Source organism: Nostoc sp. JL33 (assembly GCF_017114985.1).
Lineage (GTDB): Bacteria > Cyanobacteriota > Cyanobacteriia > Cyanobacteriales > Nostocaceae > Nostoc.
This window is the reverse complement of sequence record NZ_JABXKP010000104.1, coordinates 1-56,321: the sequence shown is the minus strand read 5'-3', so window position 1 is coordinate 56,321 and position 56,321 is coordinate 1. Positions and strand designations below refer to the sequence as shown.

Here is a 56,321-nt window from a genome sequence, read left to right as displayed (position 1 = left end):
TCTTCCGGGATATGTCTTCTAAATCGCTTGTATGTGTATCAAAATCATGGGCGAGTGCGTGCAGGTTCCAAATCCATGTGGTGGTTTTGGGACCTCTGGCTAAGGATCTGTCAAAGTGTCCAGGTTGCGCCCATCTCTCGAATGAGGTTGGAACTGGGTCATTATCGACGATTACTCTTGCCTTTTTTTCCTCTCGCTCCGGAGGACTTATTGTCATTCGACCTCCTCTCTTGATAAGGAATGAGGAATCATGAATACCACAAAATTAACCATTACCGCAAATTCCAGAATTTTACTGAAGCCGCGATGAAGACCTATGTGGATTGTTGTTTCTCGTTGAATTATAGAGTCTTAACTTGTACATTGTTGGAGATACTTGGAGATATTTTAACAATAATTCAAACTTGGTCAAATATTGCTGGAATTCCTCCCTGATCTGGCTTGTAACTTCAAACTCTTTGTCCAAAAGTCAATATATTATTCATTTTATTTACAAAGAATAACAATTCGTAAAATTTATGATTGGGCTGTATATAGCCGATGTTCCAGCTTTATCTACGTGTCATGTTTTAATTGTTGTAAGTATAAACTTGTCAGCAATATGACTTATTTTAAAATTTCCTGAGATGCACAGAAAAACTTATGGGATGTGAGGCAGATTTCACCTTTTGGGCTATGGTTCCCTATGGACAGTTTGAGCCAAAATAATCTAGTCAATTGTCGAAGACTATTACTGGGTGCAACGCATGAACTCGTGGCAGAAAAGGGTATTAGAGAAGTTCCTCCCTGAGAGGTTCGGAATTTTCAGGTGGGTAATGACATTGGTGCTGGTATTAAGCTTGGCCAGTTGTGGCCAGAAAGCCGATAGCCAGGAAGTATCTATTGGCTATAGAGAAAACCCGCCACAGATTTCTCAAATTTCCAAGCAATTTTCGGAAGTTTCCCCGCCACCTGTGATCCAAGAACTGCAATCAATTTTGGAAGTTTATCAGCCACAGGTGAAAATTGTTACTCCACAACCTGATGAAGTTTTCCCAGATAACAAAATCACAGCCAGCTTTCAGGTTAAAGATCTACCAATATTTAAAGACCCACAATTGCAATTGGGCCCCCATCTCCACGTAATTCTGGATAACCAACCTTATATACCTGTTTACGACCTGAATCAGCCCTTGGTTTTGCCGGACTTGTCTCCAGGTACTCATACCCTGCGCGTCTTTGCCTCGCGTCCTTGGCATGAAAGCTTTAAAAATGAAGGCGCTTATGCCCAAGCAACATTTCACGTCTTCACCAAAACCGACGACAACAAGCCAGATCCCAACTTACCCCTGCTAACTTATAGCCGTCCTCAAAGTAGCTACGGAGCAGAACCAATCTTATTGGACTTTTACCTAACTAACGCTCCTCTGCACCTCGTCGGGAAGGACAACCCTAACGACAAATTTAGTGATTGGCGCATCCGCTCCACAATTAATGGTGAAAGTTTTATTTTCGATCGCTGGCAAGCAGTTTATCTCAAAGGGTTCCGTCCAGGAAAAAACTGGGTAAAGCTGGAATTCCTCGATAACCAGGGAAATCCTCTCAAAAATGCCTTTAATACCACAGTTAGACTCATTGACTACCAGCCAAAAGGTAAAGATACTTTGTCGAGAATTGTCAGAGGAGAAGTCACCGCAGATGAGGTGCGCCGCGTTGTAGACCAGAATTATACATTCACACCTACGCCCACGCCGTCTGTTGAAAAAACACCCCAAATCCAACCGAAAGTAGAAAAACAGCCGATTCCTGAAACTGAAATTCCAAAAGAATCCAAAACACAGCCAGAACAACCAAAATTAGAAGTTCCAACGGCTGTACCATCTCCCAGTTTGTCCCCGACACCACCAGAAATTATTCAGCCTCCAACACCAGAAACAATTACGCCAACTCCTGAATCAACGCCGTTACCTGAAAAAGTTGTGCCTCAGCCAACAAAACCTAGAGTTGGCGGATTTTTTAACCGTCGGGCGGGCAAGATAACCACCCCAGAAGCACCAGTTTCACCATCTCCTAGTTTGCCACCCACGCTGCCAGAGATTATTGAGTCTCCAGCACCAGAAACAATTACGCCAACACCAGAAGCAAAATCAGAGGTAACGCCAACTCCTGAATCAACACCTTTACCTAAAACAACCGCCCCCGATCTTGAAAAACCAGAATTAACCAAAGACGCTCAACTGTAACTCTTGCGCTAAAGCCTCAACAAATGCGATCGCTCCTACAGGATTTCCGATATTATCCAACCCAGGACTGTAGCAAGCGATCGCTCCTGAGCTTGGTACTATTGCTACAAGTCCACCACCAATCCCTGATTTCATCGGTAGACCAACTCTCACCCCAAACTGGGCAGAAGCTTCGTACAATCCACAAATTAACATCACAGCATTGACAATCCGGCGATTTTGTGCTTCTATACACCCATTTTTACAAGCTAGGAGTTTTCCCAATAGAGCTAAATCTTCAACTCGCCCAGATATACAGCATATTTGTTCGTAGGTGTCAAGTGCTGTTTCAATATTTTCTAGATGTCCGGCTTCGGCGAGATAATTAGCGATCGCTTGATTGGCTGTTGAGCGTGTTAATCGCACTGAAGCCAGCATTACCTCATCTAAAGATAGTTGGCAACCTGCTAATTGGTTGAGCCATTGACAAAATAAAAGAGTGCGTTGGCTAGCGTCCTTTCCTGGTAATTTATCAGACAGGGTAATTGCCCCACTATTAATCATCGGGTTGCGGGGGTGCCCGCGATCGCTAACTAATTGTTCTAAAGAATTGAAAGGTGCATCCGATGGTTCCACCCCAACCCACCCAAAAACTGTTTCGGCTCCTAGATGTTCTAGCAGATAAAGTAGAGAAAATGTCTTAATAACGCTCATTAGCGGGAAAACACAAGCTGTATCCCCAAAACTGATAGTTTTCCCTGATTCACAGCAGATGTGAACTGCAAACCAAGCAGGATTAGCTTTAGCTAATTGCGGAATGCGATCGGTAACTCTTCCCTGTTTAGCCTGAATTTTAGCTAGTTGCACCCAAGCTGATAAGTCCGTAGTAGTTAGTTTGCCAAGTGCTTTCAAAGTGTAAATTTTCTAAAAGTACATTTATTAGATAGTAACTAACAGTATATTCTGAAGCTCACCAAGACTTTTTAATAACGTAGAAACACGAAATTAAGGAGAAAAAATTTGTGAAACCGAATTTAAGAAAGTGTACAGCGATCGCAGTTGGATTCGTTGGCTCGCTGTTATGGGGAGCAACTTGCATTCTAGAAAATCAAAATGCTATTGCACAAGTAGGGGGAATGTTTATTAGAAACCAACTATCAAACAAGTGCATTGATGTACAGGGACAGCCTGGTACAGCTAATGGTGCGCGATTGATACTTTCTGATTGCGAAGTATCGGGATTTAGCAGTTTGGGTAGAATCACAGATCAGAAATGGGAATTTATTCGTGGAGGATTTATCAGGAATAAATTATCCAACAAATGCATTGATGTAGAGGGACAGCCTGGCACAGCTACTGGTGCGCCGTTGATACTTTCTGATTGCGAAGTATCTGGATTTAGCAGTACCTTTGAAGCCACAGATCAGAGGTGGGAATACATTGGTGCAGGATTTCTCAGAAATGGATTATCCGATAAATGCATTGCTGTATCTGGAGATCCTGGCACAGCTAATAATACGCCATTGGTACTTTCTGATTGTGAACTATCTGGATTTAGCAGTTCCAGTAAAAGCTCAGATCAGAGGTGGGGGTGGCAACCAAGTTTTTAACAATACTGCTTGAGTGGAACCGGATCAGCCGCCCACAGCGAAGGTAGATGATTTCGTAAATGCGTAACCAAAAAATTGCTACTATCAAATCTCTTTGTACCTACCCTACCCGTATGGGGAAGCAAGCTACGCGTAGCCTCTTTGATCCCAGAAGTTCTGATCTAAGGGACTTCCAAATAAAAAAATATCCAAAAATTTCTTGTGGTGCGGGCATCTTGCCCGCTAATCACCAAGGACGGGCTTTTCGGCCCATCCCACAAGATGGAATAATTTATTTTTTGGAGTTCCCTAAGAGGATATTTGAAAAGTATTTTTGGTAACATCAAAATCTCCCAACCGATTTCAAAGCCTCTCTCCCTGTCGGGGAGAGGTTTATAGTATACTTGACGACTTTTCAAACATCCTCTTAATTATGAATTATGAATTACGAATTATAAATTACCTATGATTCCCCGTGTCAGAGCGCCAGAATTACCGCAAAATTACTCTTGGCTCAACACTAACAAACCCTTATTTCTCAAAAAACTCAAGGGTAGAGTCGTAATTTTAGATTTTTGGACATACTGCTGTATCAATTGTCTGCATATTCTGCCAAACCTAAAATATTTAGAACAAAAATATAAAGATAGCCTTACCGTTATCGGCGTTCATTCTGCCAAATTTGACAACGAAAAAGAAACAGAAAATATTCGTCAAGCTATCCTGCGCTACGACATTGAACACCCAGTTGTAGTTGACAGAGATTTTCGGATTTGGCAAGAATATGCTGTGCGTGCTTGGCCCACGTTAATAATTATTGATCCAGAAGGTTACGTGATTGGCCAGATTTCTGGTGAAGGAAACCGTGACACTTTAGACGAGTTGATTCAAAAGTTAATTCAGCAACACCAAGACAAAGGCACAATTAATTTCCAAGAGTTCAGCTTAACTTTAGAAAAACAGCGCCAACCATTAATCACACCTCTAGCTTTTCCTGGTAAAGTTCTAGCTACTCCAACGGGTTTATTCATCGCTGACTCTGGACATCATCGCCTGGTTGTGAGTAGCTTCAACGGGGAAATTCTGCATTTAATTGGTACTGGAAAATCTGGCTTAACCGATGGTACTTTTAGCGAAGCACAATTTTTTGCACCACAGGGAATGGCATTTGATGCGGAAAATCAAATTCTCTACGTTGCTGATACAGAAAATCATACCCTACGGCGAGTTGATTTAAAGCGCCAAGTAGTCGAAGCGATCGCGGGAACTGGTGAACAAAGCCGCAATATCCATCCTCATGGCGGTGCTGGTTTAGAAACTGCGCTAAATTCTCCTTGGGATTTAGTGAAAGTGGGAAATACCTTGTTTATTGCAATGGCTGGGCCGCATCAAATTTGGCAAATGGATTTAAAAACTGGCATCATCAAAACTTATGCTGGTACTGGTGCAGAAGCTTGCATTGATGGTTCACTTACTGAATCTGCTTTTGCTCAACCTAGCGGTATTACTAATAATGGGCAAGAATTATATATTGCTGACAGTGAAGTTAGTTCAATTCGTGGTGTTGGAATTGTAGAACCGTACCAAGTGCGAACTGTTTGTGGTAGTGGGGGTTTATTTGGTTTTGGCGATGTAGATGGACAAGGTGAAGATGTCCGTTTCCAGCATTGTTTAGGAGTGGAATACGCTCAGAATTATCTCTGGGTGGCAGATACTTATAACCATAAAATTAAATTAGTTAGTCCCAGTGGCAATTGTCAAACAGTTTTGGGAAATGGTTCTGCGGGTTTAGAAGATGGTGAAGGTAAGAATAGCCGCTTTTTTGAACCTTCGGGGCTGAGTGCGATCTGCGCTTCGCAGCAGCGCTTCGCTATCGCTTCTTTTTTATATATTGCTGATACCAATAATCATGCTATCCGTCGCGTAGATTTAAATACCTTTGAGGTGACAACGCTGGAATTTACCGGTTTATGTGCGCCAGATGTTTGTATTCCGTCAAATTTATAAAATGATAATCTTACGCAAAGGCGCTGAGAAAAACTCTGCGTGCCTACGTAACATTTTTAATAATGATGTTGTAAAGCGATTATTTTTCGCGGAGTTAATGGCAGTGGTATTACTGAGACAATATTAACAAGTGTGGAGTAAAATAGTTGATTAGTATAAACTATCATACGGACACTTACTAAATTACATTGACTAGTAGGATAAACATTCACTAACTTGATTAGGACTTACGACCATACATATGTAGTATAGGGAATTTGGACTTTTGAGCCTATTTAATAAAGTTTAAGGGTTTAATTTCCCTGCCTAAGAAGGGCAGCACATTTTAATACCTAATTAAAATCCCCGTTACAAAACGTAATTGCGAATTGTTTAATACCGAACACAGTCAATATGCGATCAAATCAGGGTTGTGTTCAGCGCCTGAAACGTTCATTTCGCGTAACACATATTATGCTTAATTTGTACAGTGCGTAAGCCCTCTTCATATCAACAAAATTGCAGAATAAGCTGAGAGCAAGCTTAAATTATCAAGTTGGTATTGTCCACTCGCAATTAACTACATTGATATGAATAATAAATTCATGACTCTAGACTGTGACGATGATGTTGTACTCTTGCAGAAAGAAACTTTTAAAGTCAGCAGATTAAAGGAATTAGTTCGGGAACAGATTTGCAGCAAGTGGGAACGTCATGGTGCTTATGATTACTCGACTCAAAAGGCTGACACTACAATTTATGAATTTTTAAAACAAATATCTGTTAGTCAAGAGACTATCAAAATAGATGAAATTAAATTGAATTTGATTGTAGATTGTCAGATACTTAAAATTAGCGGTAAAGGCTGGCAGAAAGGAAAACTAAAAATTCAAATATACATATCAAATGTCAGCGCAAATAAATATACATTATCTCTTGAATTTTGTCTTGATGAATCCGATGAACCGGAATCACCTTTAGATGATTTTCGGAAAATGATACAAGCAACATGAATACTATCCTCCACATCACCAAACGCCAACAATGGGAACAAGCAAAAGATTTGGGCAGCTATCGCGCTGATTCAATCGATTCTGAAGGCTTTATCCACTGTTCAAAGTCAACGCAAATAGTCAAAGTTTCAAATACATTTTTTAGTAATCAAAAAGAATTGGTACTACTTTTTATTGATTCTGATAAAATCCAAGCTGAAATTCGCTATGAACCTGCTGAAATAGGCGAATTATTTCCTCATGTTTATGGTGAGTTAAATATTGATGCTGTGTATCAGGTGATTGATTTTGAAGTTGGGAAAGATGGGTTTTTTGAGTTGTCGCAAGAAGTTATAAATTTAGAATTATGAACCGCAGAGGCGCGGAGGACACGGAGGAGGAGAGATGAAGAGAATTTATGCGATCGCATTTTGGCTAGGGCGTTTGTTACATCGAATTTGAGAAAATTCCAGGGTAAGCTCATCTCAAATTTTAGTAAAATGAAATTATTTAACAACTAACATCCTATGGTTACTCTTCAACTCAAACAAATTCGAGTTCCACCAGGGGAAAGAATAATCCTGGAAGATGTGAGTTGGCAAGTATTTGAAGCAATTATCAATGAGTTAGGAGAGCATCGCGGGAGTCGAGTAGCATACAGCCAAGGAACGTTAGAAATTATGGCTCCATTACCAGAACATGAGCGATCTAAGGTAATTATTGGAGATTTAGTGAAAGCCTTGCTAGATGAACTCGATCTCAATTGGGAGTCTTTAGGTTCAACTACCTTTAAGCGAAAAGATATAAGTGCAGGTATTGAACCCGATGATTGTTTTTATATTCAAAACTATAAGCTAATGATTGGGAAAGATAGAATCGACCTAACTGTTGACCCTCCTCCTGATTTGGCGATTGAAATTGATGTCACCTCTAAAACCCAAATTAGTGCCTACGAGGCGTTGAAAGTACCTGAAATTTGGCGATATGAAAGCAAAAACCTAGAAATTAGCTTGCTGCAAGGTGAGCAATATGTAAAGTCTCTCATCAGCCCCACATTTCCCACTTTTTCGATCACGGAACTTATTCCCCAGTTTGTGGAAATGGCGCGAACTACAGGAATGAGTTCAACACTTAAAGCCTTTCGACAATCGGTAAGAGAACAAATACAAGACAGCTAGGGCAATAGAATTCTCGGCTACACAAACTTTCGTCCGCCTGCGTGGACTAAGGTTTTGCTTGTATAGACGCGGTTTCTAACCGCCCTTTTAAAGGATTCCGCGCTTTACTTAAAGAACGGGGAATTAATATAGAGCAATTGTGAGCGAATTTAATTTACAAATCAGAGAAAATAGCGAACGCTTGTCTTCTCATATAGAGGATGCTGCACCTAGCTTGCTTCCCCTTGGGAGTATGATACACTGCGTCAACACTTCATGCGATCGCCTTGACCGTTACCTTTCCCAAGAATTACCAGACTTATCCCGTTCCCGCATCCAACAGTTAATCGAACAGGGTAACGTTCAACTTAACGACAAAGTTTGCACATCTAAAAAGATTAATGTCAAGGTAGGCGATCGCATCACTCTCAAAATACCAGAAGCGCAACCTTTAGAACTGCTAGCAGAAGATATCCCCTTAGATATCCTCTACGAAGACGACCAGTTACTTATTCTCAACAAACCCGCAGGCTTAGTTGTCCATCCCGCACCCGGTCATCCAGATGGCACTTTGGTAAATGCCCTATTAGCTCACTGTCCCAATTTACCAGGAATTGGCGGAGTCCAACGTCCGGGAATTGTGCATCGATTAGATAAGGATACAACGGGGGCGATCGCGATCGCTAAAACAGATATTGCCCATCATCACCTACAAGCACAACTCAAAGCAAAAACCGCACGGCGAGAATACTTGGGCGTAGTTTACGGTGCGCCAAAAACTGAAAGTGGCACAATTGACTTACCCATTGGTCGCCATCCCCAAGACCGCAAAAAAATGGCTATCATGCCTGTTGAACAAGGCGGACGATCTGCCGTCACTCATTGGCAAGTACTAGAACGCCTCGGTAACTTCACCTTAATTCACTTTCAACTAGAAACTGGACGCACCCATCAAATTCGCGTCCACAGCGCCAAAATGGGTCATCCCATTGTCGGCGACCCAGTTTATAGTTCTGGTCATTCAGTCGGGGTAAATTTGCCCGGTCAAGCACTGCACGCTTGGCGACTAAAATTGCAACATCCCGTATCTGGGGAATTGATTGAGGTGACAGCTACTCCTCCCGCCCACTTTACAAAACTTTTGGAGATGTTAAAAAGACGAACTACACTTTAAGCTCATCCCACGCCTGAAAGCATCACCATTTCACAGACATTTAGGAATAAGAATTAAATAACATACAATTTATGTCCCTGGTTTACCTCACCCTCAATCCCTCTGCTTATAAAGGAGAGGGAAGCTAGAGACAGGATGAAGTTTTCCATTTTATTTAATCTACGTTCCTTAGCAATTGAGAAAAAAACCATGCCCAATGCCCAATGCCCAATACCCCTTAACAACTAGCGTGCATCAGACATGGGATAGAGTCTGTTCCACTAGTTCTACCTAAATGAAACTCCTACATAACCCAAGACTTATGCACGCTATAAAATGATCAAATCGATGTACTAGCCAGCCTCTGACCAAAAATTGTTATTTAATTCCTGCCAGTTGCCGATAAGGTACAGACTTTTCGATATCGATGTTGAATGACGAGATCCTTTGTGGAGGATTGCCAGTTGCATTGACACTTTGTGCCATAGACAAGAATAGAGCCGGATCGCCAGCCTTGGGCTTTTGCTCTTGTGGGAGGAATCTGCGTACTTCGACCTGCCAAATAATTTGGGGGAAATTCAGTTTGGCACGGTGGTAAGCTTCGTATCGCGGAGATTTGATGTTGAATGGCAACTCACCCTCTGATTGGGATGGCAGTATGCGACGGCGCTGATAAGGTACTGTGGAGTCTCCAAAATTGCTCAGGTACTCTTCAGTGTTGAGGACTTCATCAACAAAGCCTCTAATACCCTTGGTAGCGACTACAATTGACCAGGCAATTTTTTCCCGCTCACTGTATGGGTCACGCCCTAGAACGCGCTGGATTACTTGCTCAACAAAACGATAATTATTGTTGAGGTCGTAAAAGCTTTTCTTAAAGGTATTGGAAAGCAGCAACCCACGAATAAAGTCCCGCACTGTAATCTGTCCATTACGGAGTTGGGACTCTAAAAATGTTTCGCGATCGGCAGCAAAGGCATGAAAGAAAATTTGACGATATGCTGTTTCGATCAGAACATCTAAATCTGACGGAGAAAGCAGATTGTCTGTACTAAAAATCCTGGGCTGTTCATCACCCGGTACTTCATATGCAGCTACACGCTGGTTTTGACTTGAAGGGTCATATGTTAACAGAGGAATTGCCACTCTAAAGCCTCCATGTTTCTTAATTAAACTTAACAACTGTGAAGTACCCAGCGCTGATTCGGAGTACCAAATACAGCGAGGGCTTCCTGTCTCATAGGCAGATGCCACGTTAGGTACACTCATCAATGAGTGCCCGGAACCAAATCCGGTGATGGTCTTACTCTGCCTCTCTACTGTTACCAGCTTTATCCTCACTTTATGAGGAACCCAGGCAGCCGCCCTGCTTCCCAAGGCAGTTATTGATTTTTGTTTTGAGGTTCACCCTTCGGCTTCGGGAGTGACGCTACGCATAGTCGCTACCGCTAGCGCTAACGGACTCGACGGAAACCGCCAGACGCTCGCTAACGCTTTTTTTAGCGTCTCCCCTTCTCCCTCACGCGAGAGGCTAGCGTCTGCCGTAGGATACCCGAAAGGCTGTAGGGAGAAGACTCCGACTCACTCACGATGATCATCTAAGAATCAGCGGGTAATCCCATTCCCTTTTCTCAATTTAAGTATTAGTAGGAAAAACGATTAGCCTACTGGATTTAACTGATAGCTAATTAAAAAAGGGAGTGGGGCTTGTAGCTTAATGATCATGTAAATGACTAAAAAACTTTGTTCACATATTTTAGATTAGGAGATTCAGTTTCACCTTTTTCAACTGAAGCAATAACTTTTAACATTTAGCAAAAGAAATTAATGGGGAATTGGGAATGGAACATTGAAAAAACTTCATTTCCTGATTCCCGCAACCCCTCTACTTCCCACTCCCTTGACCTATCCAAAATTCCAGGGGATCTATGGTTGACTTACAGTAAGGCCAACTACGCAAAGTTGCTTCCATCCCTGCCTCCCAGTGGGGTGGTTCCAATCCCAGTCCTAAACATAGATGAGATAGGATGCTAGCAAACTGCTGATTGTGACCAAAGTCTCCTAGATGGGCATGGGCGTATTCATGGACGACTACACCAAACCAGTCTCTAGGTGCAACTCGACCGACATCTACCAAAATGGTGATTGGGTTTGTGAGAATGTTGCACAGCCCGTCGATGCCGAAGGATTGAGCTAGGGGTACTGCAAAAATTTGGATGTGGCGACGCTCTTGGGGATGAAAGCACTCATGACAAACTTCTAGATAGGCGTTGATCTGAGCGTTAACGGTGTTAATATTCTCACCGATCCAAGTGCAAATGGGGATGCGATCGCGCAGGTTATCAAACACATCCACCATACCCGGTTCTAGGGCTAGCCCCTGTACCAGATGGAGATAATCTCGCCCACGAGTAAAAGCATCGGTCTGCTTGAGATAATTCACCAGCCCAAAACTGAATAAAATTGTCTTTTTTCCAAAACATCCGACCCAAGTGTTTCTGTTACTTCTTCTGTCCTGGCAACCTCAACAGAAGTTTCAATCCGGGTTTCACTACAAAATGATGCCGTGCTGAAGCCGCCAAACCGTTTGACTGTACTGGTTCGCAGTCGCATATTTGGGCTGGCGAACCAGAATCTCTCAATGGAACTCATTGTTTCGTATTCGGTTGTCAACACTAGTCCATCTTCATCATCCATGTGAAAAAGACCGACAACAGGCATAATTTCGGCGTAGCCTCTTTCCCGGAGTAATTTACCAGCCCTTGGGTTATCGGCATCAGGCACGATCGCGAATATGGTTTTCCCTTGATGGTTTTCCTGATCATCTCTATCCCAAGCCATTGTGCCTAGCCAACGCACACGCGACCCTCCTACTGAAAGGCTGGGGTCAATCTCATGATACTGGCACAGTTCAATGATTTCTGGATGATCGGCATCGAGAGTTTCTACCTGTATATCCGATTCTCCCGTCTCTGAACGCTTGAAGGGCAGGTGATGAGTTGCACGTTGCGATCGCCACTTACCAGCACTTAGCTGAAAAAATTCCATTGCGTCTATCAATCTTCTGACTCCTATTTACTTACTCCTGCGGATGATGTTTACCTTGTTCTTTGTTTTTAGAGTTGTGGTATGTAAACATTCTAAACATTACCGCTAATCTTCGTCGAACCCAAGTACAGTACCAATCCTTGTCTTCAATCTGTGGTAGAAGCTCCGTGGTAAGAGGGTGAGCCATTATGTCCGTGGTCTGTTGCAGACTATAAACCATTCTCGTGCATTCGTTCATCTACCTCTGCAAAGGTCGCCGTCCTTGTTTTGACCGTTCAGCCCTCCCCAATCAGCAGAAAATTTGTATAATCGTTTTGTTACCAAGTTAAGAGCTAGCGGTTTGCTGCAATGATCCAAGTTACAATTGAAAACGCTCGCCCCCTAACTTTGTTACTTGAAAAATAAGCAATTTAAGTATATACACTAAAAATATGAATAACAGTAGCCTCTAGACCGTGGTGTTCTAATTGATGAGAGAATATTAAATTAACCATCACAAAAGTTTAAATTCATTCATCATGACGAAAATCCAGTTTTCTAGAGGTCTTGACGAAGAGGTAATTCCAGAAGTGCGGCTGACGCGATCGCGCACTGGCGACAGTGGTACAGCGACGTTTATTTTTAGGAATCCGAAGATTTTAGATCAAGGTAGCACCGAAGATATTACCGGGATGTATTTGATTGACGAAGAAGGGGAGATAATTACCCGTGAAGTTAAGGCTAAATTTGTCAACGGGAAACCGGAAGAATTAGAAGCACTTTACGTGATGAAATCAGCCCAAGAATGGGATCGCTTTATGCGTTTTATGGAGCGGTATGCTGAAGAAAACGATCTGGGACTGAGCAAAGCTGAAAAATAGGGCATAGGGCATACATTGGGCATAAGTAATTATTTTCATGTCCAATGTGCTATTTCCCTTGCCAAAGGACTCGTTATCAAGAGTTAAAAGCTTAATCTATGATACAACAACCCCACCCAGACTCGCCTAAAATTATAGTAACTTGTGCTGTGGTTACTGTCAGCGATACACGCACTTTTGAAACAGACAAAAGTGGCCAGCTAATTCAGCAATTACTCCTTGATGCTAACCATACTGTAGGAGCCTACACGATTATTAAAGATGAACCAACACAAATTCAAGAGCAGATAGAAAATTTGGGTAAAAGCTCAAATTTGGATGCTGTAATTTTCAATGGTGGCACAGGTATTGCACCAAGAGATACCACCTACGATGCTATTGAGAAGTTACTGGAGAAAACCTTACCGGGATTTGGTGAGTTATTTCGTTTTTTAAGTTACCAAGAAATTGGTTCGCGGGCGATCGCTTCTCGCGCTGTTGCTGGTGTTTATCAAAATAAATTAATCTTCTCGCTTCCTGGTTCCAGTAATGCTGTGCTACTGGCGATGGAAAAACTGATTGTGCCGGAACTCACTCACTTGGTAAGTCAGGTTTGTAAGGAGGCGAAATGAGCAGCCTTTGAGAAAGTTACGATGATAATTTTAGTAAAACTAACACATGACGTTCTGGAATAATTCCTTCTATGCTTACATCTTGAGCGTATCTAGAATTATAGTAAAACAAATGAAATGTTAATATCAGGTCAGCAATGGAGCCTCTAAACTGGAATTGCACAATTGCTCACGGCATCACTGCATTTTCATACTTTGGCATCCCTATAGTAATAGGGATTTTCTTTGCCAAAACTAAGGCAACTATCCCTTCTAAGTTTTGGCCAGCCTTTATCTTATCAGGTGGATTCGTACTATTTTGTGGATTTCATCATTTTCTGGCAATCTTTGAGCCATATATGGCAGTGTCGCTGTTGCACTTAGGCGTACTCGACTTAATGGCGTTTATTTCCTTGTCTGCCTTACTTTACCTGATGCCAACCGTTTATCAAATTGTAGAGGCGATCGCCAAATCTCAAGAAGATAACCGCGAACTTCAACGCAGCCAGCAGATGCAACGGCTATTCCTAGATCAGGGTCCCTTTCTAGCCTATATCAAAGATGAGCAATCTAGAATGCTTTACTACAACCAGGAGATACAGTCTAGATTTTCGGTAGATTCACAACACTGGTTGGGGAAAACAGATAGTGAAGTTTTGACAGATGCAGAAGAGGCGCGACGGGTAATGGAAAACGATCAAATCGTTTTGAAGGCTCTACGCCCCTTAAAGCTGGTTGAAAAAATAAAGATACCTAGTAATGATCAGCCGTGCTACTGGCTATCCTTTAAGTTTCCGTTTAGCGATGGCGCAACGGGCGCTTACCGCATCGGTGGCATTAGTATTGATATTACAGAATCCATAGAAGCACAGCGATCGCTCACTGACCTAAATCGGCAGCTAGAAGAAAAAACACTGGAATTAGAGGTAAAAAAACAAGAACTTATATATCTCTCAGATATGGCGGATATGCTTTATTCTTGCGAGTCTGAAGATGAAGTGTATCAAGTGGTCGCTTTAACCTGTTCCAAGCTGTTTCCTAATATGAGTGGTTCTATCTATATAATTGCTAATTCCAAGAATTATGTGCAGATAAATTGTATTTGGGGAGGTGAAAGAAGCAGTAAAGAAATATTTTTACAATCTGAGTGTTGGGCATTGCGGAGAGGGAAATTAAACCTTTTATCGCCTCGTAACTCAGGACTCGTGTGCAGCCACTTAATACAGCCTGTTAGCGGCGCACATTTGTGTGTTCCATTGTTTGGAGAAGGCGAAGTAGTTGGGGTTTTACACATCTATGCGCTTGAAAAAATCAGTCCAGAAGATCAACAAATTAGTGAGATTATTGCTAGAACCTTAGGCTTTGCACTGAATAATCTATCGATAAAACAACGTCTAACTTATGATAACTTGCGGGATGGGATGACCCAACTATTCAATCAAAGCTATATGCAAACTATAACGGAACAGAGGCTAGCCGAAGCTGAACGGTCGGGAGAACCTCTTAGTATTATTTTTCTTGATATCGATAACTTCAAATTTTACAACTCACGCTATGGGCATTTGACTGCCAACATTGTTCTTCAAGGATTAGCAAAACTACTGTTAAAATCTATTCGCTCCTTTGACATTGCTTGCAGATGGGGTGGTGAAGAATTTGTGATTGTCATGCCTAAGATGACACTGGAAACGCTCAGGAAGCGAGTAGAACAAATAAGGGTAGATGTTGAACAAATGCAATTGAAGGACGGTGATCAGACCCTCGAAAGCATCACCGCTTCTTTTGGAATAGCTGTATCAGAACCAGGGATTACAGTTAAGGATTTTCTGAATCGGGCAAATCAAGCGATGCTTGAGGCAAAGCGAACAGGGAAGAATCGGGTTATAGAGTATGTAGATACTTATAATTAATTCAGGTTCTACCGCTTCTTTTATAATCAGGGTTTTATAGAGAAGTTATAAAAGCTTAAAACTAAATTTATATAACAAACACAGGCTATAAACACCGTTTGATTGATGATTAGACTCCATAAAGGGAGTGGAAGCAATAACTTTACTACCAAGCACCCTATCTGTTCATACTTTTTTTTTGGCTAAGGTATTGCTTGTACACCAAAAGATTTGGAGCCTTTAATCCAGAGGCGCTCTGGTATTTCGCAATAACCCTCCAATATTGGTAAATTCAGTAGTATTATTTAAAGCTTTTAGGGAATTTGTATCAGCTTTGTCTACGATGGTATTGTAGGCATTAATTGCCTGATTGAGTTTAGTCAGATCGACAGCGTTCTGGTTTGTTACCAGACCGTTGAGGCTCAAGATTAAATCGGTTGTGGATATAGGATCAGCCCCTGTTAACCCCAGCCTGATCGCAGTATTCGCAGCACTAGGATCAACTCCGGCTGCCAACACAAATGCTAGAATAATGCCTGCATTCTTAACCTTATCCCGTGGGCCAACTATTTCAAAATTAAATGTTTCCCCATTAGGTTTATTGAATGTAACAACCTTTTTTACAGTTTCTATTGATGAACTATTAAGGGTTGGGGCTTGAATAGGAGGTATAACTGTTGTGTTACCACCAATTAGAACAGAAATAGAGCCTTTGACAGGTAGTGTAGTAATTGCAGTCCTGACATATTTAATGGCACCCGCTAGAGTGGCAAAACTTTCACTCTGACCACTACCTGTTAACAACGATCCCCCACCAGGAACTAGCGGTTGAATAATATTCACAATTACAAAAACCCGACCAGGAATTGGCGCTTCAGTTCTATTCACAATTAGAGGACCCACCGCCCCAACCAAAGCTGCAATTTGTTGTTGTGTCAAACTGCCAGTTTGTAAGGTGACAACAGCCCTTTGTGCAGATGTATTCAGAATATTTTGAATATTTGGCGGCACAGTAATTTTAAATATTCCACCACTATTAGTCACTGTAATGTTGCCAAATTTTGTTGTGCCACCATTTTTAAGAGTGACAGGCACTGAAAAAATGGTACCACTTGCGGCACCTGAGTTATTACCACTGTTTGTACCAGAAACTGAATTACTGGTCGGCTGCGGGAGGGCTTGGTTTGGTAATTGCCAAGCACTCAAAAGCAGAGGACTCAGACTCAGAGCAAGGATTAGAGACTTGATTTTGATCATACTCATTCTCTCAAAATAAAGGGATTTACTTGGGCAAGAAATTGAAACCATAGCTGACACTCAAAAGTACGGCACTACCACCAGCAGTCCGATCCGTCAGGTCTAAACCTTCAAGCTGAATCGTCAGAGGAATAGTTTGGACAGGAACGAAAGAAACCCCAGCGTTTAAAGCTACTCCACTCCAAGATGCACCGATACCTACTTGAGGATGAACTTGCAAACCCACGCCTCCAAATATCCCAACTTCGTCATTTCCGTCACGGAAGTTGCCGCCTCCCACTCCGACGCTAAGTGCCAATGGCATCTGATTTTGAGGATTGTTAGGTTGCAACAGGGAGACACTTGTAACTTCACCATAGACACTAGAATCAGCCACTCCTTCATTCCCATACTGGGCAAAGCTATTCCAGCCAACAGCAGCCGCAATTTGATTGGTAGTACTAGTAGAGATAACACGGTGGGCTTTGAGATCGAAGCTTCCATTATCACCAAAGTTTTTGATACTACCTTCGTTGAAGGCGACTTCTAAGCCGATTGACTTCTGGCTATCTCCCAAACCAAAACCCGCACTGATACTCCCATCCAAACCAGTATTACCATTGCCTTCTTTGCGAGTTGCTCCTGCTGCTTGCACGAAAAAGTCTCCCCAGTTAGCTCCGAAAGCACTGGGAATGCCAAAACTGAGGCTAGGAATATAGTTTGGTTTACCACCTATGCCTCCAAACAAAGGCTTAATTTTTAGCCTTTGACGTAATTGACTATCATTTAATTGAGTCTGGGAGTCAGCAGAGGGAGTTTGAGCTTGTAATAGAATTTTACGATCGCCTCGGTTTGGTGATATCATCAGCTTCTGTGCTGGACTGAGATTTGAAGAGTCTACTTTCGGAGAAATAATCGCTTTTCGGGTTTGAGTCTTGGCTGATTCAGTTAAAGATACAATCTGTTGTTTTTCAAAAATAATTTTCTCCTCTAAGGATGGAGTCTGTTGTTCTTGAGAAACAATACTATCTTCAGCAACTGCGGGATTGACTGAAATAGCGATTAATGATGTGAAGGAAGTTGCCAGGCTTGCGCCTAAGATATAGAAAATATACTTAACAACAGCCAGGTGATAAATCTTTTTGCTGTTGAGCCTTTTTTGTTTTTTATCCACTTTATACTCCTCAGACCTAAATAACTCTGTGGTTCATCGAAATTTATACTAAATCTGTAATTTCATCTTCATGAGTTATCCTGGAATCGCTTTTGGAGCATTTATAGTGCTATATTCCACACTTAAGTGCTTGCTACATACCCAGTAACTTTTATGTTGACTTATATCATATGATCAGATATCTAATAGTGACAATAGTAACAACATCAGTAAATCGCAAAGTTTTCCCCAAGGGCGATGCCTGCGGCGGCCTACGCCTACGCTAATTAGGCTTTCCCGTAGAATTTAGTTATAAATAATACCTATTTAAAAACAGTAGCATTGCCAACTGAAGAGGTTCAACACCTGTATAAACTTGAAAGCGAACCGTATTGGAAATGGTAAAGCCTTAATTCATAATTCCTAATAAAAAAACAACTCCCTGAAGATGTGGAAGTTGTCATTTTGTATTCGAGTAGTTTTTCAAACAATTCAGAATGGAGCGATGCCTGCGGCGGGCTGCGCCTAGGCCAAGCAGATAGTAGCCAATATAGCAGCGATGACATAAAATACTCCAACCACCTGTAATTCTGACCAGCCAGTTAGTTCTAAATGATGGTGTAAGGGTGCCATTTTGAAAAGACGTTTGCCTTTGCCATCAGGGCCTTTCGTAGCTTTGTAATAACTTACCTGTGCCATCACAGAAAGAGTTTCTACAAAGAAGATACCACTGAGAATGAACAGAGCTACTAAGGTGTTTGTCAATAGCGCTACAGCAGCTAAAGCTCCTCCCAGCGCTAAAGAACCAGTATCTCCCATGAAAACGCGGGCTGGGTTACGATTATGGGCTAAGAAACCTAAGCACCCACCACTTAAAGCAGCACAGAAAACCATCAACCCAGGTGCTGTAGGTGCAATTAGAGCAGCTAATGCCAAAAGTGCGATCGCTACTGTTCCTGCTGCCAAGCCATCAATACCATCTGTTAAATTAGTTGCATTACTTTCTGCAACTAGCACAAAACCTGCTAGAGGCCAGAATAAGAATCCCAAGGGTAGTGTGAAGCTGACCCAAGGCAAAGCAATATTTGTAATATTAGACGGTTGATTAAACATCAGCCACAGACAAAATACAGCCGCAAAGCCCACCTGCAAAGCCAGTTTCGTTCCCGGAGATATACCTTTATTTGATTTACGGCGCAGAATTTGCCAATCGTCAAGCCAGCCAATCAATCCGTAGCTGATTGTCAATGCCGAAACTGCAAGCACATCTGTAGCAAAGTTAGACAATATGCAGGCAATTATCACACCTACAGGTACAAAAAATATACCTCCCATTGTTGGGGTGCCTGCCTTTTTCAAATGGGCTTGGGGCCCATCTTCGCGAATTATTTGTCCAGTTTTGAGTGCTTGAAGTAAGGGTATTACCCAATAACCCACGACACCTGAACCCAGCGCACACAATAATAGTGGCAGAGTTAACGACATACTTTGCCACGGTAGCCTATTGGCCATCGAATCCAAGAAAAATGCTGTTATACCTAACCCTACGGCTAATAAAGAGGCTAGAGCGATTCCAGAAATATTTAAACCTTGCTCAGGAGATAATTTAGCGTCCACAAAAGTTTCCCTTCACTCCACACTTAATAAAACTGAATACCAGAAACTAGGGATACTACCAAGTCCCTAGCCTGAAAAGGCTAATCCTCAGCGATTCCTATATCGTCGTCATCATCAAGGTCGTAGCCAATTCCATCTTCTACACCCATTAGGGAGTCTATTCCTTCTTCGTCATTTTGAAAATCCGGTTCGTGAATGTCACGCGATATGATCCGATCGTTAGTTTGCAACCAGTCCAACAAAGAGGACTCTAGCTTTAGGGGGATGACATGGGCTCGCTGGTTACGAGGTTCTTCACGTAATGGAGAGTTCAACATATCGAGGAGGACAAGAAAAGGTTTACGTAAGTTGACATTTAGAGTCTATCACTTGACATGGATTTATTTAGTTATCTTTTCAACCCTTTGGTTGATAAATCCGCATTCAGATAGAAATTTTTTATTTAATAGCCGTATGGCTTAGGTCAAGCGATTATTAGTAATTTTTATGGCTCTACACATAGGCGATGAATATCTTGTTTATGCTGATGGAAAGTAAGTGATTTTTGAGGTGACAGGTGATGATGGAAAAAGCGGCTCTTATTGATGCGATCGCACCTACTAATCGCGGTTTATTGGCGACCCAAGTACAAAAACAGGCTATCTTAGCAGCGATCGCCAGTTTAGAAGAATTTAATCCTACACCCCGTCCGGTGGAAGCTAACAATTTGCTAGATGGCAATTGGCGATTACTATACACCACCAGCAATGCTCTTTTAAACTTAGATCGTCTACCTTTATGCAAACTGGGTCAAATCTATCAGTGTATCCGGGTAGAGACTACCAGCGTCTACAACATAGCTGAGATTTATGGCTTACCTTATTTAGAAGGATTAGTCAGCGTTGCTGCTAAATTTGAGCCAGTTTCAGATCGGCGTGTCCAAGTGAAATTTGAGCGGTCTATTATCGGCTTACAACGTTTAATAGAATACAATTCTCCGGTAACTTTTATCCAACAAATTGAAGCAGGTAGAAAATTTCCGGGAATTGATTTTGCAATAAAGAGTGATAGACAGCAAGGCTGGTTAGATATCACTTATATAGATAACGATCTGCGGATCGGCAGAGGTAACGAGGGAAGTGTGTTTGTGTTAAGTAAAATATAAGCTTGTACAAAATGGCCGTTTGCGAACGAAGGTACACTGAAACGCGTGGCTTGTCAAGTAGGGTATAATACAGTTTTAAATTTGAGATGTGGTAAAGGGGGGGAGATGAGGGAGAAAGAAAAACTAATAACTAATATTCAATGCCCCATGCCCAATGCCCCATGCCCCATGCCCCATGCCAAATTCAGACAAATAACTTAACAAAGACTCTTGCTGCGACCTTCAGGTTGTAGAGTGAAATCAATTAGCCCTCTAGATTGGCGATTGATAACTATAAAGGGAAAATAATCATGGTTCAACGTGGTTCTAAAGTACGTATTCTCCGCCCTGAATCCTACTGGTTTCAGGATCTTGGAACTGTGGCTTCCATTGACCAAAGCGGCATCAAATACCCAGTAATTGTCCGCTTTGAAAAGGTAAATTACTCTGGTATAAATACCAACAACTTTGCTCAGGATGAATTAGTAGAGGTTGAAGCACCAAAGGCTAAACCAGCTAAAAAATAAGCAGCAAAGTTACAAGGGGGTTGTTTGATGCGATGATGAAGGGAAGTCTGAAGTATGAATGAAGTCTGAAGTGTTAAACTTTCAGTTCATTCATCTTTCGTCCTAGCCTACCTAATCTACGAGAAGCCGTCCTGCGGGTATTTACGGTTTCTTTTTGGTAATACGGCAAGCCACCTACGTGTGTCTAAAATAGTACCTTATCTCTTCTTTATTGACCCCCCAAGTACATCAAAATTGCTTGCTTAATCAGTTTGAATGCCTGAATTGCCTGAAGTTGAAACAGTCCGAAGGGGTCTAAATCAATTGACCCTCAACCAAGAAATTACGGGTGGAGATGTGTTGCTCGATCGCACCATCGCCTACCCGTTTTCTGTCGATGAGTTTATTGATGGAATTAAAAAGAATGCGTACCCCTCTGGGGTTGGCGCAGCGATCGCTACTTGGCATCGTCGCGGTAAATATCTTCTGGCGGAACTCTCCCCCTCCTCTTCCAGAGGCTGGCTAGGGGTTCATCTGCGAATGACCGGTCAACTACTATGGCTGCATCGAGATGAACCATTACATAAGCACACGCGGGTTAGATTATTCTTTGGAGATCAGCAGGAATTACGCTTTGTTGATCAGCGTACCTTTGGTAAAATGTGGTGGGTTCCGCCTGGTGTTGCTGTAGAAAGTATTATGACTGGTTTGGCAAAACTGGCAGCAGACCCATTTTCACGCGATTTCACGGTCGAATATCTAGCTCTCAAACTCCAAAACCGCCGCCGTCCGATTAAGACTGCGCTACTGGATCAATCTGTGGTGGCGGGATTAGGTAATATTTATGCCGATGAAGCATTGTTTAAGAGTGGAATTTTACCTGAAACTTTGTGTATAGATTTGCAGCTAAAGCAAATTGAGGGTTTGCGAACAGCCATAATTCAAGTGTTAGAAACCAGCATTGAGGCTGGTGGTACGACTTTTAGTAATTTCCTAAATGTAAAAGGTACTAACGGCAACTATGGTGGTGTTGCATGGGTTTATAACCGCGCTGGAGAACCCTGTCGAGTTTGTGGTACAGAAATTCAACGGATTAGGTTAGCTGGGCGATCTAGTCACTTTTGCTCACAGTGTCAAACGCTACGGGGAGTTAGGAGTTAGGAGTTTTTACTTCTAACTCCTAACTCTCTTAAAATGCAGATAAAACAAGTTACAAATTTGAGAGAGGAACTGATGGCAGTCAAAAAAGGAGATATGGTTCGCGCTATCCGCGAGAAACTAGAAAACAGTCTGGAGGCAAAAGCTAGTGATACTCGCTTTCCTTCTTATTTGTTTGAAACCAAGGGCGAAATTGTGGATATGAAGGGTGATTACGCCCTGATTAAGTTTGGGAAAGTGCCAACACCTAATATTTGGTTACGTGTGGATCAACTCGAAGAGTTTAAATAATAATAAAAGGCAGTAGGTTTAAATCCGGCTGCCTTATTTGTTATTCCAAAATTTATAGGAATCGTATTTGATTTTTGAAATTATCTACGTAGGCGGGGAGTGGGGAGTAGGGAGTAGGGAATAAGGAATAAGGCTTTTCGAGTTGTACCGAGCTTTTTCAGAAATCAAATATTAGTCCTATATCATGGTATAAAAACTAAAAACCCAGACTTTTTACGGGATCTGGGAAACCTCATTTTCATTCCTCTTCCCTTTCATGTGAGAAGCTTTGAATTGTCCCCATCCCCTGGTAGGGAAGGGGGCTGGGGGGTTGGTTTGGCGTTAACGGCGGTAATCCTGATCTGCGGGGTCGCCGTAGGGGTCTTCGCTGGCTGGGCGAACATTACCAAACTCCCCTTGGTCTGCGGGGTCGCCGTAAGGGTCTTCACTGGCTGGGGTGACGTCGCCGTAAGAGGCGATATCTGCGGGGTCGCCGTAAGGGTCTTGACTGGCTGGGGTGAGGTCGCCGTAAGATGCCGCGTCTGCGGGATCACCGTAGGGGTCTTCGCTGGCTGGACGTACATTGCGATCGCGGAATTCGGGATCTTCAGCTTGATCGCCGTTTGATCCCAAAAGCAAATCTTTCGCCTTTCGCAAAAAGTCATCTACCATAATTTGTCTCCTGATTTAAGTTCGTGTTTCCGACGTGCGCGATCGGCGTTATCCTCCAGGAAACCCGCTTTCTTATTTACACACGCTTCACTGAAGCTAGAGTGATGGAGCTGCGGATGAAGTTATGCCAGTGAGATCGCGACCTGTGGTACTACCGTTATAGCCTTGGAATTGTTGATACTTTTGCGCCTCAGATTCCGGCACTCGAATTCCTTCTTTCGGTGGAGTTACCCAGTGAGCGCGTTTTTCAGCGTCACGGTAGTACACACGTCCATTCTTAGAAAGATAGTACTTACCTTGCGCTCCTTCTTGTGAAGCATTTTTATGCTGGTTGTAGAGGTAATAAAGTCCAGCAGCTCCTGCCAAAAGTGCGACTTTTTGCCCCGTACCCAATCCCTTTTTAGCTTCGGGTTGGTTTGCATTGTTGCGGCGATCGCTGACTGTTCTACCAATAGTATCATCAACAGGTGGTGGTGCTGAAGCCTTTTGGGAACCGCCTCCGCAGCTACTTAGCAAGGGTACCATTAGCAATGCCGAAAGCAGCACTGCAAAGAGACGCGAAACTATTTTACGTTCTTTATATATTGTGTTCATCGTATTTCGTCATCACCTGTATTTGCTAAAAGCCTTGCTGTTGCAAAAACAAAGTTGGAATTTCTGTTATTTCCCCTGCAACTGAAAAAACGTATACCACTTAATTTACAACCGCACAGCTATAGCGTGTCATTGTCATCATGAGCGATTTTTTCAACTATTCCATCCCGCCTTTGACAGAAACTGCATTCATCCCAAAGAAATATATTTTTAATTTTATCAATTTAGCCCAAACGCGGAAATATTCAGCAATTTCTCGGTTATTTTTTCGGAGTAAATAAATTAAAAAGATACAGTTACTATGATAATATTTGTCAAAAAATACACTCAATATGACATCACAAAATACAGTCCAAGCTAGCACTCGTCTCCTTTTGGCTTTGTGGGATTTGGGAGGAACGCAGCAGGAAGTTAAGAAGGGTCAACTCACCAAGCGGATTGTATCGAAGAGCCAGAAGGTAGCAGATTATCAGGGGATATTCGAGGAATTACATAAGCAGGGTGCGATCGCAATTTCCAAAAAGGGATACTCTTTGACATCTCCCACGGGTTTAGAGGTATTGGGTGAGGGTTTGAGAAGTGGCGATTTTAAGTTTGAAGGGACGATTGTCGGAACTTGGGCGGCGAATGCGTTGGTGAGGTGGATTAGTCAGATTGATGTGGCGGTGGCTGGTGCAGATGTACTAGTAAATGGGAAAAGTGCGATCGCAAAGCTTTGCGTACCACTTCCTGGAAGCAAGCTACGCGTAGCGTCTCGAAGAGAAGGAATCGCATCTTACGACGAATTTAAGTCGGTGACGTTGGAAGTTTACGACAAACTGAACTATGAATACAACTTTAATAATTTGGTGCCAATTTATCGGATCAGGAGAGAAATAGGCGATCGCGTTAATCGTACAGAGTTTAATGATTGGCTGCTGGAAACGCAAGCCGACGACATTTTGCAACTACAAGGCGGGAGTGTAGAAGACAGCGCACCCGACAAAATTGAAGATTCGGTAGCTACAGAATTAGATGGATTACGCTGCTACGCCAAACGCTTGAAACCTTAAACCTTATTTGACTCTTCACACATTAACTTCACAACACCATGACTGTTACCACATCTACCATTGATGATCTGATTAGAAATGAAAACCCTTTTGCAGGCCATATTGTGGTCAGACCACCACAAATATGGGGTAAAAGTTTTCCTGATGTTTCCTCAATTAACGCTCATGCTTCTAATGCAGTTTTTGATGCTGTTGATAAAGTCCGTAAAGGAAAACGTGAAACTGTAGGTATCACAATTACAGCAGAAAAAGGATTAAGTAAAAGCCATATTATTAGTCGGATTCGCCACCGATTACAGACAGAAGACAGTAGCTTATTTATCTATATGAGTAAGTATGATAACTTGAATCAAATTAAGTCCCTATTTCTGCAAAGTGTCGCCTCTAGTCTTAGAGCTTTTGGTAGTCAAAAAGTAATGCAATGGCAGGAAATTGCAGCAGCTTTAATTAACGAAGCAAAACAGTGGAAATATACCCCAGAACAGTATATTAGTATGTATCCAGGTTGGTTAAGTAAACACTCAAGTAAGGCGATAGTTAATTTGACAGAAAGTGTTCTTAAAGTCAAGCCTGAAATAACCAACCCTTACATAGTGAAAGCAATTTTGTGGACACTTTCTCCAGTCCATATTAATTATGCAAGCTATTGGTTATCTGGTTTGGAATTAGCACAATCACAAGCTGAAGCAATGGGGTTGCCAAATCCTAAGAGCGAGGATAGAGAAGCTGAAGCATTAAGCAATGTTCGTCAAATTCTAGATATCACTAGCTATTATCGAGTTCCAGTGATTTGTTTTGACGAATTAGATATTGCAGATGCTGCTGATAATGGATTTTTAGCAGCACAAGTTATTGCAAACTTAGTTAAGGATTTATATAACAGTCTAAAACAAGGTGTTTTACTGTTAGCAATGTATCCTCGTACCTGGGAAGACCAAATCAAGGCTTTACCAGAAGCTGAAGCAGTTGTTGATAGATTAGCAAGTGAACAAGCTGATAGGCAACCAATTGCATTAAAGTATCTCAATTCTGATGATATCGTTGCTCTAGTGAGTCAATGGTTACAAGATTTTTATAAGGAACATCAACAAAGCCCGCCTCATCCTCTCTATCCATTTGATGAAACTAAACTCAGAGAACTTGGTAAGAGTAGACCTACAGTTAGGTCAGTTTTGAAATGGTGTGCAGAGAATTTTGTACCTATTAAACTTATTACTAATGATCCTCCAAAAAAGAAGATCCATCCTGTTAAACCTTGCTTCGATAATGAATTAGCCAATGTAGAAGCTTCTATTGACTCATTAATGCAAGAAGAAATAACTATTAGTACTGCTCTTTGGATGGCTTTCAATAATTTAATAGGCGAAACTGTAGAGGGAGTAACAATCGAATCAATTGAAGAAGTACTAGCTAAAGCAGTAGATGAAGGATTTATTGATTTTAAAATTGTCGGCAATAAAGGAAAAGTCAGGATTGGAGTAAGTGTAGTTCAGCAAAATGGCAAGTTTATTGGTGCTGCTTTGAAGCGACTAATTGACTATAAAAAGTTTGACCTAACTCGTGGTTGCTTACTGCGTTCAAAGAATATTAATCAAGGTGCAGGATTAGCTAAAAAGCATTTGAGAACACTGTTGGAAGAAAAGGGTGGAGAGTGGATAGGGTTGCAAAGTCAAGATATTAAACCGCTTTTAGCTATCTATTTTGTTTGCCGTAACATAGAGAGTTATGAACTTACAGGTGAACAGATAGTTGATTTTATTGAGCAGAATAAACTAGCAATCAACAATCCTTTGATTCGAGAAATTCTCAGCGATCCTTCTGGACAAAAGCCTACTAATTTAACTGATGATGGATTATCTATTAGTATTCCTCAGCCTATTGCTAATGCTGATAATATCGACCTAAATCTATAGCTAACTAGAAATGAATCAGCAGTTTTCAATTCAAACAGCGCTATGTCTATCCGTCCATGATATTGAAGCTTTAATACAGGGGCGAACAATTGCAGCTTTACCCAAGATGTTTATTCGTCCTGGACAGAGATTTGCACTTTATCCTGCTGACTCTTCAGTTTCAATTAAAGCTTGGGCTAAATGTGAACTTTGCCAAATTTTAGACGAGACTAAGCCATTAGAGATTTTATCTAAATTAACAATATGGACACCAAAAGTATTAAAGGAGATATTACAGAAACAACAGTATCTTTTCCTGGCTTACTTGCGTGTCTATCAGTTACCTCAGTTACAAGAAATACCAGTTAATCCGAACATTCAGGAAAAGCTAGGAAAATTTGTTAGTTTACCTAATTCTGTAACGGTTTCTGAAGCAAATCCAGTATTAAACGATCGCACCTTCGCCCAACGCAAACGTCAATTAGAAAAGCTAGAACCCGCGCTGCATCCTGAATTGGAAGAATTGCAGAGTGCGATCGCATCCCTAACTATTAGCCAACCAGCAGCTAAACAATTAGACGACGACATTAAAGCATTTTTGGGTTGGAGTAATGACAAGCTAATTAAGCAACCCGATCCAAATTTAGCTTGGATAAATGATATTGCAAAATTAGGCGATCGCAGCATCGAGCTAGACGAGGGTAAGAATAACTATCAAGCTGGTACAGATTTTGAAATTATCGCACGCCGTAGTCTTGATTTTTTAGGGTTCAAAGTTGAAGAAAACTACAAAGGCGGTGCAGGTGGCTTAGACTTATATTGCTCACAACCTTATCCTCTTGTTTGCGAATGCAAAGCAGGTAAAAGCATTCCTGATCGTGCAGTAGAAGAATTAGATAGGATTGGCAAAAGGCATCTAAAAGAAAATTATCTTCAAGCTGTAAGGTTAATTATTGGGCCAGGTAAACCGACTAAAAATTTGAAAGAATCTGCTGAAATATCGAAAATCAGTATTATAAATGTAATGACTCTACAAAAGCTAGTTGAATTCAAAGCAAAATATCCAGGTGCTATTAACTTAGTCGAATTACAGCAATATCTAGATCCTGGGCAAATTGACTATAAAATTGATGAATATATTGATAAAGCTGAAAGAGAGATTAAATTGCGATCGCAAATTATTGCAGCAGTAAAAGAACTCTCTGAACAAGACAATGAAACTTTAAAAGCTACACATCAGAGTTTCACAGTTACAGAAATTCGTGTTCATTACAATGTTACTCATAACCCCAGGTTAACTGATGAAACTGTTCACGATTTACTGATTGAACTTTCTTCACCTTTAACAGGCTATTTAGGAAGGATAAAAGACAGTAATTGGAATAGCGTAGGCGTAGCCAGCCGTAGGCATCGCTTTTACTTTCTCCGTGATTTACTTATCAACTAAAGATAGTAAAATATATCTCTTGTCTTACCTCTGCGCTCTCTGCGCCTCTGCGGTTCGTTTAAAAATAACTGAAGTGCGTAGGCGTAGCCAACCGTAGGCATCGCTTTTACTTTCTGAGTGATTGATTAATGAATCTAAAATAAACTAGAAGATAATTGGAAGTAAACTAAAACACCGACTTACTCATCTGATTCTGCAAATAAAGATTCCAAATTTTGATAACCACTGACTACACGGACAATTTCAATTCCACTATTTATAACTCGATAAAGAATAATGTAATTATCCAAAGGAATACCGCGCAAATCAGGTTTAATATTTCCGTAACTGCGTCCCATATTGGGAAAATTAGCTAAATATTTACACTTTTTATCAAACTTCTCAACAAAATCCTCCCCAGCATCAATATTTATCCTGACAAAATAATCAATAATTTCTGATAAATCCTGACTGGCTTTTGGAGAGATAATATGTTGCTTCATCGTTGCAATTCTCTAGCTTTACGTAGTTTTTCTCGCAATTGTTCAACTACAACTTCTCCATCAATACCTTCTCCTCTATCCAGTTGCTCAATAGCAACTTCAACTTTATCGCGTGTTTCTTCAACCCACTGCTGATAACCTTTTTCCCATTCTAATAGTAACTTCAATGCTTTACTAATTACTTCTTCGGGATTCGCATATCTACCTGTAGCAATTTGCGCTTGGATAATTTGCTCTAGCTCAGGTTTAATTTGAATGTTCATGATTTATATGCCATTTTATTGAAAGCTTTAATCTTATTATAACAACATTTAAAATCAGATAATTTCAATAGCGTAGGCGTAGCTAACGGTAGGCATCGCTTTTACTTTCTCTGCAATTTCCTAGTTAACCAAAGATAGTACAATATATCTCTTTCCTTGGAATTCGTTTCAAAATAACTGAAGTGCGATCGCAGTTATCCTAAAGTTAATATACCAGCCTGATAATTCACCACCAACGGCAGAATTTTTAGCCATTCTGAGCCTAACAATACTTCCGTAATTTCATTGCCCACATAAACATTAATTTCATACTCTTGTTCGTTTAATATCACCTTGCCTAAATAAATATCAGATATTGATTCTCCCTTAGCAGTTCGTAGAGATTCCTCACCGATATAAAACCAGTCTAGACCCTCTAAATCTTGTTTTTTAATAGCGAGAAAGCCTGTAAAACCAGTATCCAACATAGCATCTACAGGCAAATCTAATCCATCAGATGTAATCAAATAAATTTCAAAAAATAGTTGCCCATTATCTCCAAAGTCCCCCTGAATCATATTGTGCCAGTTGTTCCCGTTTCATTTAAACAGAATACACAATGTCTACTATTTGAGTATTTTTCAAGGGATTTTTTATGAGCTTGCATTTTATCCACATCAATTAAGTAATCACCACTATTTGGCTCTACTGCAATATACCAGCCGTAGTGTTCCTTAATCAAATCGGGACGTACACGCTCAAAAATTTCCCGACAGCGATGATAAAATGCCTCATCTTCAGCTTTGCGTCTAGCAAGTTCTTCTGGTGGTAAAGTACGCTCTGGAAAAATTCTGCCTCTACGTGCAGGTTGTTTTGCAGTTGATTCAGTCATACTAATTAACCCTATTTGTTAATGCTACCTTAACTTTATTTTACAGGAAGATTAAGGCGATCGCTTTTACTTTCTCTGCGATTTACCCATTAACTAAATATAGTAGAATATATCTCTTTTCTTGCTGTTCGTTTCAAAATAAATGAAGTGCGTAGACGTAGCCAGCCGTAGCCATTGCAATTATCCCAAAGTTAATATACCAGCCTGATAATTTGCCACCAACTGCAAAATTTTTAGCCATTCTGAACCTAACAAAACTTCTATAATTTCATCACCTGCAAAAACTGAAATCTCATACTCCTGTTTATTCAATTGCACCTTACCTAAATACAAATCAAAAATTTTTTCACCCTGTGCCGTTCGTAGTTCTTGACCACGAATAAATTGCCAGTCCAAACCATCTAAATCTTGTTTGTTAATAGCTAAAAAGCCTGTGAACCCAGTATCTAACATAGCATCCACAGGTAGATTTAATCCTTCAGATGTAATCAAATCAATTTCAAAAAATAGCTGCCCATTGCTACCAAAAGACCCCTGTATCATATTGTGCCAGTGGCTCCAGTCTCGTTCAAACAAAACATACAATGTACAGCATTTGGATGCTTAGTGCGTGCCTTCTGGCTAGCTATTTCTATATCTTCATCAATGAAATAATCACCACTATCTGGCTCCACTGCAATATACCAGCCATAGTGTTCCTTAATCAAATCGGGACGCACACGCTCAAAAATTGCCCGACAACGCCGATAAAATAATTCATCTTCAGCTTTGCGTCTAGCAAGTTCTTCTGATGATAAAGTGCGTTCTGGAAAAATTCTGCCTCGACGTGCAGGTTGTTTTGCAGCTGATTCAGTCATAGTAATTAACCCTATTTGTTAATGCTACCTTAACTTTATTTTACAGAAAGATTAAGGCGATCGCTTTTACTTTCTTCGCGATTTACGCATTAACCAAAGATAGCGAAATCTAGTTAAAATACATGAAAACTGCTGTAATTACGAATTACGAATTATACAGTAAAGCATCCTAGACTGAAGATATATCTTCTATCTAGGATGCTTCACAATAAAAAATTGTTGCTGATACAACAATTAATGAACAAAATGTGATGTTTAAACTAGAGCTATCAGCTAGCAGAAACGGTTAAACTGCCGGGTTTCTGAAGATCACCTTGTAAAACCACACCTCGCTGATTGGCATGGATATGACGCAAAATCTTGTAAATTGCCTCAACTTGCTCTGATGCGCCTGCTTTCTCTGCAAGTTCATCAAGAGAAATGGGAGCTTTTTCTTTTTGTAAGACTGCTACAACTCGTGTTTGCAAATCGAGAATAGAGGCGGCTGCTTTTTTGCCAGCTTCTACCCCTGGCTGATGGTAGGCGTTGACGTTAACTAAGCTAGCGTATAAACCAACAGCGCGTTCATACAAAGCAATTAATGCGCCTACAGTTCGGGGGTTAACTTGGGGAATCGTGACTGTAATCGAATCGCGGTGATTTTCATAAAGCGCTTGTCGGGTTCCTTGGAGAAAACCGGAAAGATAATCGCCTGATGTAACTCCCGGATCTATTTCTGTGGATGGCCCCTGACGATCTTCTAAGACTTCGATGAAGGTAGCAAAGAAATTCGCTACACCCTCACGCAACTGCTGGACGTAAGCGTGTTGATCTGTTGAGCCTTTATTACCATAAACAGCGATGCCTTGATGGACAACGTTGCCGTCTAAGTCTTTTTCCTTGCCCAAGGATTCCATCACCAGCTGTTGCAAATAGCGACTGAATAAAAATAAGCTGTCCTTGTAAGGTAGGACAACCATATCTTTTTCGCCCTTTCCGTTACCAGCAAAGTACCAAGACAAAGCGAGCAAGGCTGCTGGGTTATTTTTCACATCTGGGACGCGGGTAGCGTCATCCATTTCTTTTGCGCCATCTAGGATGGCGTGAACATCAATGCCCTGCAATGCGGCTGGTACTAGCCCCACAGCAGACATTTCTGAAGTTCGTCCTCCTACCCAGTCATACATGGGAAATCTAGCCAGCCAGCCTTCATCTTTGGCCAGTTTATCGAGGTTGCTATCAACGCTGGTAATTGCTACCGCATATTGAGCAAATTCTAAATTGTGTCCGGCGTAGGCTTTTTTAACTTCAATCATGCCATTGCGAGGTTCCGGTGTTCCCCCAGATTTGGAGATCACCAATACCAAAGTGCTGGCGAGGCTGTTTCGTAGATGATTGAGAACGCGATCGATACCTGCTGGATCGTTGTTATCGATAAAGTGAAGTTTCAGGGGCGGGAAATCAGGAGCGAGGGCTTCCGCGACGAATTGGGGGCCGAGGGCGGAACCACCAATTCCAATGGAGATAATATCCGTGAAGCGGCTTGCTCGCGGTGGATGAATAGCACCTGTTTGGACTTTTTCTGCAAAGGCTTCGATTTGTTCTAGGGTTTGGACAATTTCTTGTGTAAGTTCTGGAGCTGGTGCTAAATCAGGATTTCGCAGCCAGTAGTGTCCAACCATGCGCCTCTCGTCGGGATTTGCGATCGCACCCTTCTCCAGTTGAGCCATATCCGCAAACGCCTTGTCAAACTTCGGACGCAACGAATCCACAAAGGCATCGTCGAACTGTATCCGACTCACGTCTAAGTACAGTCCCAATCCCTCGTGGAAATATAACCAGTTTTGGTATCTTTGCCAAAGTGCCCTAGCATCCATAGGGAAATCTCAAATAAAGTGTTTTTCAAACACTAGTTTAATGGAAGCTTATGGCAATCCCTGCCTAGCCTTATACTGTTTACAGTTTTAAGTATTGGCGTAACTCCTCTCCTTAGACATCTGGCATAGGGATGACACGCAGAAATTTCACAATTTCACCCCTGATTTCTATACCAATCAGATAATTATCGAGGGTGAAGCGGTGAAAAATGCCTTCACCATCAAGCTGTCGCAGTTCTTTTAAATCAGTTAGCTGCCATTTTTGGGCTAACTCAATAAAGACAAAATCATGCACCCGCTCGTAGGCGGCAGGTTCTAAGTTCTTCAGGTCTAGCAAAAAAGACCTTGCATAGCGCATTTCCAGACTCACTAGGCGTTACCTTAACCAAAACTTCAGGGGCCACTGGCACTAGCTAAAAAGCGCTGCTGAATTAGAAAAACATCAACAGTCTTACCGCTTCTTCATGGGTTAAGATATCCCACGGTTGCTGCGATCGCTTGACTTGTTGTATCGCTTTGAGCATATAAAAGTCATAATGTAAAGCTTCCAAAATGTTCCAAATGTCTTGCAAATCGTCATCGCCTAACTGCTCGATTAAGTGATGCATTCTAAGTCGCAGCAAATTCATACGTTAATTATTCCCTACAACCCAACACCAACAATAAATAGTATTCCCAAAAAATTAGCAACGCTCAAGCTACGCTAAAATTTATTGCCTACTACCAGAGGAGATAGCTAGCAAGTTTTCCAGAACATGGCGATTGCACCCCTAAGCTTAACTCCTCTACAGACGCGATTAATCGCGTCTCTACTTCTAACTCCTAACTCCAAAATATGGTTGACTATCTCATCTTCTTAGCAATTTCTACAGCAATTTTTGCTCTATTCGCACTCGGACTCAATTTGCAGTGGGGTTTTACCGGGTTAATTAACTTTGGTCATATTGCTTTCATGACCCTCGGAGCATATACAACGGTATTGTTAAGCTTAAAGGGCGTTCCCTTACTGATATCGGCAATAGCTGGGGCAATTGTCGCCGCTTTGTTGGGTTTAGTAATTGGTTTTGCAACTCTACGCTTACGGGAAGATTATCTGGCAATTGTCACCATCGGTACGGGCGAACTAATTCGTTTGGTGGTAAATAACCAGGAATTACCTGTGGGTGACACCTGGATTTCTGGGGCATTTGGCGTACAAAGTTATCGCATACCCTTATCTACAGAGCCAAATTTGTTTGTCAAATTTGTGATGATTGGGCTTTTGACGCTGCTAGCTGCTGTAACTTTCTTTACGTTGTGGCGATGGATTCGGATTACCCAGATGTCTCGGACTACTGATTTAGGAAAAAGGATAACTAGCAAGCAAGAATTTGCGTCGCGCTTGGGTGTGGGAATTGTGTTAGCGATTTTGGCAGCAGCGATTTATATTTCTGGGGTAATCGGACTGTATAATTACAACCCAAAAGCAGGTTTAATGCTAGTGTTGCTGCTGATTGTAGCATTTGTATACTGGCGGTTAGAAATTTTGGTGCGATCGCCTTGGGGTAGAATTCTCAAAGCCATCCGCGAAGATGAGGAAATTCCCAAGGCGCTGGGAAAAAATGTCTTTTGGTATAAATTACAATCTCTCATGCTTGGAGGTGCGATCGCGGGTATCGCTGGTGCTTTCTTCGCTTGGCAACTGGGTGCCATTTACCCAGATAATTTTCAACCCCAAATCACCTTTGACACTTGGATCATGGTGATTCTAGGTGGTTCTGCTAATAACGTTGGCACAATCTTAGGTGCAGTAATTTTCTTTGCTTACGATGCGCTGACACGGGAAGTTTTACCCAGAATCGTCCCCCTTGATGAAGCACGTTTGGGTGCATTTCGGATCATGGTAATCGGACTAATTATGATGGTACTGATGATTTGGCGACCTCAAGGTATCTTAGGGAAAAAGGAGGAACTCACTCTTGGTAAATAACCAGTCATCGCCACTTCCTCTTTTGGTAGCCACTGGACTTTCTAAAAGCTTTGGTGGTATCAAAGCAGTTAATGAGGCAAAAATCGAAGTTGCTAAAGGCAGCATCACGGGCTTGATTGGCCCCAATGGTGCTGGTAAAACTACTTTATTTAACTTACTCTCAAACTTCATCCGCCCAGATAAAGGACGAGTAATTTTTGACGGCGAACCGATTCACAACTTACAACCATATCAAATCGCCCAGCAGGGAGTAATCCGCACTTTTCAGGTTGCACGGACTCTCTCGCGGTTGTCGGTGTTAGAAAATATGCTGCTGGCGGCGCAAAAACAAACGGGTGAAAATTTTTGGCAGGTGCAGTTACAACCGCACATCGTAGCTAAGGAAGAAAAGCAACTGCAAGAACGAGCAATGTTTCTATTAGAATCAGTGGGTTTGGCAAAAAAAGCACACGATTATGCTGGTGGCTTGTCTGGTGGACAACGCAAGCTGTTGGAAATGGGACGGGCGTTGATGACTAATCCCAAGTTAATTTTGTTGGATGAACCCGCAGCTGGTGTGAATCCGAGACTGATTGATGATATTTGCGATCGCATTATCACTTGGAACCGTCAAGATGGGATGACTTTTCTGATTATTGAACACAATATGGATGTAATTATGTCATTGTGCGATCGCGTTTGGGTACTTGCCGAAGGGCAGAATTTAGCCGACGGTACACCCGCAGAAATTCAAACTAATCCCAAAGTTTTAGAAGCTTATTTGGGAAAATAATACTGTGGTTTGAAGTTTCGACTGGCCATATATTGGGTAATAGATAAGCTAAAAAACATCTAAGAAAGCATAATCGAATTAAACATAACTCTTGTGGGGTGGGCCGAAAAGCCCGCCCAGCTTATGCAATTTAAATGTGGAACAGCTTATTCCTTTAAATAGGTTTGAGAGAAAGTCGCACACAGCGTCAAATCTTCGGAAATTTGGCTGTTGTTAAAATTGAGTTGTATATCTCAGTGGAAAAAGCTTTTTATGTCAATGATGACAGTCAGAGATTTAGAGCAAGTTCAAACTGCTTTTACTGAAGCAGGTTTAGATTACCAGCTGGAACTCGAAAATGGGAAAATTTCAATTATGGGCCCGTCAGATATCGTATCCAGCGAAATCAGTAGTCGTCTCATCGCCTTTCTCTTTGCTTGGATAAATCCTCGTCGCTGGGGAAGAGTGTTTGATTCTGCTGGCGGTTTCATTATGCCAGATACAAACCTCAAAGCACCCGATGTTTCCTTTGTTCGCGCTTCCCGACTTCTCCAAAGTCCTCGTTACTTTGGAGAACTTGTCCCTGACTTGGTGGTAGAAATTAAATCTCAGAGCGATAAAATTAAACTTATAGTAGCCAAAATTCTGAAATTCATAGAACTAGGAGCGATCGTCGGCATTCTGATTGATCCTGATGAAGAGACAGTTACAATTTATCGCTCTACAGGTGAACCGACAGTTTTAGAAAATGGTGATACTTTAACGATACCAGAACTTTTTCCCGGTTGGGAATTGCCCATTACTGAATTGTGGCCTCCTATCTTTACCGAGGAAGAAACACAAATTTTGTGAAGAACTTTAGTCGCTAGTGAACTGCATTATCACTATTACCAATTAGATTGGCGAATCGACAAACATCATTACGAATTATTTTAATCTTCGTTATTTTCTGTAAAATTTACTTGCTCATAAAGGTCGCGCAATTCAATTTGAAAATCAACTGTTTGCAGTGATAAAATTGCAGATTCATGTTCAAATTCAGTAAATGACCATTGACTTTCCGCAGTTTTTACATATTGCATCACATGATACTGATATTGGTCAATTAAAATATATTCCTTGAATTCGGGAATAGAGCGATAATAAAGAAACTTATCGCCTTGGTCATAATTTTTAGTAGATTTAGATAAAACTTCAGCAATAAACATCGGGTTCATAACCGTTGTTGTGCTGGTTCCTGTATAAATAGGTTGTCCCTCAATCACCATTACATCGGGATATGTATGCTGCCGATAACGGGGTATCCATAAACGCACATCACCAATGTAAACATCATAATTCTTGCCTTTCAAACCAAACTTCAAATAAGCATAAAAGTTACCTGCAATTTTATTATGATTTGTAGTGCCACCTGTCATTGGTACAATTTCTCCATCACGGTATTCGCTTTTATATTCTGCCTTTTCTTCAATTTCTAAATACTCTTCAGGTGTGTAATATAATTTTTGTGTTTCTAACTGCATAAATATACGACCTATGATTGTGCGGTTGCTTATTCATCTTTCATATCTATGTTATACGCCTTGCATAACTAACTTCTAATTAGAAGTATATCTAATTAAAAAGCTAAGATCCCCAACTTCTTTAAGAAGTCGGGGATCTTACTTGTTGTTAAATTTAACTAAACTGTTCCTCTGCATCGAGGTTAAACAGCATTTGCAGAGTTTGCATACAGCGCCGTCTGGCTTCAACATCTTGCTGCGATCGCAACTGTACCATCGGGTCATGTAAAATTTTATTAACAATTCCCCGCGTTAATGCTTCAATCACCTCTTGATGTTTTTCTGCGAATTCCGAACCCAATCTCGACAAAGCTTTTTCTAACTCTTGTTCGCGGATGGTTTCGACTTTATTTCGCAGACAGCTAATAGTAGTCACAGTTTCAAGAGAGCGCCACCAAATATCAAAGGCTTCTACTTCTTCTTCTAAAAGTTTCTCTGCTTCCTGTGCAATCTTCCGACGGGTTTCGTAGTTTTGCGCTACTACTGCCTTCAAATCATCCACATTAAACGCCTGCACATTTTCCAGTTCATTTACATCCACATGAACATTACGCGGCACAGAAATATCAAATAACATTAAAGAGCGCTGAATTTCTAAAACCATTTCCAATTTGGCACGGTCAAGTATTGGCTCTGTTGCAGAAGTACTTGTAAATACCAAATCACTATCGGCAATTACAGCCATCATTTCCGATAATGGATGAATTTGGATCAGTTGCTGAGGGAACTGCTTTACTAATTCTTGGGCGCGATCGCGTGAGCGATTTACAATACTAATTTGCACAGCACCTTTAGAAAGTAGGTGTTGCACCAGCAGCCGCGACATTTTACCAGCGCCTAGAATTACCACTCGGCAAGCTGCTAAATTTGCTACTTTTATCTGCGCTAACTCTACAGCTGCCGAACTAATAGAGACAGCGCCAGTACCAATACTAGTTTCAGTACGAACCCGCTTACCAGCAGTCAGCGCTTGTTTAAATAATCGATTCAAAATGGTTTTTATACCGTTATATTGCTGTCCCAGTTTGTGAGTAGTTTTCACCTGAGCCAGAATTTGACCTTCTCCGAGTACCAGACTATCTAAACCACCTGCTACCCGCATGATATGCATCACTGCATCATCATGTAGCAGCATAAACAAATGCTGTCGCAGAGAAAGCACGGGTAATTTACTGTATTCTGCAAGAAACTGCGTTACTTCCCGAATACCTTGGTCTGCTTCACTGGTAACAATGTAAATTTCCAGGCGGTTACAAGTGCTAAGAATTGCAACTTCGTCAATATGGGGATAGCTCGTCAGTTGAGCGATCGCACTTTCAATTTGTGGTTCTGGAATGCTCAGTTTTTCCCGGACTTCTACTGGGGCTGTTTTATGGCTTAACCCCACCACTGCTATATTCATTTGCTAAATCGTAGTTACTAGTTGGTAGTTGATAATAGGGCATTGAGTGAAAAATAGGGAATGGGGAATTTTTGTTTATTGGTTGATAGTTTTTCCAGCCAATAAACAATAACTAATCACTAAATACTAACTACTAACTAGTGTAACGATGAAGCATTTGGGTGACTATTTTTCTATTTTATAGAAAGATTTATTTCCAAATGCTTTACCCCTACTTTTACCATTCCCCATTCCCTAAAAATTAGTTCAGTTGGAGAGTCTTGGGTTCACCAAACATGTGAATTGTATCAACAAATCGAGCAGTTTTCGACTGGTTGGAAATTACCAAGCTTTGAGTTCTTGCTCCGCCCTTGAAGAAACGCACACCTTGCATCAGATTACCACTGGTAATGCCGCTAGCAGCGAACAGAACAGTTTTCCCAGATGCCAGTTCATGAGCATCATAGACCTTATCGGCGTCATGGATATTCATAGACTTTAAACGATCAAGGTTAGCTTCTCTGCTTTCTCCAATCAGACCTGTTTTAACTACAGCTGGATCGTAGATCAATTGACCTTGGAAGTGTCCACCCAAAGCACGCATTGCTGCTGCCGAGATTACACCTTCTGGAGCCGCACCGATACCCATCAGCGCGTGGATATTAGTTCCAGCAAAACCACAGCTTATTGCTGCACCCACATCACCGTCTGAAATTAGGGCGACTCTCGCTCCAGCCTCACGGATTTCTTTAATTAAATCATTGTGGCGTTCGCGCTTCATTACTACTACAACAAGTTCATCAATACCCCGGTCTAGACACTCAGAGAGAATCTTCAGGTTTTCTGTTGCTGACTTGTTGATGTCTACTTTGCCCTTAGCTGCAGGAGGTGCTGCTAACTTCTTCATGTAAAAGTCAGGAGCAGCAAATAATCCTCCCTTTTCAGAAATTGCCAACACAGCCATCGAACCAGGTTGTCCATAAGCTACCAAGTTCGTACCTTCACAGGGGTCAACGGCGATATCAATTTCGATTAATTCATCAGGGTTACAGACACTTTCAGCATTTGGTTGGGTACAGATACCAACTTCTTCCCCGATGTATAACATAGGCGCATCGTCGCGTTCGCCTTCCCCAATCACAATGCGACCGCGCATGTGGATTTTATTCATCCGCTCCCGCATAGCTTCCACAGCTACCTGGTCAGCGATGTTTTTTTCGCCTTTACCCATCCACTTCGAGGAAGCGATCGCGGCTTGCTCTACTACTTCAATAATCTCTAACCCAAGTGTATTTTCCACAGAGTCTGCCCTCTCAACTGCTTGAATTTCTGCCGCTTTATCTGGCTATTTCAGTCTTCAAGTCTACCAAAGGGCGGATACACCTGGAAGAAAGTTAAGTTTTACTGCTAACTAGTTACAAAAGTGCCAGTTAGCACATCCTTATTTTTAACTCTATAACTACTCCAGTATAAAGCGTGTTCAAAGGTAACTAAGTCAAGAAATCGCACAAATAGGTAGCAGTGCATATCCAAAACATTACTTTTCTTCTGCATCCATCTTTAGGTATAAAATAATAAAGAAAAAAGCTGGAAAATTCACTAAAAACTCAACAATAAGCGAAAAACGACGCGTAGAGTAAATAGCTTGTCAAATTAAGAGGTTAATCGTGTTTATCGACTACATCACACTAATGTTGATCAATATGGTAGCTGGGCTATTTCTACTGGCTGACTATGTGTATCGTGGTCTAGATAGTTCCAATCAAAGACAGTGGATTCCCGGTTTTGGGATTACAGGGGCGATCGCACTCACAACTGGTTTACACATGAGCTTCACCTGGCCAGTAATGGGTAGCTTCAACATTGCCTTTGGTGAGACAAGTGTCTTATTTGGCATCTTGTTTGTGGCGGCTGCGGTTTCTCTTGCTCAAGGTTGGGATTTATTCACAATAGCAATTTACGGCTTCTTTGCTGGTGCAGTTGCGATCGTAGTGGGTATCCGGATCATCAACTTGAATTTGACCAAACAACCACTTTTATCAGGAATCGGCTTTATTTTAACTGGCTTAGGTGGTATTTTTGCAGCCCCAACTCTCTATTGGAAAACTAACCGAACCTGGCGGTTAATTGGCGTAGCAGTGCTGATAGTAGCCGCTCTAATTTGGGCATTGACTGGATATTTGTCTTACTGGAATCATTTAGAGGGTTTCCAAAAATGGGTTCCAGCCCCAATGCGGTAATCAATGCCGCAATGATCTAGGCTAGAGAAATAGTTAAAACCTTGCTTAAGAAAATATGCTGGACTTTCTTAATCCCCTTTTAAATCGCCATCCAGAGCGAGTCAAAGCCAACGTCGAACTTTACACATGGCAAACTTGTCCATACTGCATTCGTGCCAAAATACTGCTGTGGTGGAAAGGTGTAAATTTCACTGAATACAAAATCGACGGCGACGCAGCAGCCAGAGCAAAAATGGCAGAACGCGCCAACGGTCGCCGCACAGTACCACAAATTTTTATCAATAACCAGCACATTGGCGGCTGCGATGACCTATATCAGCTAGACACACAAAGTCAACTCGATCCCCTTTTAGCCCAAGTCGCTATTTAGACACGATAAATCGCCGTCAAGACGAAAGATTATTGTAGAGACGGCGATTCATCGCGTCTCTTGCCTTAACCAAACAGTATTGGTGATTTAGAGAGAGGTCAGAATATTAAGTTGCACATCATGCCTTGATAAGAAGATGCTAACTAAGTATACAGAATATCTTATACATCAACAATGGATGAGTTGTGCCCTAGAATTAGCAAAAGCAGCAGGTGATGCAGGTGAAGTCCCTGTAGGTGCTGTTATCATTGATTCAACAGGCAAATTGCTAGCACAAGGAGAAAACAGAAAAGAGCGCGACAAAGACCCTACCGCTCATGCGGAAATTCTCGCTCTCAAAACAGCTGCAACAACTTTACAAAATTGGCATCTGAATGAATGCACTCTCTATGTAACTCTTGAACCTTGCCCGATGTGTGCAGGTGCTATTCTACAAGCACGTATAAGACTACTTGTCTATGGAGTAGACGATACAAAAACTGGCGCAATTCGTACAGTTATTAACATACCCGATAGCGCTGCTTCTAATCACCGTCTCCAGGTAATCGGAGGCATTTTAGAGTCAGCTTGTCGTCAGCAGCTACAGACCTGGTTTGCCACTAAGCGACGTAGCGTAAACTAACGGACAGAGGTAAAACTGTCCATCTAGTACAACACAAGTCACGCAAGAGAATCTACGGTGTAGTAACTAATCAGGCTTCTCGTGAAATTTTACGCGTAAATCAGCTGCATCCGTCATCATGGAATTTTACTCTTTATCCGATACCTGCCAGCACACACCAGCAAATCCTCAGGAAGATCATACTACCTCAAGGGTTTCTCCTTGGTTAAGCCCTCTGGCATATTTATTAGGGCGTCACTGCCTATTACCATTATTCTTTGGGCAAATTAGAATAACCGGACAAAAAAATATCCCCACAACTGGGCCTGTGATCCTTGCGCCTACCCATCGGGCGCGTTGGGATGCATTGCTCGTACCCTACGCTACTGCTAATTGTCGTAGAGAACATGACTTGCGCTTTATGGTGACTATTGACGAATGCCAAGGTTTGCAAGGCTGGTTTGTCCGACGTTTAGGGGGGTTTCCTGTAAATTCTAAGCATCCGTCAATCCGCACGCTGCGACATGGAGTCGAGCTACTTCAGCAGGAAAAAACCCTGGTCATCTTTCCAGAAGGTAACATTTTTCGTGATGGCCAAGTTCACCAGTTGAAGCCGGGAATTGCTCGTCTTGCTTTGAGTGCTGAATCTAGTCATTCCGGGCTGGGAGTGAAAATCATACCCATAGGCATTAATTACAGCCAACCTTATCCAAATTGGGGTACAGATGTGAGTATTCACATTGGCTCCCCAATCAGAGTAAGGGATTATATGAGTGGCTATATAAAACAAGATGCCAAAAACATCACAGTTGATTTAGCAAAGGCACTGCAACAATTAAGCCATCAAGAAACAAAAATTACTAATCACGCATTTGCAGAAATCACTAATTCTTGATCTCGCCCGTAAGTATCGTTCATCAGGACGATTTAAGCTAGTTACTATACAAGGGTAATGGGAACTCTATTAAACCGATTTTTAGTCTAAATCAGAGATACTTAGGATGTAGCTTTGCTTTGTCGAAGACCAAAACAGAGTTAAGATACCCGAAGTTTCCATAACTTTTTTATAGTTGTCGCACTAATTGATCCCATGAACACTGCTGTCGCTGTTACCTTGATGCACCGTACTGTTTTATCAGTCATAGCAGTCCTTAGCCTGCTATCTCCTGTGAATGCTCAGGTATCACAGTCACCAGGCACTACTAGCCAACCACAACCGATTGACCCCAACGCTCCCAATAACCTTCGCCCCATAACCCAAAGTAACAGCCTTTTGAGCATTGATGGGGGCGATCGCTTAGTAAAAGATGCAGGACAAGCGATTTCGGCTCAAAACTACCCCTTAGCTGTTAAGAAACTGGAAGAAGCACGTCAGGTTTATAATCAGCTATCTAATTTTTATCAAGAGTTAAATTCTAGCTTTTCGGGAATTGACAATAGAGTTTCTGATTCTCAGCGTCAAAAAGCTCTATTAACAGCCCAAAAGCGTGATGAAACCACCTTTCAGCTAGCATTGGTACATCGAGCACAAAATAAGCCAGAATTAGCTGTACCGTTGTTGATTCAAATAATTAAGAGTCAAAACCCGACGCGGGATTTAGGCAAGAAAGCCTATAAACAGTTGTTTGAATTGGGTTTTGTTGATTCTCCTTATCCCAGAGAAGCTGGTAATTCATCTTCCTCATCCGAAAAAAAATAAATTAATTAAATTTTTGTTGCCTGTTTTGCCCCATCTCCCTAATCTTCCTCATCTTTCGACATCCTTCTCTCCCTGAACTGCACCTTGGAACGCCCCAGTGCTAGGATAGGATTATCTGCGGTAGCTTTGACCCAACGTCCTGAAAAATATACCTCAGAGGCGCATTTATCCCAAGCGTTGCTAAAACCTGAAGTTAGCACAGGTATTTGCTCTACATCTGTTAATAATAGAAAAGTAAGTTTTTTCAGGAATAGCGATGATTACTCCGCAGCAGGTTGAGGCAATGATCAAGGCGGAACTGCCAGACGCCCAGGTTCAGGTGCAAGACTTGACTGGTGGCGGTGACCACTATCAGGTGACAGTTGTTTCATCGCAGTTTACAGGTAAGGCACTAGTGCAACAGCACCAGTTAATTTATGGTGCGTTAGGGCAAGCTATGTCAACTGAAGCGATTCATGCCTTGGCAGTAAAAACATATACTCCCGAAGCTTGGCAAGCAACAACAGCTTCGTAAACATAAAGTTAGGAGTTAGGAGTTATTTATGAGTTATGAATTTTTAACTCCTGACTCGTCATCGTTGAATGCAACATAGGAAACACAAATACCATGACGCCAGAACTCAAAGAGAAAATTGATACCTTGCTACAACAGAACAAGATTTTAGTTTTCATGAAGGGAAACAAGTTAATGCCCCAATGTGGTTTCTCCAACAACGTGGTGCAGATTCTCAATACCTTGGGAGTTCCCTTCGAGACAGTTGATGTTCTATCAGACTCTGAAATCCGTCAGGGAATTAAAGAATACTCTAACTGGCCGACAATTCCCCAAGTGTATATTAATGGTGAATTCCTTGGCGGTTCTGATATCTTAATTGAACTGTACCAAAAAGGTGAATTGCAGCAAAAGGTAGAAGTAGCATTAGCTTCTTAATTCTTGACGCAAACTAAAAGGTATGCTGCTAAGTTTGCGCTTCGCAATCAAGGCAATCTGCCATTTTTAATGTCCTTGAAAGGGGAGAGAAACAGTGTCTCCCCTTTCAAGGCTTTTTTAATAGGTTCTGACATAAAATACTTGACCTGCCTTTGAATCGATTTCAGGTTAGGTCAACAATCCCCTCAGTCGGATTGGCAAGACCAATATAGGGCTGAGGGGATGCATTTTCTCAATACAATATTTCCAAAATCTCACACCACGGCAACCCGTTGACCAATACAGATAATATGCTATAATTATCTGCGGTAATTAACGGTTACTATCAATTACCAGGTAAATGGTATTTAGTAGTAATCCGGTTGTGGCTGTGGTTGCGGCACTGCAAAATTTGATCCATCGTATAAGTAGCGGCTGGCTTCCTCTTCTAAGCGATGAATCAGAAAAGGTTCAATAATGTTGCCATGTCGCAGTGCGGCTAGATATCCATCCAAATACATCCGCATATCATCAGTGCGATAACCGCGATTCCATAACTCGGCGAAGGCGTCGGTGAGTCTTTGGTAATAGCGGATGGTTTGTGTGTCTTGGAGCATAACTGCTGTTTAATCTCTTTGGAATCAGAATTGTAAATGATTCACGCTCAAATGTGAAGTCTAATTTCACTTTGGCATCAACTCAAAGTCAACACATCTACTTTGGGTAGTACCCTCCTAGCAGCTACAAGCTACTTTTATCCTATTCCAGAAAACATCGATTCTAGTTATCAGCTAAATTATTTTTATGATTTTCATAGTCAACAGCCCAATTGTATTGGTGTTATATTGCTGGATGTAGAAACTAATTTTTGCGATAAAAATCCCCTTTCAACATCAGGTCGAAAAGCTGTTGTAGTAAGGGTTAGCTGGTTGGGTTATAGAGATTTCCCACATTACACCCATCTAAAAGCAGAATGTTAAGCTCAAAGAACTTTTAATAAGTCTAACAACACTTTTGAGAAATTTAATAAAGATTTAAGAATATTTCTAATCCCCTTTCGGCAAGGCACAAATTAAAGATATTGCAACTCATTTTATGAGGAAATGTAAAGCTAATAGCAATTGAAGTAACAAAGGCTACAAAACCTTAGAGATGGGCTTGTTACTTTGAAAGTCATCGACGCTAAGGGGTCTTGCCACCGTGGGTTCGGTTTGTATAGAAATCATTGAGGGGAATCCCCATCTGAGGTCGTTGCTGGGTTGGCACTTGCAACAACTGGAATACCGTGTGCATCAAGCTGCCAGTATTTATCAAGCAAGGGAAGTATTTTTAAGCCATCAACCAACACTGGTCATTTTGGATGCGGATCTGCCTGATGGTGATGGCATTGAGTTTTGTCGTTGGTTGCATCGTCAGCAGCAGCCTCTAGTCTTAATGCTATCTGCCCGTAATAGTGAAGCTGATATCGTCGCAGGTTTAAAGGCGGGTGCAGATGATTATCTAAGCAAACCTTTTGGGATGCAAGAGTTTTTGGCACGCACAGAGGCACTGATTCGCCGGAAGCGCACACCTACTGCACCAGCTTATTTGGATTATGGCACTTTGCAAATCGATTTAGTGCAGCGCCGTGTCCGCTTCCAGGGGGAGTTTATCGACTTAACGCCCCAAGAATTCAGTTTGCTGTACGTTTTAGCACAAGCTGGGGGAGTACCTCTGAGTAGGTCAGAATTGCTGCGTCGTGCTTGGCCTGACGCTATCGATAATCCTCGTACCATTGATACTCACGTTTTGTCGTTGCGGAAAAAGGTTGAACTTGATCCCCGGCAACCCAACTTGATTCAAACTATCCGCAATGTAGGATACCGTTTTAACATGGAAATTTTGAATACCAGTATTTCACAGTCACAAACAACAAAGTTAGCTAGAGAGAGATTTAGTAATCAACGTTCAACACTTAGTAGTAGTCAAGTGTGAATCGGGCATGGGGCATGGGGCATGGGGCATTGGGGTGAGGGGGAGTAAGAAAACGACTCCTGATTCCTGTCTCCTAACTCATCCAAAATTTAAAATCCAAAATCGTCTTGAGCTTCTGCTTTAATTAAGCTTTCTCGTAATTCAACCCAGTTGATCTCTGGGACTCTTTGATTTGCGAATAAATGACCTTGCTGTAGGTGTAATAGCCGAGTGCAAAACATCTGGGCTAGTTCCAGTTGGTGATTTACCATCAGAATCGTGGTTTGATGAGTTTGACTCAACTGGGTTAAGACTTGCATTAGATGAGAAGCCGTACCAGCATCTAGGGCAGAGGTTGGCTCGTCTAATAATAATATTTTAGGCTGGATGACTAAGGCACGAGCGATCGCTACTAGTTGTCGTTGTCCAGCAGAAAGTTGCACCTCTGTTCGCCCCAACCATTCACTGGGAATGTGCACTTGTTCTGTCCAGTGAGTGATTCGTTCTTGAATTATCTGTTTAGACAAACCCCGCAAAACTAGAGGATAAGCCAAGGCTTGCCCAACTGTCATCCCCAACAGTTTTGATTCTTGCAATACAAGTACAAGCATCTGGCGTAACTGGATGACAGGAATTTGGCGATATTCTTGTTTTTCTAGATAGATTTTGCCACTAGTAGGTTCAATTAGACGGTTGAGAAGGCGTAATAACGACGTTTTACCAGCACCTACTGAGCCTATAATTGCAATGCGATCGCTCTGGAATACCTCGAAGGAAATATCTTGCAATACGGGGTATCCCTGCTGATTACCGGGAAGTTGGGTTTTCAGGCTTGTAAATAGATTAACTTGCTCTAGCCTGAGTGTGACATTATTCAAGGGGAGTGGGGAGTGGGGAGTGGGGAGTGGGGAGATGGGGGAGAAATAACCAATGCCCAATTTTAAGTTAATTGTGCAGTAGTTAAGGCTGTAGCGATCGCCCAGCCATCGACCAACAATAACAGTAGTGTCAATCCCAGTAAAATCAAGTACATCCACGGCTGTGCTAAAGGGCGAACATTTGTGGTATCAATACCTGTCTTTGCTTGCACAATTTGCACGAACCGGGAAAATCCGGCTACACGCATCGGTAGTAAATAAGCTTTCCCATCTTGGCTGACGAAGTAATAAACTAGCCCTCCTTGACCGGTGGTGCGGGGTTTTAACTCTTTCACTTCTGACCAAGGTAATAACCAGCCTTTACGAAAAAAGCGAGGCACCCAGGCGGGGTAAGTAACCTGAATTCCCTGGTCATCTACCATTACTTGTTCAGTCAATACGGCATACAAGGCAACTAAGCCGATGCTAATCCCTATCCACAATAATCCTGGGGGTACGGGTGCAGCTGTTACCTGCGATAAGAAGGGTAATGGGACTGTGAGTGCTATGTATAGACTCAGCAGCGTCATCCGAATCAAAGGAGACAGACGAAAAACAGAAGTTGAGATATTGGCTGAGTTTACTGTCACGGCTCAATTACAATGCTTTTCTTCATTGTAGGGTAGGTCTATGTCTTACCTCGCCTGCCGCATATAAGCTATGCCACTTTAATAATTCGTAATGGGCTACGCCCCGCTTCTCTACGAGACACTTTGTGAACGCTAACGTAATTCGTAATTCGTAATTTTTTAGGGTAAATATTTTTGCACTACAATCCAACCAGTAAGGGATACCCAGGCAAATCCTATAAATAGAATAATATTTACGCCGATGTGTAAGGGTCTAGCCCAAGGTCGTGTGGCACTAATTTGCGTCGCACTGAAAGCAGACAGTAAAACTAATGCTACCACTATCAATCCAGCGATTAGGTGTGACGAGTGACCTAAAGAACCAAAGTGACCGAAAGTGCCAACAATGCCGATCGCTAGCAATAGTAGCACTAAACCTACCATGCTAATGCCCATTGTATAGTGGAGCGATCGCACCTCCCTATTTCCGCCCAGAAATGAGGTAATAAAAGGGAATTGCTGCGAAGTTCTCGCCCGAAACATCCAAACGCCGGTGACTGCTAACATCAGATATGCCAGCAGGGACAACCCCATCGACCAGGCGGCTATTTTCCACAACCAAAGAAATGAAGGCAGATTCATAAGAATGATTGTAGATGAGATCAGGGAGATGAGGAAGATGGGGGAGATGAGGGAGATGAGGGAGATGGGGGAATAACCAATGCCCAATGCCCAATACTTCGACTTCGCTCAGTACAAGTGCCCAATGCCCAATAAATAATAAATAATAAACAAAAAAGGCTGCTGAATTAGCAACCCTTAAATTTAGTAAATTTTTTTTTTAATCAACCGATGCTAAACCAACGATTTGTAAGGGTTTTGTAGTATCTCCGATTTTTGTATTAATTTGCTGCACTATTGCTTGGGTATTAATAGGGTCTTTTGCATCTGATGAGTCGGTATCAAACTCATAAACGCTGGGTTCGTCGAGCATCAGGCGATCGCACGGAATTTTATCGGATAAAATTGCACTTGCCATCATCCCTGTATGAATCTCCAATTGAGCTTTTCGCGGAGCTTCAAACACTAAACGTTGTCCAGGAAAAACAACCCTTTCAAAGTACCAGTTGGGAATATTGGAGATGCGAGCTATCTGTATTTTGCTCGTGGCATTAATGTAGCAGCAGAGAATTTTTCCCGATTGCTCAGGTGGTAGAGGATCTAATATTTGAGCCATAACTGCTGAGGAGCTTTACGCCGCAATTTTACATTACACTAGCCAAGCCTAGCACCCACTGATCCCCAGTTGTTGTAACTGCGAATACCAACTTAACTCTTTCTAGATTTTTTCTACCTAAAGATATATCTGAGGTTATAAAAACTTTGTAAACTTTTATGCTTTTTCTAAAATTTTACCCTATGTCAACATCTTTGAGTTTTTAATCTCTGGCAAAAAACCTTTAACTTCTTGAGGGCAGATAATTACAGAGCGGATATGGTGAAGATCCCCTTAGCTTCAGCCTTGTTCAGGGGTGTATTTTTGTGTTTCATCTATCCCCCGATTAAAAGCCTGGGATCATCGCTTAATGAATAAACTCAATGTTATCGTAAAGCTATATGAAAAATTTCTTCATAAAGCCTCTCTTGATACCCGGCGTTTGGTACGCAAAGCAATTTTATTGATACATCTGTGAACAAAAGTTTCGCTGATATCAATAATCGGCTTCAATGTCAAGCAAGATTGTCAGAGATTAAGAGCAGCCAAAACAAAAACACGCCTTAAAACTGGAATTTATCTCGCTTTCCCCAAAGATTGGCAAGATGGAAGTCAAAACACCCATGATGGAAAATCGAATTCTTTACGTTCGCCTTCCTTGTAACCCTATCTTTCCCATTGGGGTTGTCTACCTGAGCGATCACGTCCACAAACAGTTTCCGAATATCGAACAGCGTATCTTTGATTTGGGAACAGTGCCACCTTTAGATTATGCTACCGCCTTAGATCGCTGTATCGATGAATTTAAACCGACACTGCTAGTATTTTCTTGGCGGGATATTCAAATTTATGCCCCAGTTGGCGGGCGTGGTGGTAATCCACTACAAAACGCCTTTGAATTTTACTACGCGAAGAATCCTCTATTAAAATTACGCGGTGGATTCGGCGGTTTACGAATCTTCATTGCTTACTATGTAGAATTGTGGCAAAACCAGGGCTTAATCAAACGCGGTTTAAAGCGTGCCCAAAAATATAATTCTGATGCTCGTGTAGTTGTAGGTGGTGGTGCAGTTAGTGTATTTTATGAACAGTTGGGTAAAAGCTTACCTCAAGGGGCAATTATTTCTGTGGGTGAAGGCGAAACCCTGCTAGAAAAACTTTTAAGTGGCAGAGATTTTCGAGATGAACGCTGTTACGTTGTCGGAGAAACTCAACCACGGGAACGGCTAATTCACGAACAACCCACCCCACTAGAAAAAACAGCTTGTAACTACGACTATATCGAAAGCATCTGGCCGGAATTTAACTTTTACCTGCAAGAGCAAGACTTTTATATAGGTGTACAAACTAAGCGCGGTTGTCCTCACAATTGTTGTTATTGCGTCTACACTGTTGTCGAAGGTAAACAAGTACGCATCAACCCAGCAGATGAAGTAGTTGCTGAGATGCGCCAATTATACGATCGCGGCATTCGCAACTTCTGGTTTACCGATGCCCAATTCATCCCAGCGAGAAAATTTATCGACGATGCCATAGAACTCTTGCAAAAAATCGTCGATTCTGGTATGACAGACATCCACTGGGCAGCTTACATTAGAGCCGACAATTTGACACCCCAGTTGTGCGACTTGATGGCGAAAACCGGGATGAACTACTTTGAAATTGGGATTACCAGTGGTTCTCAAGAACTCGTGCGGAAAATGCGGATGGGGTATAACCTGCGAAACGTCTTGCAAAACTGCCGCGATTTAAAAGCAGCTGGTTTCAACGACTTAGTTTCCGTTAACTACTCCTTTAACGTCATTGACGAACGTCCCGAAACCATCCGCCAAACCATCGCCTACCACCGCGAACTAGAACGGATTTTTGGTGCTGATAAAGTCGAACCTGCCATTTTCTTTATTGGACTACAACCCCATACTCATCTAGAAGAATACGCTTTTAAAGAAGGCATCCTCAAACCAGGGTATGATCCAATGAGCTTGATGCCGTGGACAGCCAAAAAACTCCTCTGGAATCCCGAACCCCTTGGTTCATTCTTCGGTGAAGTCTGCTTGCAAGCTTGGCAACAAAACCCTAACGATTTCGGACGTGAAGTCATGAAAATCTTAGAAGAAAAGCTAGGTTGTGCCGACTTAGAAGCAGCACTTTCTGCACCAATAGAGACGAAAGAGAAACAGTTAGCAGCTGTTTGATAAAATTCGCTCAATCAGACAAGAGGAAATTTTATCTTTTTGTCTCTCACCTGCGCCCCTGCCCTACTCACTCCCCCTCTGCGGTTATTTTCACCCAATCCCATGTTAGAAGGTTCAATCCTACAACAGCTAGAAATAGCCCATCGCCACACCACCAGGCCAATTCGATTCGGTGTTTACTACAAAAATACCCTAGTTGCCCTGTGCCACGCTCTAGAAGACCATATTTTAACCGACGACGGTAAACCCCTGGTCATCTCAGCCTTCCAACGGGGTAAATGGTATCTACAAGAAGCTCAACGATATGCAGATATCGCCCAGCGCAGCAGCGAAATTGTGATTATGGCTGCTGCTGAATCTGGCTTTGCTGAACATCCCACAAGCCTTTTACCAAATGTAGACTTAGTGGCATTAGATTCAGTCGATCCAGTAGCTCAGGAGTGGCATTTAATTATTTTATCGCCTAAATACACAGCAATGGTAATTTGTCAAGAATTATCAGAAGCTGATTATGGCAGTACTGGAGTACCGACATCAGACTTAGAGCGAAAATTCTATGGCTTGTGGACATTTGAGCCAGAGTTAGTCCAAGAAACGGCAGAAATAGCGATCGCTCACATCAAAAAATACAACCCAGAACTGGCGAAAAAACTCACAGCCGATAAACAGCAAATTGTACCGTCAATGGACAGATCCCAAAATTTGGGTGCAGTTGTCTCCCGTGTAGTAGATTATCTCCAGACTGGGCAAGATAATTTATCCATCCCCACAGCGCTTCAGAAACAAACCCTAGATCGCAACTTGGTTTCTAACGAAATCCAAGCCTTTTTGCGAATGGCGCAACTGATGGATATGGCAGATGTCAACAATCCAATGGCAGCTGCGGAAGTAGTAGTTCTTGCTGAAGCGATCGGCCAGCTTTTGGATCTTCCTGCATGGCAGATTAAAAGGTTGCGGCTAGCGGCTTTGTTGCATCGCATAGATCCATTACAGAAAGCAGAAAGCTTACTCGCTGACGGTATATCGGCACGCTACCAAGAAGATGCCCCCAGTTCTCCCTTAACTTGTCCCTTAGTACCGGGGGCGCAAGTATTGCGAACCATGCCACGACTGCGAGCAGTTGCCCAAATTATTACTCACCAAAGTGAGTGGTGGAATGGTTCAGGGGAACCAGCAGGTTTAGCTGGAGATGAAATTCCCCTAGAATCGAGAATTTTGGCATTATTGGCAGACTTTCAGTGGCGGTTAAATCAGCGAAAGTCGTCAAATCAAAGCCGGGAAAAGATATTTACTCAAGCTTTAGATGAGTGCAAACAGCAACAATCTAGCCGCTTTGACCCTAAACTTGTAGATACCCTAGCTTTGTTAGTTATGGGTTTACAACAGGGACTCGACTTACAGTTGATGACACCCAAAGTCAGCGCCGGCATCTGGATACTTGATTCCCAATGGGATAGCCACAGCAAGATCAGTGAGGAGATTAATAGTTACTTTACATGAATATTGAAGCGATTAGATTAGGAAAACTCAAACAACTTCCAGGGGCAAATTTAGAAGACGAGGAACTCTCCCGACTGGATTTAAGCCGGATTAATCTTGCTGGCGCTACCCTTGTCGGCACTAATTTCGCTGGTTCTAAACTCGAAGGTGGGCATTTTGAGGGGGCAAATTTAATGGGAGCCAACCTCCAAGAAACTGACTTGCGGGCTAACTTGATGGGAGCGAACCTAATGCAAGCAGATTTAACCGGCGCTGACTTGCGGGGTAGCAATTTGCGTGGCGCTAACTTAATGGGAGCAAGACTCAGTGATGTGTCATTGGTGGGTGCTTTCTTGAGTGGTGCCAATTTAATGAATGTGAACTTGCAAGGCGTTGACTTTCGGGGTGCTGACTTGCGCGGTGCAAACCTGACTGGGGCAAATCTCAAAGGTGCAGACTTGAGTCGCGCTGATTTGCAAGGGGCGTTGTTGAGTGAAGCAAATCTTGAAGAAGCTGACTTACGGGGGGCGAATTTGGCGGGAGCGAATTTGACAGGAGCGAATTTACTTTGTGCAGAGTTAGAAGGTGCAAATTTGAGCGGCGTTAATTTGAATAAAGCGTGTGTGGTGGGTACAGTTGTGGAGAGTGCGTTTGATCTGAAATGATGTTGGTATCTAGGAAGTATTGATAGGTCATTGGGCAGGATTAAAGCACAATATCATCAAGTGGCAGTAACCCTTCAGTTAAGTAGGTGAGATCATAACAAATTTGACTATTTTCTTTTATCAACGATAGGATGATTAGTATCAGCTTGTTTTGAAGTATTTATGAACGTTTCCCTAACCCTCGAATTGGAAAAGTGGGTACAGTCCCAAGTTGAAAGCGGGATGTATACTTCCGCGACTGAAGTCATTCGGGAAGGTCTGCGGCTTCTCAAGGAGCAGGATACCCTAAAAGAAATACGGCTTGCACAACTACGACAGGAGATTCAGCAAGGGATTGATAGCGGAGAATCTACGCCTCTAAATATGGATGAAATCATCGCTAAGGCAAAACAACAACGGCAGAAGGTTGAATCCCTTTAATGGCGATTATTCTTAAAAGACCACTGGCTGAAACTGATTTATTGGATATTTGGAATTTCATTGCTAATGATAGCTTTGAAAAAGCAGATCAATTTCTGCTAAACATTGACAGCAAGCTCAAAATACTGGCAGAAAATCCCAGCTTGGGAAGACAGCGTGACTCTTTAATACCAAATATACGGAGTTTTCCAGTAAAGAGTTATCTAATTTTCTACTGCCCTATAAACCAAGGGATTGAAGTTATCCGCGTTCTACATGGAGCAAGAGATATCCAAAACTTATTTCAAGACGTATAACAATATTGGCGTTTTTCATTTTTGAAAAAAGATGGGTTTGATTTTAATGGTTTATCAACTAGTTTCAGGAAAGTTTTATGGGTTGGAAAGTAGTTTTTTTGATTCTGAATCATAGATATAATATTATCTTCTGCAATTTTCTCATATTGTGGTTCATTACCTGGTGAATATATCTCAGCACATCCAGCGACAAGCAAGTTCATTAAAATAATATTAGAAAATAATAAATTATTAAAAAGGAGAAAGCCTTTTAAATTCCATTTGCTCATTTAGAGAATTAAATCCATTAGGGAACTGTGTAAACTCGTTATAAGAGGCTCCACGCCAAATAGTATGAGAATCGTAGATAACCTTCTGTAAATTAAGACTTGTTAGAGAAGCACTGCTGAGGTTAGCTCCACTTAGATTAGTATCAATAAGATAATCGCTCAGTTTAGCTCCTTGCAAATTAGCATTTATCAACTGTGTTTTTTGCAGATTTGCACCTAAAAGTGAACTGTGATCTAAATTGGCATTTGTAAGGTTAGCTTCTTTTAGATTAGCGTAATCTAGCTCTGCTGACTCTAAGGACGCGTTATTTAAATTAGCTTTTTCTAAATTTGCATGATACAAGCTACTCAAACTTAAATTCGCACCCTGTAGATTTGCCTTTTTTAGATTAGCGTAATCTAGCCCTGCTGACTCTAAGGAAGCACTATTTAAATTAGCTTTTTCTAAATTTACTTTATTTAGTTTTGCCCAGTTTAGTTTTGCATTAGTCAAATCAGCATCACTCAGATTAGCTTCGCTTAAATCCAAACTTGATAAGTCAGTTTGAATAAGTTTCGCTCCCCTCAAGTTAACTCCTTTGAATGAAGCCTCATAGGTAACATTACAGTAATCATCACCTATTTCTGATATACCCATTTTCCCTTTGTCGCCAACATCATCTCGCCATCTGAGTTCAGCTTTAGTTAAATCAGCCCCTTGTAGATTGGCTCCGTCTAATTTAGCATTAGTTAGTTCGGCTTCTCTTAAATCTGCTCCAGCTAAATCAGCATTTGTTAAATCAGCACCACCTAAATCACACTTGGGACATTTTTTAGTTGTTAACAACTGCTTCACATGAGCGGGATTTGAAGTTTTTTTAGCCTGACAATCTTTACAACCAGAAACAAAACTGAGTAATAAAACTGATATAATTAATAATCTTTTTATTTTCATATATGAAGCGATCGCTCAGTCCTTCCTCGTATCCACAAAGCTAGTACACTCATTAACAACACCCCCATCACTCCTTGTAGGGGATTATTATTCACACCAGTTACCCAATCAGGAACTTGGCCAGAATATTTCACTAATTCCCCAACATTAATAATGTAGTAGCCCCAAACTAAACCACCATGTAAACCAATTGGTAAACCCAAGCGTCCCCTCCGCCAACGCTTTCCCCATACTTGCGTTAACCCCAGCAGTACTAAAGCTGGAAATTGCGGCAGTGTATGAATAATTGCCTCCAAGGGTTTAATAAAGTGCAATGTAGCAAACGCAGTTGCATCTGTCCACAGTGCCACACGCGGACTGTAATCTCGTTGTAATTCATTTAGCAACCAGCCTCGGAATAACAATTCCTCAGCAAATCCAACACCCAAGCCAACAAGTAAACCCTCTAAAATTATTTTCAGCAAAAAAACTTTCGGTTGTTGCCACACCAACCAACCCAATAAATTTTCTACCCCAAAAAGTATCAGAATATTAATTATCCCCATAGCCAGGCCACGCAATAAATCCACACCATTTTGCCGCGTGAATACTAAGCCATAATGCCGCAGAATTTGGGGCTGCTGGTAGACGTATTTACCCCATAATCTCAGGAGAAAAATAAATGCTGCATATAACAACACCAATGTCAATATACTTTCTAAGTTTGAATCATGCACTAGTAAGTATATTGGTGCAGCCAATGGCAACCATAGCAGCAATAATGTCAAAATAAAACAGCCCAGCCTGATAGGGGCAGGGCGTTCAGCTAAACGGACAAGGTTTTCTTTCATACCAATGTAAGTCACCAGCCAATACTCTAACTTCGACTACGCTCAGTACAAGTGACCAATGACTAATGACTATTCGTCAGGTTCAATAGTGCTACTTAAACCGTGACTTATCAATGTTTCGCAATAAAACTCAGCGTGTTCCAGGGCGCAAGTAATGACTAAAGCTAGCCCGTTAGTATGGGCTTCCATCATAATGCTCACAGCTTGGGGTTGGGTAAGGCTTGGAACAGTCGCTATTAGTGACTGCACAACGTGCTCCATCGAGTTGTAGTCGTCGTTATGGAGCAAAACGCGATACCGAGGCGCGAGCTTGCGGGTTGTGGAAGGCTTTTGAATAGTTTCAACTGACACGGCTCTTTGCTCTTTTCTCGTTACTTCACTACAACAAACTTTCTGTTTTGCGATCGCTTAACAGTTATTTACCTATTCTATAGTATTTCTGTCCAGATACTATGCTACGAAAACTCTTTGTTGCCAAGGATTGGTCGTATTAGTTTTGCGTAGCCAGTTGTAAGGCACATGTCTTAGAGGGTGTTTATAAATAAAAAATAAAGAGCACCATAGTAATTCCCCCAGGACAG

The 56,321-nt window shown here is 41.8% G+C and carries 65 protein-coding genes (1 of these 65 running past the window's edge); 33 read left to right on the top strand and 32 right to left on the bottom strand.

The window, feature by feature from the left end; all coding sequences use genetic code 11:
- Positions 1–217, bottom strand: partial view of a photosystem I core protein PsaA gene (psaA, locus tag HWQ23_RS32265; RefSeq protein ID WP_292837795.1) — the beginning only. The gene continues 2,042 nt to the left of window position 1, outside the view; the window shows 217 of its 2,259 coding nt (coding positions 1–217); it begins with the start codon at positions 215–217; its stop codon lies off the left edge, out of view.
- 529 nt (positions 218–746) lie between these two features.
- On the opposite strand from psaA, the gene HWQ23_RS32260 reads away from it, so the two are divergent.
- Positions 747–2,222: a hypothetical protein gene (locus tag HWQ23_RS32260; RefSeq protein ID WP_292837793.1), complete on the top strand. Its 1,476-nt coding sequence runs from the start codon at positions 747–749 to the stop codon at positions 2,220–2,222.
- Here HWQ23_RS32260 and glsA read toward each other — a convergent pair.
- Entirely contained in the window at positions 2,199–3,113 is a 915-nt protein-coding gene (gene glsA / locus HWQ23_RS32255; RefSeq protein WP_292837791.1) for a glutaminase A, read from the bottom strand. The two genes, HWQ23_RS32260 and glsA, sit on opposite strands and share 24 nt — an antisense overlap.
- Positions 3,114–3,223: 110 nt before the next feature.
- Here glsA and HWQ23_RS32250 point away from each other — a divergent pair, with 110 nt between their 5' ends.
- The 6 genes from HWQ23_RS32250 to HWQ23_RS32225 all read left to right on the top strand — a co-directional run bounded on the left by HWQ23_RS32250 (position 3,224) and on the right by HWQ23_RS32225 (position 9,099).
- Positions 3,224–3,811, top strand: a complete 588-nt coding sequence (locus HWQ23_RS32250) for an RICIN domain-containing protein (protein WP_292837789.1) — start codon at positions 3,224–3,226, stop codon at positions 3,809–3,811.
- Positions 3,812–4,255: 444 nt separating this feature from the next.
- Positions 4,256–5,797, top strand: coding sequence for a thioredoxin-like domain-containing protein (locus HWQ23_RS32245; RefSeq protein ID WP_292837787.1), 1,542 nt, complete (start codon positions 4,256–4,258; stop codon positions 5,795–5,797).
- Between the two features lie 569 nt (positions 5,798–6,366).
- A complete protein-coding gene (locus HWQ23_RS32240; RefSeq protein ID WP_292837785.1) occupies positions 6,367–6,789 on the top strand; it encodes a KGK domain-containing protein in 423 nt (140 codons plus the stop codon).
- On the top strand, positions 6,786–7,139 hold the full coding sequence (locus HWQ23_RS32235) for a DUF952 domain-containing protein (RefSeq protein WP_292837783.1): 354 nt from the start codon (positions 6,786–6,788) through the stop codon (positions 7,137–7,139). The genes HWQ23_RS32240 and HWQ23_RS32235 overlap by 4 nt, the downstream gene beginning before the upstream one ends.
- A gap of 156 nt (positions 7,140–7,295) precedes the next feature.
- Entirely contained in the window at positions 7,296–7,946 is a 651-nt protein-coding gene (locus HWQ23_RS32230; protein ID WP_292837781.1) for a Uma2 family endonuclease, read from the top strand.
- A 232-nt stretch (positions 7,947–8,178) separates the two neighbouring features.
- Positions 8,179–9,099, top strand: coding sequence for an RluA family pseudouridine synthase (locus tag HWQ23_RS32225; protein WP_292837982.1), 921 nt, complete (start codon positions 8,179–8,181; stop codon positions 9,097–9,099).
- Between the two features lie 357 nt (positions 9,100–9,456).
- Here the strand turns inward: HWQ23_RS32225 and HWQ23_RS32220 are convergent, their stop codons facing one another.
- From HWQ23_RS32220 to HWQ23_RS32210, 3 genes are all read right to left on the bottom strand, one after another.
- Positions 9,457–10,224, bottom strand: coding sequence for a phycobilisome rod-core linker polypeptide (locus tag HWQ23_RS32220; RefSeq protein ID WP_292837980.1), 768 nt, complete (start codon positions 10,222–10,224; stop codon positions 9,457–9,459).
- A 739-nt stretch (positions 10,225–10,963) separates the two neighbouring features.
- Positions 10,964–11,521 carry a hypothetical protein gene (locus HWQ23_RS32215; RefSeq protein ID WP_292837779.1) on the bottom strand — a complete coding sequence of 186 codons (558 nt, stop codon included), beginning with the start codon at positions 11,519–11,521 and terminating at the stop codon, positions 10,964–10,966.
- On the bottom strand, positions 11,518–12,135 hold the full coding sequence (locus tag HWQ23_RS32210; protein WP_292837978.1) for a phycobiliprotein lyase: 618 nt from the start codon (positions 12,133–12,135) through the stop codon (positions 11,518–11,520). The genes HWQ23_RS32215 and HWQ23_RS32210 overlap by 4 nt, the downstream gene beginning before the upstream one ends.
- Before the next feature lie 509 nt (positions 12,136–12,644).
- Here HWQ23_RS32210 and psb28 point away from each other — a divergent pair.
- The 3 genes from psb28 to HWQ23_RS32195 all read left to right on the top strand — a co-directional run bounded on the left by psb28 (position 12,645) and on the right by HWQ23_RS32195 (position 15,486).
- A complete protein-coding gene (psb28, locus tag HWQ23_RS32205) occupies positions 12,645–12,986 on the top strand; it encodes a photosystem II reaction center protein Psb28 (RefSeq protein WP_292837777.1) in 342 nt (113 codons plus the stop codon).
- Between the two features lie 98 nt (positions 12,987–13,084).
- Entirely contained in the window at positions 13,085–13,597 is a 513-nt protein-coding gene (locus HWQ23_RS32200; protein WP_292837775.1) for a MogA/MoaB family molybdenum cofactor biosynthesis protein, read from the top strand.
- Positions 13,598–13,734: 137 nt separating this feature from the next.
- Positions 13,735–15,486: a sensor domain-containing diguanylate cyclase gene (locus HWQ23_RS32195; protein ID WP_292837773.1), complete on the top strand. Its 1,752-nt coding sequence runs from the start codon at positions 13,735–13,737 to the stop codon at positions 15,484–15,486.
- Positions 15,487–15,705: 219 nt separating this feature from the next.
- On the opposite strand, the gene HWQ23_RS32190 is transcribed toward HWQ23_RS32195, so the two are convergent.
- From HWQ23_RS32190 to HWQ23_RS32175, 4 genes are all read right to left on the bottom strand, one after another.
- A complete protein-coding gene (locus HWQ23_RS32190; RefSeq protein ID WP_292837771.1) occupies positions 15,706–16,722 on the bottom strand; it encodes a hypothetical protein in 1,017 nt (338 codons plus the stop codon).
- Positions 16,723–16,747: 25 nt separating this feature from the next.
- Positions 16,748–17,875 (bottom strand): hypothetical protein, encoded by a 1,128-nt coding sequence (locus HWQ23_RS32185; protein ID WP_292837769.1) that lies wholly within the window; start codon positions 17,873–17,875, stop codon positions 16,748–16,750.
- 504 nt (positions 17,876–18,379) lie between these two features.
- Positions 18,380–19,471 carry a phospho-N-acetylmuramoyl-pentapeptide-transferase gene (gene mraY / locus HWQ23_RS32180; RefSeq protein ID WP_292837767.1) on the bottom strand — a complete coding sequence of 364 codons (1,092 nt, stop codon included), beginning with the start codon at positions 19,469–19,471 and terminating at the stop codon, positions 18,380–18,382.
- Between the two features lie 80 nt (positions 19,472–19,551).
- Positions 19,552–19,788, bottom strand: coding sequence for a DUF3134 domain-containing protein (locus HWQ23_RS32175; RefSeq protein WP_292837765.1), 237 nt, complete (start codon positions 19,786–19,788; stop codon positions 19,552–19,554).
- Positions 19,789–20,030: 242 nt separating this feature from the next.
- Here HWQ23_RS32175 and HWQ23_RS32170 point away from each other — a divergent pair, with 242 nt between their 5' ends.
- From HWQ23_RS32170 to ndhO, 4 genes are all read left to right on the top strand, one after another.
- Positions 20,031–20,615, top strand: a complete 585-nt coding sequence (locus tag HWQ23_RS32170) for a PAP/fibrillin family protein (protein WP_292837976.1) — start codon at positions 20,031–20,033, stop codon at positions 20,613–20,615.
- A gap of 290 nt (positions 20,616–20,905) precedes the next feature.
- Entirely contained in the window at positions 20,906–21,121 is a 216-nt protein-coding gene (locus HWQ23_RS32165; protein ID WP_012410286.1) for a photosystem I reaction center subunit IV, read from the top strand.
- Between the two features lie 255 nt (positions 21,122–21,376).
- Positions 21,377–22,261 carry a DNA-formamidopyrimidine glycosylase gene (locus HWQ23_RS32160; RefSeq protein ID WP_292837763.1) on the top strand — a complete coding sequence of 295 codons (885 nt, stop codon included), beginning with the start codon at positions 21,377–21,379 and terminating at the stop codon, positions 22,259–22,261.
- Between the two features lie 72 nt (positions 22,262–22,333).
- Positions 22,334–22,549 (top strand): NAD(P)H-quinone oxidoreductase subunit O, encoded by a 216-nt coding sequence (gene ndhO / locus HWQ23_RS32155; RefSeq protein WP_292837761.1) that lies wholly within the window; start codon positions 22,334–22,336, stop codon positions 22,547–22,549.
- Positions 22,550–22,870: 321 nt separating this feature from the next.
- Here the strand turns inward: ndhO and HWQ23_RS32150 are convergent, their stop codons facing one another.
- On the bottom strand, positions 22,871–23,200 hold the full coding sequence (locus HWQ23_RS32150; protein WP_292837759.1) for a translation initiation factor: 330 nt from the start codon (positions 23,198–23,200) through the stop codon (positions 22,871–22,873).
- Between the two features lie 96 nt (positions 23,201–23,296).
- Complete coding sequence (locus tag HWQ23_RS32145; RefSeq protein ID WP_292837757.1) at positions 23,297–23,794, bottom strand: hypothetical protein; 498 nt, start codon at positions 23,792–23,794, stop codon at positions 23,297–23,299.
- Between the two features lie 332 nt (positions 23,795–24,126).
- Between HWQ23_RS32145 and HWQ23_RS32140 the strand changes: the two genes are divergently transcribed.
- From HWQ23_RS32140 to HWQ23_RS32130, 3 genes are read left to right on the top strand one after another with little or no spacing between them, the layout of a single operon-like run.
- The gene (locus HWQ23_RS32140) at positions 24,127–24,846 is read left to right on the top strand and encodes a hypothetical protein (RefSeq protein ID WP_292837755.1); all 720 of its coding nucleotides are present in this window, start codon (positions 24,127–24,129) and stop codon (positions 24,844–24,846) included.
- A gap of 38 nt (positions 24,847–24,884) precedes the next feature.
- On the top strand, positions 24,885–26,759 hold the full coding sequence (locus HWQ23_RS32135; protein WP_292837753.1) for a hypothetical protein: 1,875 nt from the start codon (positions 24,885–24,887) through the stop codon (positions 26,757–26,759).
- A 10-nt stretch (positions 26,760–26,769) separates the two neighbouring features.
- Positions 26,770–28,185: a DUF1802 family protein gene (locus tag HWQ23_RS32130; protein WP_292837751.1), complete on the top strand. Its 1,416-nt coding sequence runs from the start codon at positions 26,770–26,772 to the stop codon at positions 28,183–28,185.
- A gap of 179 nt (positions 28,186–28,364) precedes the next feature.
- Here the strand turns inward: HWQ23_RS32130 and HWQ23_RS32125 are convergent, their stop codons facing one another.
- The 9 genes from HWQ23_RS32125 to HWQ23_RS32085 form a co-directional block, all read right to left on the bottom strand.
- Positions 28,365–28,667, bottom strand: coding sequence for a type II toxin-antitoxin system RelE/ParE family toxin (locus HWQ23_RS32125; protein WP_292837749.1), 303 nt, complete (start codon positions 28,665–28,667; stop codon positions 28,365–28,367).
- Positions 28,664–28,930, bottom strand: a complete 267-nt coding sequence (locus HWQ23_RS32120; RefSeq protein WP_292837747.1) for a ribbon-helix-helix domain-containing protein — start codon at positions 28,928–28,930, stop codon at positions 28,664–28,666. Before HWQ23_RS32120 ends, HWQ23_RS32125 begins: the two co-directional genes overlap by 4 nt.
- Before the next feature lie 194 nt (positions 28,931–29,124).
- Positions 29,125–29,487 carry an aspartyl protease gene (locus HWQ23_RS32115; protein WP_292837745.1) on the bottom strand — a complete coding sequence of 121 codons (363 nt, stop codon included), beginning with the start codon at positions 29,485–29,487 and terminating at the stop codon, positions 29,125–29,127.
- Complete coding sequence (locus HWQ23_RS32110) at positions 29,484–29,801, bottom strand: hypothetical protein (protein WP_292837743.1); 318 nt, start codon at positions 29,799–29,801, stop codon at positions 29,484–29,486. The genes HWQ23_RS32115 and HWQ23_RS32110 overlap by 4 nt, the downstream gene beginning before the upstream one ends.
- A 180-nt stretch (positions 29,802–29,981) precedes the next feature.
- Positions 29,982–30,344 (bottom strand): aspartyl protease, encoded by a 363-nt coding sequence (locus tag HWQ23_RS32105; protein WP_292837741.1) that lies wholly within the window; start codon positions 30,342–30,344, stop codon positions 29,982–29,984.
- Complete coding sequence (locus HWQ23_RS32100) at positions 30,341–30,658, bottom strand: hypothetical protein (protein ID WP_292837739.1); 318 nt, start codon at positions 30,656–30,658, stop codon at positions 30,341–30,343. The genes HWQ23_RS32105 and HWQ23_RS32100 overlap by 4 nt, the downstream gene beginning before the upstream one ends.
- Positions 30,659–30,927: 269 nt before the next feature.
- Positions 30,928–32,514: a glucose-6-phosphate isomerase gene (locus tag HWQ23_RS32095; RefSeq protein ID WP_292837737.1), complete on the bottom strand. Its 1,587-nt coding sequence runs from the start codon at positions 32,512–32,514 to the stop codon at positions 30,928–30,930.
- 112 nt (positions 32,515–32,626) lie between these two features.
- On the bottom strand, positions 32,627–32,884 hold the full coding sequence (locus HWQ23_RS32090) for a cytotoxic translational repressor of toxin-antitoxin stability system (protein ID WP_069073154.1): 258 nt from the start codon (positions 32,882–32,884) through the stop codon (positions 32,627–32,629).
- Between the two features lie 61 nt (positions 32,885–32,945).
- Positions 32,946–33,143: a hypothetical protein gene (locus HWQ23_RS32085; protein ID WP_292837734.1), complete on the bottom strand. Its 198-nt coding sequence runs from the start codon at positions 33,141–33,143 to the stop codon at positions 32,946–32,948.
- 206 nt (positions 33,144–33,349) lie between these two features.
- Here HWQ23_RS32085 and HWQ23_RS32080 point away from each other — a divergent pair, with 206 nt between their 5' ends.
- From HWQ23_RS32080 to HWQ23_RS32070, 3 genes are all read left to right on the top strand, one after another.
- A complete protein-coding gene (locus HWQ23_RS32080; protein ID WP_292837732.1) occupies positions 33,350–34,483 on the top strand; it encodes a branched-chain amino acid ABC transporter permease in 1,134 nt (377 codons plus the stop codon).
- A complete protein-coding gene (locus HWQ23_RS32075; RefSeq protein WP_292837730.1) occupies positions 34,473–35,255 on the top strand; it encodes an ABC transporter ATP-binding protein in 783 nt (260 codons plus the stop codon). The genes HWQ23_RS32080 and HWQ23_RS32075 overlap by 11 nt, the downstream gene beginning before the upstream one ends.
- Before the next feature lie 252 nt (positions 35,256–35,507).
- The gene (locus HWQ23_RS32070) at positions 35,508–36,086 is read left to right on the top strand and encodes a Uma2 family endonuclease (RefSeq protein WP_292837728.1); all 579 of its coding nucleotides are present in this window, start codon (positions 35,508–35,510) and stop codon (positions 36,084–36,086) included.
- 80 nt (positions 36,087–36,166) lie between these two features.
- On the opposite strand, the gene HWQ23_RS32065 is transcribed toward HWQ23_RS32070, so the two are convergent.
- The 3 genes from HWQ23_RS32065 to glpX all read right to left on the bottom strand — a co-directional run bounded on the left by HWQ23_RS32065 (position 36,167) and on the right by glpX (position 39,477).
- Positions 36,167–36,757, bottom strand: a complete 591-nt coding sequence (locus HWQ23_RS32065) for a Uma2 family endonuclease (protein WP_292837727.1) — start codon at positions 36,755–36,757, stop codon at positions 36,167–36,169.
- 154 nt (positions 36,758–36,911) lie between these two features.
- The gene (locus HWQ23_RS32060) at positions 36,912–38,198 is read right to left on the bottom strand and encodes a glutamyl-tRNA reductase (protein ID WP_292837725.1); all 1,287 of its coding nucleotides are present in this window, start codon (positions 38,196–38,198) and stop codon (positions 36,912–36,914) included.
- A 241-nt stretch (positions 38,199–38,439) separates the two neighbouring features.
- A complete protein-coding gene (gene glpX, locus HWQ23_RS32055) occupies positions 38,440–39,477 on the bottom strand; it encodes a class II fructose-bisphosphatase (RefSeq protein WP_292837723.1) in 1,038 nt (345 codons plus the stop codon).
- Positions 39,478–39,844: 367 nt separating this feature from the next.
- On the opposite strand from glpX, the gene HWQ23_RS32050 reads away from it, so the two are divergent.
- From HWQ23_RS32050 to HWQ23_RS32030, 5 genes are all read left to right on the top strand, one after another.
- A complete protein-coding gene (locus HWQ23_RS32050) occupies positions 39,845–40,417 on the top strand; it encodes a DUF981 family protein (protein ID WP_292837721.1) in 573 nt (190 codons plus the stop codon).
- A 55-nt stretch (positions 40,418–40,472) separates the two neighbouring features.
- Complete coding sequence (gene grxC / locus HWQ23_RS32045) at positions 40,473–40,787, top strand: glutaredoxin 3 (RefSeq protein WP_292837719.1); 315 nt, start codon at positions 40,473–40,475, stop codon at positions 40,785–40,787.
- A 136-nt stretch (positions 40,788–40,923) separates the two neighbouring features.
- On the top strand, positions 40,924–41,409 hold the full coding sequence (gene tadA / locus HWQ23_RS32040) for a tRNA adenosine(34) deaminase TadA (RefSeq protein ID WP_292837717.1): 486 nt from the start codon (positions 40,924–40,926) through the stop codon (positions 41,407–41,409).
- 118 nt (positions 41,410–41,527) lie between these two features.
- Positions 41,528–42,283, top strand: a complete 756-nt coding sequence (locus HWQ23_RS32035; RefSeq protein ID WP_292837715.1) for a lysophospholipid acyltransferase family protein — start codon at positions 41,528–41,530, stop codon at positions 42,281–42,283.
- Positions 42,284–42,478: 195 nt separating this feature from the next.
- On the top strand, positions 42,479–43,087 hold the full coding sequence (locus HWQ23_RS32030; protein WP_292837713.1) for a hypothetical protein: 609 nt from the start codon (positions 42,479–42,481) through the stop codon (positions 43,085–43,087).
- 38 nt (positions 43,088–43,125) lie between these two features.
- On the opposite strand, the gene HWQ23_RS32025 is transcribed toward HWQ23_RS32030, so the two are convergent.
- A complete protein-coding gene (locus tag HWQ23_RS32025; protein WP_292837711.1) occupies positions 43,126–43,287 on the bottom strand; it encodes a hypothetical protein in 162 nt (53 codons plus the stop codon).
- 56 nt (positions 43,288–43,343) lie between these two features.
- On the opposite strand from HWQ23_RS32025, the gene HWQ23_RS32020 reads away from it, so the two are divergent.
- Both HWQ23_RS32020 and grxD read left to right on the top strand, forming a co-directional pair.
- The gene (locus HWQ23_RS32020) at positions 43,344–43,601 is read left to right on the top strand and encodes a BolA family protein (protein WP_292837709.1); all 258 of its coding nucleotides are present in this window, start codon (positions 43,344–43,346) and stop codon (positions 43,599–43,601) included.
- Between the two features lie 93 nt (positions 43,602–43,694).
- Entirely contained in the window at positions 43,695–44,018 is a 324-nt protein-coding gene (gene grxD, locus HWQ23_RS32015) for a Grx4 family monothiol glutaredoxin (protein WP_292837707.1), read from the top strand.
- Positions 44,019–44,365: 347 nt separating this feature from the next.
- On the opposite strand, the gene HWQ23_RS32010 is transcribed toward grxD, so the two are convergent.
- Positions 44,366–44,614 (bottom strand): DUF6761 family protein, encoded by a 249-nt coding sequence (locus HWQ23_RS32010; protein ID WP_292837705.1) that lies wholly within the window; start codon positions 44,612–44,614, stop codon positions 44,366–44,368.
- Positions 44,615–45,197: 583 nt separating this feature from the next.
- On the opposite strand from HWQ23_RS32010, the gene HWQ23_RS32005 reads away from it, so the two are divergent.
- Positions 45,198–45,971: a response regulator transcription factor gene (locus tag HWQ23_RS32005; RefSeq protein ID WP_292837703.1), complete on the top strand. Its 774-nt coding sequence runs from the start codon at positions 45,198–45,200 to the stop codon at positions 45,969–45,971.
- An 89-nt stretch (positions 45,972–46,060) separates the two neighbouring features.
- Here the strand turns inward: HWQ23_RS32005 and HWQ23_RS32000 are convergent, their stop codons facing one another.
- The 4 genes from HWQ23_RS32000 to HWQ23_RS31985 all read right to left on the bottom strand — a co-directional run bounded on the left by HWQ23_RS32000 (position 46,061) and on the right by HWQ23_RS31985 (position 48,673).
- On the bottom strand, positions 46,061–46,828 hold the full coding sequence (locus HWQ23_RS32000) for an ABC transporter ATP-binding protein (protein ID WP_292837974.1): 768 nt from the start codon (positions 46,826–46,828) through the stop codon (positions 46,061–46,063).
- Between the two features lie 62 nt (positions 46,829–46,890).
- The gene (locus tag HWQ23_RS31995) at positions 46,891–47,457 is read right to left on the bottom strand and encodes a hypothetical protein (RefSeq protein ID WP_292837701.1); all 567 of its coding nucleotides are present in this window, start codon (positions 47,455–47,457) and stop codon (positions 46,891–46,893) included.
- A gap of 159 nt (positions 47,458–47,616) precedes the next feature.
- Positions 47,617–48,078: a DUF4079 domain-containing protein gene (locus HWQ23_RS31990; RefSeq protein WP_292837699.1), complete on the bottom strand. Its 462-nt coding sequence runs from the start codon at positions 48,076–48,078 to the stop codon at positions 47,617–47,619.
- 199 nt (positions 48,079–48,277) lie between these two features.
- Entirely contained in the window at positions 48,278–48,673 is a 396-nt protein-coding gene (locus HWQ23_RS31985) for a DUF1830 domain-containing protein (protein ID WP_292837697.1), read from the bottom strand.
- Between the two features lie 584 nt (positions 48,674–49,257).
- On the opposite strand from HWQ23_RS31985, the gene HWQ23_RS31980 reads away from it, so the two are divergent.
- The 5 genes from HWQ23_RS31980 (at position 49,258) to HWQ23_RS31960 (ending at position 53,707) form a co-directional block, all read left to right on the top strand.
- On the top strand, positions 49,258–50,847 hold the full coding sequence (locus HWQ23_RS31980; protein ID WP_292837696.1) for a photosystem II high light acclimation radical SAM protein: 1,590 nt from the start codon (positions 49,258–49,260) through the stop codon (positions 50,845–50,847).
- Positions 50,848–50,949: 102 nt separating this feature from the next.
- Complete coding sequence (locus HWQ23_RS31975) at positions 50,950–52,347, top strand: DICT sensory domain-containing protein (protein WP_292837695.1); 1,398 nt, start codon at positions 50,950–50,952, stop codon at positions 52,345–52,347.
- Positions 52,344–52,991 (top strand): pentapeptide repeat-containing protein, encoded by a 648-nt coding sequence (locus HWQ23_RS31970; RefSeq protein WP_292837693.1) that lies wholly within the window; start codon positions 52,344–52,346, stop codon positions 52,989–52,991. The genes HWQ23_RS31975 and HWQ23_RS31970 overlap by 4 nt, the downstream gene beginning before the upstream one ends.
- A 162-nt stretch (positions 52,992–53,153) precedes the next feature.
- Positions 53,154–53,411 carry a type II toxin-antitoxin system ParD family antitoxin gene (locus tag HWQ23_RS31965; RefSeq protein ID WP_292837691.1) on the top strand — a complete coding sequence of 86 codons (258 nt, stop codon included), beginning with the start codon at positions 53,154–53,156 and terminating at the stop codon, positions 53,409–53,411.
- Positions 53,411–53,707 (top strand): type II toxin-antitoxin system RelE/ParE family toxin, encoded by a 297-nt coding sequence (locus HWQ23_RS31960; protein ID WP_292837689.1) that lies wholly within the window; start codon positions 53,411–53,413, stop codon positions 53,705–53,707. The genes HWQ23_RS31965 and HWQ23_RS31960 overlap by 1 nt, the downstream gene beginning before the upstream one ends.
- A gap of 231 nt (positions 53,708–53,938) precedes the next feature.
- Here HWQ23_RS31960 and HWQ23_RS31955 read toward each other — a convergent pair whose 3' ends face one another.
- From HWQ23_RS31955 to clpS, 3 genes are all read right to left on the bottom strand, one after another.
- Positions 53,939–54,910 (bottom strand): pentapeptide repeat-containing protein, encoded by a 972-nt coding sequence (locus HWQ23_RS31955; protein ID WP_292837687.1) that lies wholly within the window; start codon positions 54,908–54,910, stop codon positions 53,939–53,941.
- Positions 54,907–55,740, bottom strand: coding sequence for a CPBP family intramembrane glutamic endopeptidase (locus HWQ23_RS31950; RefSeq protein WP_292837972.1), 834 nt, complete (start codon positions 55,738–55,740; stop codon positions 54,907–54,909). The genes HWQ23_RS31955 and HWQ23_RS31950 overlap by 4 nt, the downstream gene beginning before the upstream one ends.
- Positions 55,741–55,809: 69 nt before the next feature.
- Positions 55,810–56,091 carry an ATP-dependent Clp protease adapter ClpS gene (gene clpS / locus HWQ23_RS31945; protein ID WP_012410249.1) on the bottom strand — a complete coding sequence of 94 codons (282 nt, stop codon included), beginning with the start codon at positions 56,089–56,091 and terminating at the stop codon, positions 55,810–55,812.
- Positions 56,092–56,321: the final 230 nt, after the last annotated feature.

Coding starts and splice junctions, on each gene's coding strand:
- HWQ23_RS31990 (WP_292837699.1), bottom strand. CDS start 48,078: ATGAATCTGCCTTCATTTCTTTGGTTGTGGAAAATAGCCGCCTGGTCG.
- HWQ23_RS32135 (WP_292837753.1), top strand. CDS start 24,885: ATGACTGTTACCACATCTACCATTGATGATCTGATTAGAAATGAAAAC.
- HWQ23_RS32125 (WP_292837749.1), bottom strand. CDS start 28,667: ATGAAGCAACATATTATCTCTCCAAAAGCCAGTCAGGATTTATCAGAA.
- HWQ23_RS32130 (WP_292837751.1), top strand. CDS start 26,770: ATGAATCAGCAGTTTTCAATTCAAACAGCGCTATGTCTATCCGTCCAT.
- ndhO (WP_292837761.1), top strand. CDS start 22,334: ATGGCAGTCAAAAAAGGAGATATGGTTCGCGCTATCCGCGAGAAACTA.
- HWQ23_RS31960 (WP_292837689.1), top strand. CDS start 53,411: ATGGCGATTATTCTTAAAAGACCACTGGCTGAAACTGATTTATTGGAT.
- HWQ23_RS32035 (WP_292837715.1), top strand. CDS start 41,528: ATGGAATTTTACTCTTTATCCGATACCTGCCAGCACACACCAGCAAAT.
- HWQ23_RS32020 (WP_292837709.1), top strand. CDS start 43,344: ATGATTACTCCGCAGCAGGTTGAGGCAATGATCAAGGCGGAACTGCCA.
- HWQ23_RS32195 (WP_292837773.1), top strand. CDS start 13,735: ATGGAGCCTCTAAACTGGAATTGCACAATTGCTCACGGCATCACTGCA.
- HWQ23_RS32190 (WP_292837771.1), bottom strand. CDS start 16,722: ATGATCAAAATCAAGTCTCTAATCCTTGCTCTGAGTCTGAGTCCTCTG.
- HWQ23_RS31980 (WP_292837696.1), top strand. CDS start 49,258: ATGGAAGTCAAAACACCCATGATGGAAAATCGAATTCTTTACGTTCGC.
- tadA (WP_292837717.1), top strand. CDS start 40,924: ATGCTAACTAAGTATACAGAATATCTTATACATCAACAATGGATGAGT.
- HWQ23_RS32230 (WP_292837781.1), top strand. CDS start 7,296: ATGGTTACTCTTCAACTCAAACAAATTCGAGTTCCACCAGGGGAAAGA.
- HWQ23_RS31970 (WP_292837693.1), top strand. CDS start 52,344: ATGAATATTGAAGCGATTAGATTAGGAAAACTCAAACAACTTCCAGGG.
- HWQ23_RS32235 (WP_292837783.1), top strand. CDS start 6,786: ATGAATACTATCCTCCACATCACCAAACGCCAACAATGGGAACAAGCA.
- HWQ23_RS32170 (WP_292837976.1), top strand. CDS start 20,031: ATGATGGAAAAAGCGGCTCTTATTGATGCGATCGCACCTACTAATCGC.
- psb28 (WP_292837777.1), top strand. CDS start 12,645: ATGACGAAAATCCAGTTTTCTAGAGGTCTTGACGAAGAGGTAATTCCA.
- HWQ23_RS32160 (WP_292837763.1), top strand. CDS start 21,377: ATGCCTGAATTGCCTGAAGTTGAAACAGTCCGAAGGGGTCTAAATCAA.
- HWQ23_RS32245 (WP_292837787.1), top strand. CDS start 4,256: ATGATTCCCCGTGTCAGAGCGCCAGAATTACCGCAAAATTACTCTTGG.
- HWQ23_RS32060 (WP_292837725.1), bottom strand. CDS start 38,198: ATGAATATAGCAGTGGTGGGGTTAAGCCATAAAACAGCCCCAGTAGAA.
- HWQ23_RS32095 (WP_292837737.1), bottom strand. CDS start 32,514: ATGGATGCTAGGGCACTTTGGCAAAGATACCAAAACTGGTTATATTTC.
- HWQ23_RS32225 (WP_292837982.1), top strand. CDS start 8,179: ATGATACACTGCGTCAACACTTCATGCGATCGCCTTGACCGTTACCTT.
- HWQ23_RS31950 (WP_292837972.1), bottom strand. CDS start 55,740: ATGAAAGAAAACCTTGTCCGTTTAGCTGAACGCCCTGCCCCTATCAGG.
- grxC (WP_292837719.1), top strand. CDS start 40,473: ATGCTGGACTTTCTTAATCCCCTTTTAAATCGCCATCCAGAGCGAGTC.
- HWQ23_RS32240 (WP_292837785.1), top strand. CDS start 6,367: ATGAATAATAAATTCATGACTCTAGACTGTGACGATGATGTTGTACTC.
- HWQ23_RS32105 (WP_292837741.1), bottom strand. CDS start 30,344: ATGATACAGGGGTCTTTTGGTAGCAATGGGCAGCTATTTTTTGAAATT.
- HWQ23_RS32080 (WP_292837732.1), top strand. CDS start 33,350: ATGGTTGACTATCTCATCTTCTTAGCAATTTCTACAGCAATTTTTGCT.
- HWQ23_RS32150 (WP_292837759.1), bottom strand. CDS start 23,200: ATGGTAGATGACTTTTTGCGAAAGGCGAAAGATTTGCTTTTGGGATCA.
- HWQ23_RS32010 (WP_292837705.1), bottom strand. CDS start 44,614: ATGCTCCAAGACACACAAACCATCCGCTATTACCAAAGACTCACCGAC.
- HWQ23_RS31965 (WP_292837691.1), top strand. CDS start 53,154: ATGAACGTTTCCCTAACCCTCGAATTGGAAAAGTGGGTACAGTCCCAA.
- HWQ23_RS32070 (WP_292837728.1), top strand. CDS start 35,508: ATGTCAATGATGACAGTCAGAGATTTAGAGCAAGTTCAAACTGCTTTT.
- HWQ23_RS32030 (WP_292837713.1), top strand. CDS start 42,479: ATGAACACTGCTGTCGCTGTTACCTTGATGCACCGTACTGTTTTATCA.
- HWQ23_RS32065 (WP_292837727.1), bottom strand. CDS start 36,757: ATGCAGTTAGAAACACAAAAATTATATTACACACCTGAAGAGTATTTA.
- HWQ23_RS32085 (WP_292837734.1), bottom strand. CDS start 33,143: ATGAATTTGCTGCGACTTAGAATGCATCACTTAATCGAGCAGTTAGGC.
- HWQ23_RS32175 (WP_292837765.1), bottom strand. CDS start 19,788: ATGTTGAACTCTCCATTACGTGAAGAACCTCGTAACCAGCGAGCCCAT.
- HWQ23_RS32140 (WP_292837755.1), top strand. CDS start 24,127: ATGACATCACAAAATACAGTCCAAGCTAGCACTCGTCTCCTTTTGGCT.
- HWQ23_RS31975 (WP_292837695.1), top strand. CDS start 50,950: ATGTTAGAAGGTTCAATCCTACAACAGCTAGAAATAGCCCATCGCCAC.
- HWQ23_RS32120 (WP_292837747.1), bottom strand. CDS start 28,930: ATGAACATTCAAATTAAACCTGAGCTAGAGCAAATTATCCAAGCGCAA.
- HWQ23_RS32145 (WP_292837757.1), bottom strand. CDS start 23,794: ATGAACACAATATATAAAGAACGTAAAATAGTTTCGCGTCTCTTTGCA.
- HWQ23_RS31955 (WP_292837687.1), bottom strand. CDS start 54,910: ATGAAAATAAAAAGATTATTAATTATATCAGTTTTATTACTCAGTTTT.
- HWQ23_RS32115 (WP_292837745.1), bottom strand. CDS start 29,487: ATGATTCAGGGGGACTTTGGAGATAATGGGCAACTATTTTTTGAAATT.
- HWQ23_RS31985 (WP_292837697.1), bottom strand. CDS start 48,673: ATGGCTCAAATATTAGATCCTCTACCACCTGAGCAATCGGGAAAAATT.
- HWQ23_RS32110 (WP_292837743.1), bottom strand. CDS start 29,801: ATGACTGAATCAACTGCAAAACAACCTGCACGTAGAGGCAGAATTTTT.
- HWQ23_RS32260 (WP_292837793.1), top strand. CDS start 747: ATGAACTCGTGGCAGAAAAGGGTATTAGAGAAGTTCCTCCCTGAGAGG.
- HWQ23_RS32100 (WP_292837739.1), bottom strand. CDS start 30,658: ATGACTGAATCAGCTGCAAAACAACCTGCACGTCGAGGCAGAATTTTT.
- grxD (WP_292837707.1), top strand. CDS start 43,695: ATGACGCCAGAACTCAAAGAGAAAATTGATACCTTGCTACAACAGAAC.
- HWQ23_RS32165 (WP_012410286.1), top strand. CDS start 20,906: ATGGTTCAACGTGGTTCTAAAGTACGTATTCTCCGCCCTGAATCCTAC.
- HWQ23_RS32200 (WP_292837775.1), top strand. CDS start 13,085: ATGATACAACAACCCCACCCAGACTCGCCTAAAATTATAGTAACTTGT.